Below are 57,671 nucleotides of genomic sequence, written 5' to 3'. Positions count from 1 at the left end.
GATCAAGTGGTTGGCGCGGCCGACCTGGGTGAGCGCCTTCACGGGATCGCTCGTCCAGTTCTCGAGGGCAATCAGTGTCAGCCGCTCCAGCTCCGCCTGGGAGTCCGCTACGGCGTCCGCCGGCGTGTTCTTGTCATCGAGCAGAAAGTGATAGCGCTGAACTTCGGGGCGATCCGTATATTCGGTGAGCGCGTTCGCGTATTGCACCACTCCGGCGTTCATGTTGACCAGGAGCTCCTTGGGCCAATCGACACGGCGATTCCCCTCGGCAATGGTCTGCAAGTCACTCTTCGAGAATCGGGTCTCACCGGGTAGGCTCGCGTTCCCGAAGTAGGTCAGCCACTCATGGCCCTGAAAGAAGCTGGCGCGGGTCAGCATGCAGTCCCCCTTGGAGAAGAACTCCAGGTTCGCCGTCTTGGGGCCGCAGAGGTCGAGGGGGTCCGAACAGGTCAGCGCGGACGAGGCGCAGACGATCAGCGCGAGGCCCGTACCTCCACGTCCGAAAGCTGCGGCATACTGACGAAGGTCGACCACGAAAACCGGGGTAGCAGCGCCTCGTCACAGGGACAAGTGCGCCGAAAAGAGGTGTCCAATGCGTTGGGCTGTACGACCGCCGCGAGTTGCCCCATGACTCAGGTCCGCGGTGAGGCGCTTTCGCGCACCTACCGTGAGCCAGTCAGGGGGACGAACCATGAAGGACAAGATGCGGGCGTACGTCATCGAGCAAGCCGGCGGTGCGGAGCAGTTGCTACTGCGTGAGCTCCCGCTGCCCACCCCCGCGGAAGGTTGGGCACTCATCCGCGTCAGGGCCTTTGGCTTGAATCGGTCGGAGTGGTTCACTCGCAATGGCGACTCGCCTAGCGTGCACTTTCCGCGAGTCTTGGGCATCGAGTGTTGCGGGGTAGTCGAAGCCGCCCCGGGCACCGACTTGGCGCCGGGCGCGCGCGTCGTGGCGATGATGGGGGGTATGGGGCGCGAGTTCGATGGCTCGTACGCGGAGTACACTTGCGTCCCTCGGGAGCACGTATTCGAGCTACAAACGTCCCTCGAGAGTGAGCGCCTGGCTGCCCTGCCGGAGATGCTGCAAACCACCCACGGGTCGCTCCAGACGGGGCTCGAAATAGACCGTGCGGAAACTTTGCTGATCCGTGGGGGAACGTCGTCTATCGGCTACGCGGCGCTCGCCCTAGCCAAGGCGCTCGGAAAGCGGGTCGCTACCACCTCTCGAAGCGCCGCTCGCCGAGATGCTCTGCTCGCTGCGGGCGCGGACCACGTGTTCATCGATACTGGCAAGCTCGCTGATGAGGTTCGTGAGTACTACGGCGGCCAAGGTGCAGAGCGGGTGCTCGAGTTGATCGGGACCAAGACGCTGCTTGACTCTCTCGCTGCGACCCGAGCCGGTGGCATCGTGTGCATGACAGGCATCCTCGGAGGCGAATGGACCCTTGGCCAGTTCACGCCGATGGGAGACATCCCAACCGGGGTGAAGCTAACTAGCTACTCCGGTGGCTCTTCGGACATTTCGCAAGCCGAGCTTCAGCAATACGTCGATCTCGTCGAGCAGGGAAAGCTGTCCCTCCAGCTCGGTCCCGTGATGCCGTTCGAAGCGCTTCAAGATGCGCACCGCCTGATGGATCAGAACAACGCCGGTGGGAAGATCGTGATCTCAGTGAGCTAGGAGGAACGCGTCTCTTCACTCCGCCAGTGTCCCGCGCAGAGCGCGAAAGTCACCGGAGCGATCGCCGCTAGTCGGCACCACAACCATCAGCGAAGTCGACGCCGGCGCTTGTGACGCACTTTGGCCCACCTACGCGTTGAGCGTCGAGACAGCTGTTTTCAAGCAACTTGGGCGTCAGAACACATTGGCACGGTGTTCGCTTGAGCGACTGCCATGGGCATCAGATGCTGGTTCGCTGGCTCGATCTGCGTGTTGTGTCTCGCATGTAGTTCCGAAGGGAACCGAGTCCCGCCTCCTCAACCTTTCATAGAAGATCCGGAAAGCGAGTTCCCCGAGCGCTTGTCCGGCGTGGGCCTTTGGGATCTCTCCAAGCCTCTAGAGGTCTGGTCGAGCGAGGCAAATCCCCACGCTTTGGAGTTCGAGCCCCATTTTCCCCTGTGGACGAACGGAGCGCGGAAGCGGCGTCAATTGGTTCTTCCGCAGGGCGAGTTGATCGATGCCTCCGATCCGACGAGCTGGAAAGTCCCTGCCGGGAGCATCGCCTTCAAGACGCTATTCTTCGCAAACGCGAGCGGCGAGCCAGTCCCCGCGGAAACACGAGTGATTCAGCTAGGAGCCGGAGGCGAGCGGCGCTACGCGGTTTACGTCTGGGACCCGCTGTCTCGCGACGCGACTCGAGTGGAATCGGGTACGACGCTGGAGGTACGTGACTTTCGGGGGAACGTGCTCACCCACGAGGTACCGAGCGAAGGCGACTGCTCGGCTTGCCACGACTCGAGTCCTCAGGCGTTCTTGGGGCTCAACAGCTATCAACAACAAGTAGAAGACGCTGGCACGTTGAGCCCCCAAGCCTTCGCGCATCCTCCTGCTAAACCCGAACGAAGCCTACGCGGCGACGACGAAGAGAGTCGGGCGCTCGGCTACTTGGTCGGCAACTGCTCCCACTGTCACAACGACTGGCGTGGCCCAAACAGCGAGTTCTCGCTGCTACCTGAGGACGCCGTCGCCAACTTGGTGAATGTCGAGTCCACCGGCAGCGCGTCGGTCGCGGGCATCCGGGTGATCCCCGGGGATCCAGACAACAGTCTGCTGCTGCTAGCGATGAACTCCGTCGCTGGCCGACGCCTTGCGAAGCCGATGCCTCCGCTGGGCGTGCAGCGTGAGGACGACGCGGGCATGCATACCATCGCAGAATGGATCGAACAGCTTGATGACAACTGACCTCACCCCCAAAAAACTAGCCATACTGAGCCTGCTCGCCCTCACCGCCTGTAGCGATGGCGGGGGTGCCAACGAGAAGCCGGAGCCGCAGCCCGAAGGACCCGTTAAGCTGCTAGCCCAGGAGCTGGTAGCCCCTGATTGGCCGGACTATCCAACCGACTTCGAGTTCCTCCCGGCAACACACGAACTGCTGGTGCTCGACAAAGCAGGCAGTGTGTTGCACTACGCGCTTAGCGATGAAGGCACACCCGGCCTAACGCTGTTGGGCCAGTTCAGCATCCCGGAAGTCGTAGCGCCCCTCGACTGCGGGCTGATCTCCATCACGCTCGATCCGAAGTTCAGCGAGAACCACTACTTCTATCTCGGCTACTGCACGAGTGAAACTGCCAGTGGTGTCTATCGCTACGAGTTCACATCCGAAGACTACTCCGCCATCGCGAAGACTCGCGCAGAGATCCTCAGCGTCGACGACCCACTGGCAACTCGCCCCTGGCACAACGTCGGCTGGATTGGCTTCGCACCACAAAAGGAAGGCGATGAGCGGCCTCTCTACGCGTTCTTTGGCGACAAGGTCCGAGACGAGAACGGGCAGAACACAAACAACCTGTTGGGCACCGTCGCACGCATCATCCCGCAGGGTGGTATGGAGCCCTATCGTCCCGCAGCTGGGAACCCCGCGGAAACGAACTCGGGGGTTCACGCCGCTGCCTACGCATGGGGGTTACGCTCTCCCTGGCGAGGAGGATTCGATCAGTTCGGACACGTGGTGATCGGCGATGTCGGGTTGTTCGACTTCGAGGAGGTGAATGTGGCCAGCTCACCGGGACTGAACTTCGGCTGGGCCGAAGCTGAAGGGCCTTGCGTACCCTCGAGCGAGACAACTGAAGACGACGACGAGGAGGTCGGCAGCGATCGCTGCAACGAGTTCCGCGATCCGGCGACCTACTTCTCTCATGACAGCGGAGATGCCTTCGTAAAGGAAGATCCCGAAGCGACCTCTGCAAGCACCCGTGTGGTGTGGGTCAGCTCTGCCTATCGACGAGAGGGGAATGATCCATACGGCGGCCAAATGAATGACCGAGTGCTCTTCGGCGACACCTGCACTGGGTTCGCGCGATCCCTGCTGCTGGACGCCGACGGGGCCACCGAAAAGAACGACGCCGCGGGACACCTCGGCGCCATTAGTTCCGTACGGCAATTTACCGATGGTTACTTGTACGCCCTTCGGATGGCCGACTGCACCTCCGAACAGACCGGCAAGGGAGCGTTCGTGCGTCTGGTCTCTCAGTAGCCCAAGACCTGAGCGCTCATCAGCTTGGGTTGCCTACATCGGCCTCGTTCGCGCTTTAAGCACACGGGAATCATCCAGCGAGCCTTAGCCAATCCGCCAATTACCACAGGAAAACCCGTATATTTCGACCATGGCAATCAGGGGCCACGAGCGCCGGTCACCTTCCCTGGCTGCGAGCCACTGTCAGGTTTGGTGATGGTAGTGTGATGGCTACGCGCGCTGGAACGTTTCGGCTCCTGAGGTGGGAGCCGAGCGGGGCAGTGAGCGCGAAGGGAGAGCCATGAAACCCACACATTGGTTTGCCATCCCAATGCTCGCCTGCGCCGCTCTGGCGGGGTGGAGCTGCCAAGGCAATATCGGTGATCCAGGCGCGAGCGGTGATGGAACACCAGGCGGCAACGGCGGTAGCGGCGGGACTAGCAACCCGCAGAACGCCTGCCTCGATGCTGTATTTCAGTCTTCTTCCGCTCCGCTAAGACGCCTCAGCCCGGCGGAATACCGCAACAGTGTCTCCGATCTCTTTCCAGGTGTCGCGCTGCCGCCGCTGGACACCGCTCCCGACACTCGAGTGGATGGATTCACGAACAACTCTTCCGGCCAGTCTGCGTCGCCGCTTGGCGTCGAACTGTACGTGAAGTTGTCCGGCGACGTCGCGACCGCGGCCGCTCAGAGCCTCAGCAGCTGGGCCCCCTGCAGCGACGACAGCGATACTTGCGTCAACCAGATCGCCACGAACCTCGCCACCCGCGCCTATCGGCGCCCTCTCGACAGCGACGAGCAAGGGCGCCTCGAGACGTTCGCTACGACCGCTCGTGCGGAGCAGGGTTTCGACAACGCGGTGCAGATGGTCGCGAGCGCCGTCTTGGAGTCGCCGCTCTTTTTGTTCCGCGCGGAGTTTGGATCAGACGTTCCCGTCGGCGACAAGGCGGTCCGCTTGAGTGGCTACGAGATGGCGTCTCGCCTCTCGTACTTCTTCCTGGAAACGCTCCCCGACGACGAACTCACTACCGCGGCCCGCGACGGCGCGTTGGACACTGACGACGGCGTTCGCCTTCAAGCGGAGCGCTTGATGGCCGATCCTCGCTCACGCCCGGTGCTTACCAACTTCCTTGCCGAGTGGATGAGGCTCTACAAGATAGACGGATTGAGCCTGGACCCCAACACCTTCCCTGAGTTCGACACCCAGCTGAAGGCAGATCTCAAAGAGTCGGCTCGACTGTATCTCGACAAGGCCCTGTGGGAAGACGACTCCTGGGCATCGCTGATGACCGGCAGCTTTGGCTTCGTCAACGATCGTCTCGCACCGCTTTTCGGCGTGGCCGCGCCGGGAACGAACGAATTGGTCTACGTCGACCTCCCCCAAGACCAACGGAGCGGCATCCTCACCCAACCGGGCGTGCTGTCTTCGACCTCCCATGGGCTGCGCCACTCACCAATTTTCCGCGGGGTAACACTACTAAGCAGTTTCCTCTGCACACCGACGGGGCCAGCAGACCCGAAGAACCTGAACAAGGAGCCGGAGAAGGTCGACCCGAGCGAGGTCTGCACGACGCGAGACAGCGTCGCGAAGACGCACACCGTACGAGCGGAATGCCAAGACTGTCATCGAGCCATCGACGGCGCGGGCTTCACCTTCGAGAACTACGACGCCCTCGGCCGCTACCGCGACACGGAGAACGGCTGCAACGTGGATGCGACCGGCACGCTTCCCACCAGCGACGTCGAAGGCCAAATCGAAAACGGCGTCGACCTATCCCGGAAGCTCGCAGCGAGCCCTCAGGTCGCGGCCTGCATGTCGGAGCATCTGTTCCGCTATGCCCTCGGTCGCTCCGTCGCCAACGCCGACTCGTGCGAGGTGAAAGCGCTCGCCGTCGAACTCCTCGAGACCGATGGCGACAGCATGCAGAAGCTGATCATCAACCTGGTCACTACTCCCTCCTTCCTGAGCCGGCCCAAGCTGTGAGCCGAGCCCTCCACTGAGATCTGAAAGAAGCGTGAGATGAACCGATTCGACCGCCGCACGATCCTCAAGCTCCTCGGCGCCAGCAGCGTTGGCGCCGCCCTCCCCTGGCTTTCCAGCAACAGCGCGAAGGCCGCACCGGGCGACGTCCCGCTCCGCATGTTGTTCCTCGAGGTCAGCCCAGGCTGTCGTCGCACCACTTTCGAACCCGCAATTCAGGGTCCGAAGTACGTGGCACAAACGACAGCGCTGCCGAACTCCGCTTGGGATTTCCGCCCGGTTATGTCCTCGCTGTCTCCATATCGTTCCCGAGTGACGATGTTCGAGAACCTCGACATGGTGAGCAATGAGGTAGACCCCACGGCGCCGGGCAACGCCCACTTCGCAGGCTTGACCCATATGCTCACAGCGGCGGATCGCTACGGCTCCACCGGTGACCTTGGAGGCGGACCGTCGATCGACCAAGCCATCGCGCAGTTCCTGAGCAAAGACGGTCCGGTAACCAAACTGCCCAGCCTCGAGGTGATGGCGGACGAGAGCGCAGGCCAGTACTCGCGTTCGACGAACCACCACTCCTACTCCGCGCCCGGGCAGCAAGTTCCCTACCTGATGTACATCCCCGACATCTGGGATCGCCTGTTCCCGGATCCGCTGAACACTGACGCCGCAGCGCAGGCTGCTCTGCAAGCGCGACGCACAAGCGTCTACAACCACGTCAAGGGTGACTACGACTCCCTAATCAGCAAGCTCGGCGGTAAGGACAAGGACAAAGTCAGCGCGATGCTGCAGTACCGCAAGGATCTGTTCGACAGCCTCGCGGTGGTCAACAACCGTGAAGCGAATCGGCCCGACAAGGCGAGCATCATGGATCCCTGGGCGGCGCTAGACGAGGGCTACCAGCGGGGCAACGTCAACAACCGGCTGTGGCACGTACACACGGAGCTGATCGGTCGCCTCGCGGCCGCCGCGCTCCATACGGATACGACCCGCGTGGTGACAATGTCGATCCAAGAGCCGCCGAATTACGAGTTCGGCTACACCGACGGCGACTATGGGAGCAGCGACTGGCACGACCTGATTCACAAGGTGAGCGGTGACCAACCGGAGATCACCGACAGCACCGCAGCAGCTACCATCGACGAACTACACCGCGTGATGTACGCGAAGGTCGCCTTCATCCTGGATCAGCTCGCCGCGCTTCCGGAGACCGATGGTCAATCACTGCTCGATCACACACTGGTGTTCGTGTACTCGCACATCGGTGAAGGCAGCCACGACTTGAGCCGCCTACCGTGGATGGTGATCGGCGATGCTCATGGCTACCTCAAGACGGGTCAGTACATCCGCTGCCCGATCTTCGATCCGGGCTCCGGTCAGATCACCACGGACGATAAAGGCTCGCGCAAGTGGAACGTGCGCGGTCGAGCACACAACGACCTGTTCATCACTCTGGCCAACGCCATGGGTTTGCAGATCAACACCTTCGGTCGCCAAGGCATGCCGGAGTCTCTGGGTATCATCCAGGAGATGATCGCGTAGCGCTCGCCCACTGGAGGCCACCAGGCTTCCCGGAGTTTTCCTGGTTGACCCCGAGCTCGCCCTGACTCGTCCGAGGCAGCGCCTGCGGTCGGAAGACACATCGGAACAACGGCGTTCAAGCCTTGCGAGGCACTTGCTGCGGCCAGCGCCCGCGCTTGCTATGAGCGAACGTTGGGGTGATGAACGGTCTAAGTCGCCGCAGGACGCCGAAGCTCCTTCGGCAGATCTGGATTTGGGGGTTAGGGCTCTCGGCGCTGCAAGCGGCGGTGAGCGGGTGCGGCGCTGCACCAGTCGCTCGCGATGGCTCGAAGCGCAGCGCGGACATTGATACGTCTCTCCTCACCCCCCCTTCGAACCCTGCGCGCGGCCTCGACGCGCTGGCTCAAAACAAGACCTGCGAATCTTGCCACACGGCCATTGCATCCGAGTGGCGCGGCTCCTTACACCAGTTGGCGTTCGTCGAGCCCGCCTACCAACGGGCGCTCGAGCGCGAGCCCTTGCCCTTCTGCCGCGGTTGCCATGCGCCCGAGGCTGACGCCAGTGCTACGCCGGAGCCGGCTCTCGCAGAGCTCGGGGTGGGCTGCGTCACGTGTCATGTGGTTCAGGATCAGATCTTGGCGGGTGGTCAGGGTGAGCCAAGCCCAAGCGCCCACGCGGTACTCCGCACGTTGAGCCGTTCGCCGGCTGGCGCCTGCTCGAGCTGCCACGAGTTCGAGTTCCCCGACCGCGCGCTGCGCAAGCAAGGCCTCTTGATGCAGTCGACCGTGAGTGAGCACAAGAGTTCGAGCCGCGCGGGGGAGACCTGCGCGAGTTGTCACATGACCCGAGCGGCCGACGGGCACTTGCGACACGACTTCGCAGCATCTCGCAGCCAGGATCAGCTACGCCGCGCTCTCAGTGTGAAAGCGCGCCGCGTGAGCGCCGGCCAAGTGGAGCTGACCCTCGAGGCGCGCGGCGTGGGGCATGCGCTGCCAACAGGAGACCTGTTCAGGAGGTTGGAGGTAGCGGTGGAGCTAGTGGGCGCCGACTACCAGGTGGTGGCGCGTGACCACCGCTACCTGACGCGTCACTTCCGCACGGTCAAAGTGGGGAGCTTCGCACAGCGCCAGCTAGACAAGGACGACCGGCTCTTCGACGGTGAGCCGCGAGAGCTCCAGCTGGTGGTTGACTACCCCGAAGGCGAGGCTCTCCCCATCGCCTGGTGGGTCGCCTACCAGCGCGTCGGTTTTCCGCGCGCGAACAAAGAAGACGCCGAGATCGAGCAAGAACTACTCCTCGCGAGTGGTACCCTGCCACCCATTGCGAACGAGTCGGGAGCAAGGTGATGCACTGGACCTCGAAGGGACCGAACATGAAACGACCTGAAGCACATTCAACTCCCAAGCGCACACGAACTCACCTCGGCTTTGCGGGCAAGTTGGTCCTATTTTGCCTACCTCTCCAGGCCTGTGGCGGCGGCACGCCGACCCCAGCAGCACAAGGCAGCGAGGGCGCATCCCCAGAGACCACGACCGGGGCCACAGCGCTTGATGCGGCGCCGGCCGCGACATCCACCGCGGCCGCTGGCGCCACCCCCGCCCCATCCGTCGCGGGGAGTTCGGCCACCGAGGCCCCTCCGAGCCCCTTCACGCCCTGGGCACAGTTCCCCACGGAAGTAAAGCTCGCTCCGGTCGGCGACGCTGCCTTGATCGTCGGACCGCATCCGGTGGATGGCAACTTCACGTTCAGCTTTCTGCTGCTCAGCAGTTCCGGGGAGATCAGCTCGCCGGAAGGCTTGAACATGAAGTCGCCGGTGTTCGCCGAGTTTCAGACCGCCGCTGGCGAATGGCCCAAGAGTGCCTTCATGAGTTTCATCACCGGGAATGGACGCGTGGGCTGGAGCCAGGTTTCTCAGGCAACAGGGCGTGGGTGGAAGGACATCAGCGCCAACTCACCCCGCTGGGTCGACCTGAGCGTCCAGCGTTGGGACAAGGGCAGGGTGTTGGCGCTCGCCGTCGATCAGTTTGGCTTCGACCGCAAGCCACCGACTTTCCGCGTGGTATCCGGCACGCCGACTCGGCCGGTGCCAAAGCTTGCTCGGTCCTCAGTACCCATGCCGAAAGACGGCAGCCCTGGTTGCCTGAGCGCCATCGTGCCGGAGTCCTTCGCTGCAACGCCCTTGGGGCACGTCTTCGTGACGGGGCCCTTGTGCGCGGATGACAAGCCAGGTGCCAAGCTCGAGTACTTCGCCCCAGGCGCGACCAAATCACAGACGTTCGACATAACCGAGCACCCGCTAGGTGAGATGACCGCGGCGGCGCGCGCCGTGGACGACGTCTACTTGAGTGGGACCGGAGGACCGCTCTTGCACTTCGACGGCAAGACCATCACCAAGGTGAGTGAGGTACCCGTTTCCGGGCCGGTGAGCCTAAGCGCTGAAGGGACCCTCTGGGTCAACTCGGGCGACAAACTCTACAAGCAAGTCAAAGGCGGCAAGTGGGAGTCCATTGCATTGCCGCCAAAGGCGGTCGCGAGCGCGCTCTATGTCCCGACCGACGCACAGCCGTTCGTGCTGGTGGGCAAGACACTCTACGGGCTGAGCGAGCCGCCCGGAGGGGTGAAGCAGTACCAAGCCGAGTTTGGCCAGAAGCCCACCACGCTGAGTCTGCCCAAGGCCGCCAACCCAGAGTGCCAGCACCTCTACGCTTTGCTCTATGGCTTCACCAAGGTCACGCCGGACGACTACGACTTCCCCCTCACTCGCAAGGCCATCAAGGGTCAGGCTTGGCTGGAAGAAACGCGTTTCGTTGTCACCGAGGACAACGGCAAGAAGTTCTTCGGCGCCATCCCCAATGACTATGAAGTCGGCAAGCGCCTGGTGGCCCACGTGCAGAAGCAGGTCAAAGGCTCAGTTCCGGTCCTCTTGTGCGCAAACCCGAAGGTCGTCCGCGAACTGCCGATTGATCTCCGAACTGGCGAAGTGCGCAAGTAGCACTTCCGCACGGCAATTCACTTTACCTGGCGCCCAACTTCACCGTCAACGAGCTTCGCCCCGGGACGCAGGCGCGCCTGGGACTCCACCGCGTTGAGCCAGCCGCTCATCACCACGGCGACGCACTTGACGAGGTCGTTGGGCGTATACGGTTTCTGCAAGAAGCGCGTTCGCTGACTGAGCACATGCTCCAGCCCTTGCTCTGGATAACCGCTCGTGAGCACCACAGGCAGCTCGGGGTCCGCGGCACGAATCGCGCTCAGCACCTCGACGCCGCTCATCTTGGGCATGTTCACGTCCAGCAGCACCAAAGAGATCCTTGGTCCTGACTGCTCGAAGTGCTCGAGGGCGCTCGCGCCGTCATGAGCCTCGAGCAACTCGAAGCCAATGCGCTTTAGAATGCGGGCCGCGACGCGGCGAACCTCCGGCTCATCGTCTGCGATCAGCGCATAGCCTTCCACGCGCAGAGCCTGGCGCTGCTTGGTCGTCTCATGCCGCAGCTCCAGGTTCGAGCGGGGGAACATGACGCGAAATGCGGTCCCCTCGCCTGGGGTCGAGTTCACGGTCAGCGCCCCTCCGTGGCTGCGCATCGAGCCCAACACGGAGCTCATCCCCAACCCATGGCCTCTCGGCTTGGTGGTGAAGAAGGGATCGAACATACGTGCCTGGACCTCGGCGCTCATGCCATCGCCGGTGTCCTCGACCTCCAGAGACACGTAGCGACCCTGCTTGAGATCGCCGCGAAGCGACGGGTCCGACAGGAGCTCCTGACCCACATCGATCAGTCGGGTACGGATCAGCACTCGCCCTTCTTGGTCGCCGACGGCATCGATGGCGTTGGTCACCAAGTTCATGACCAGCTGTCGAAGCTGCGCACTCTCGCAGTCAATCGGGGGGAGAGCGTCCGCAAGCTCAAGCTGCACGTGCACCTTCTTTGACCCATAGGCGCTAAGCAGCTGCACGGTCTCTCGCGCGACCACCGAGAGATCGTGGGGCCTCACGTCGCCGCGTCCCCGCCCGGCATAGGAAAGCATTCCACGGGTTAGCTCTGACGCGCGCTGAGCGGACTGCAGTATGCTCGAGAGCATCGCGGCTTGCGGGGAGTCATCGGGAGTCTCCTCCAGCACCAGGGCGGCATTCGCGAGCACTCCGACGAGCAAATTGTTCAGGTCATGGGCAACGCCTCCGGCGAGCAACCCAAGCGCCTCCACACGTTGCGCGTCCGCCAGCCCCACCTGCAGGCGACTCTCTTCTCGAGTGCGGCGCTCGGTGACATCCAGGGCGACCAGCAAACACCCGCCGTAGCTATCGCTCAGCGGCTCGACGCTGACGTCAAAGGACACACCGTCGAGTTCCAGATCGAAGCGCGCGACGCGCTGCTCGCTGTCGACGGAGCGCAAGCGCTCCAAGACGTCCCCGCGTTCGGTGACGTTCTCCCGGCGCCACAGAGCCTCGTAGCGCCCTCCAAGGAAGTCTCCGGGCGAGCCGTCGAGGCGGCGCGACCAAACCACACCCGGAAAGTCCGCCAGCGAAGATCTTAGGGTCTCCGCTCCGGCTCGCACGACCTGAGGTTGCTCAGAGGGCTCGCGACTCGGTCGTTCCCCCACGGCAACGTGGTCTTGGAGTCGCCGTTCGAGGTCCAACAGCTGAGCGCTCAGTGCCTGACCACGGGCGGCGACGCTCTTGAGCCGTAGCCACAGGCCACTGGTCAGGAGCACGAACAATCCGATAACGAGATATAGCCAGAGCACGTGTCGTCAGAAGCGGTGCGAAGACGCTCGCCCTGCGATCCGAAGCAGGCGAGAAGCTCAGAGAGCCGAAGGAGCAGGTTCGGTGTGCATGGTACCTCGCGAAAATGCGCATTGGACCCTCAGAGCGTCCTAACCCTCACTTGTTAAGACCACTCGCGGCAACGTCGAGAAGCATCTCAATCGTGCTTCGGTAACGAAAGGTCAGGTGCGGACAGACCGGAACCCGAAGGCACAAGATTACTTCTTTTGCAGCTATTGGCGTTTTCAACCGCAGATCTGGGGTATTTTCCGCGCCGGAAACACAGCAAACCCACAACAGCTGTGCACTCGAACGCTTTCCACGCGGACAGCGGCTGCCCAAGGATGTCTGAGGTATCCCTACGAATAGCCTGCTACCCACGCCCTCAGCGTCGCCAGGCGTGCGCACATTCTCGACGAGGGGCGCGCCACTCATACTCGACACCCGACCAGTGCCAGTAGCCCGGTAGCTCGATCGCCTGACCACCGCAAGAGGCCGCGCCCACCTCGCGTTTCCGTGGGGTTATTGGCGTTCCTGCGAGTACGGCTTGGGCGTCCCGCTGGGCTGGGTCAGCCGGCGTTCGACTGCTCTCCGTGTGAGTCTGATTCAGCGTAGAACCAAGGACGCACCCGGGAAGCGAGAGCGCGCCCAGGGCGCCTAACCCCCAGGACATGAAAAACCGCAGAGTCTTGCAGGAACTGGCTGGGCGTTGACTCACGGGGCCACGAAACGGATGTCGACGAAGTAGACTTGCGTCCCACGGTCGCTGGTCTGACCTTGAACCCAGCTCTGATCGGGCTCGTCCAGGGGCGCTGTGTAATTGGCCACAAGGAAATGATGGGCGTCAACGCGACGCACTGAGGCGAACGCCGTGTCCCCCGCGCCGGGTAGATCCTGAATGTGAACGACCTTCCGCTGCGCTGTGTCGATCTTGTAGAGCGCGGTGGTCTTGGCGCGTTGGGAGTAGGCAACCAGGGAACACGCGTCGGGTCCGCTTCCAAATGGGCCGCCGATGTCTCGCCGGGCGATCAGATACAGGTCGTCACCATGCCGGAACATCTCCGGAGAATCGTAGCGCTCGGGATCGGAGACGTCGGGGCAATCCCAGTTGCCGAGATCTCCAGCCTTCGCGACACAGACTTGAGCACCGCAGCCGGTGGCATCTCCATCCTCGTTGCGGGTGACCGCCCAGAGGTCACCGGCCTCCGTGAACTCGAACGCCACCTCGCTCACGCCTCCGGAGTACACCACGCTATCCCCAGACACAGGAGACCAGGTGTAACCATCGGTCGAGTGCTTGAAGTAGACCTGAACCACGGAGCCTTCGCCGCCGTAGTGCTCCCCCATGTACGAGGTCATCCAGAGTTGGCTCGCTTCGCCTGCGGCGCTGACACGGCGCTTGATGTCCCACGGGACTTCTGGCTGATCGGCAACCACTTCGACGTCATTCCACTTCCCCGTCTTGTCGCGCACCACCTGCAGCATGCGGTTCGGCTCGAACGCCAGGGCGTTGGTCCCCGCCTCGAAGAACACCAGATGCAACTCACCGGAGACGTCGAATAGCCGAGGCTCACGCACGTCCCTATCAAGAGCGATCGTCGTCTCGTGACCCCAAGTCACGCCTCCGTCGGTGGAGGAGACGACCTGCATCTTGGTCTCGCTGCTCGCGAAGTGGAACGGCGCCGCCCGCCAAGCCATATAGAGCTTGCCGCGGAAGAAGTGGATCTCCACATTCGCGTTCGACACGGCGGCCGTATCCGCGGGGAGACCGTCACTAGGGATCACCCAGCGCGGCTCAGAGACCTCTATTTGGTAGTTGACGTTCGTGTCGACAACGTAGTCGCGGGGATCGTCGGAAGGCGACCCTGGACGACTCGCGATTTCAGCGTCGTCGCCACACCCCGTCGCGGTGCCCAGCGCTAGCGCGAGCAACATCCAACCAACCAAACGCGAGCCGGCCCCTTGAGGCCTCACGAGTCGAGCCATCGAGGATGGACTTAGCAACCGACACGCATGCGAGCGAAGGAAAAGCCCCAGATTCGACGAACGGGTCGAACGGCACGGTCCGCGAGTTCAGCGTAGCGTCGCTGCTCGCTATCGCGCTTTTGTCGCGATTCGCTGCGAGTAGGTAACAAAAGCCGGGGCTTCCGCACTACCATCCCGAGCCCAATATGACTGCCCCGATGAAGGAAGCCCTGACCGCCGAGCTGGCTGCTCTCGACCCCGCGCTGAAGCACCAACTCGACCACCATGGATTCGACCCGGGGTGGTTCGTTGGGCTGGCCGAGCGAAACCTGGGGCGCGAGCCGGACAATCGCGTCAAAGGCACAGTCGATCCGCCCACCGAGACGGACGTCCGAGATCTACCGACTGACCCCGCAGAGCGGGCAGCACTGATCCGCAAGGGCGAAGAGGTGCTGCGCGCAGGACACTGCGCGTTGATCGTGCTCGCGGGCGGAATGGCGACGCGAATGGGTGGGGTGATCAAGGCGCTCGTCGAGGCGGTAGACGGACACACCTTCCTCGATCTGCGGCTGCGTGAGGTCGAGCGTGTGGGGCACGGCTGTCCACTGTGGTTGATGACCAGCGACGCCACGGACCAGGGGTTGAAGCAAGCCCTCACGGCCCACCCACAGGCGAAGAACGTCGCGACTTTCCCCCAAAACCTGTCGTTGCGTCTCACCCCCGAAGGAAAGCTATTCCGCGGGGAATTAGGCACGCCGCAATCACACGCCCCGGGTCATGGCGACCTGCCAGAGGCGCTCGCCCGTAGCGGGCTGCTGAAGCAGTTCGTCGCAGACGGCGGAAGGCTCGTCCTGATCACGAACGTCGACAACCTGGGTGCGACCTTGGACCCGCTGCTGATCGGCTGGCACCTCAGTCACGGGAAGCCGATCAGCTGTGAGGTCGTAGACAAGGTGGGTACGGACCGCGGCGGTATCCCTGCGCGACTCGACGGTAGACCAGTGATCCTGGAGGAGTTCCGGCTGCCGGAGAGCTTCGACCCGAGCAGCGTGCGCGTCTTCAACACCAACACCTTCTGGGTGGACGCCCGCGCGCTGGTCGAGCTCGACATGCCTTGGACCTACTTCACCGTGACCAAGCAACACGGGGACCAGCGCTTCATTCAGTTCGAACGCCTGCTCGGCGAGATAACTAGCCACCTGGACACCCAATTCGTCCGCGTGCCTCGCGAGGGCGCCGAGTCGCGTTTCCTCCCGGTAAAGGACACCGCGGAGCTTGAACGCCGCCGCGCGGAAATTCGCAATGTCGCCACTTCTCGGGAGATCTTGAGCGCATGACCTCACACAACGTTGCCCGCCTACGCACGAGATCGCTCGGGCTCGCTTTCACAACTGCTCTCTTGCTGCTTGGCCTGAGCCCGAGCGCCTCTGCACAGGTGCCAGGAGATGCCGGGACTCAACGCTTGCCCGTGCTTGGCGCGAGCATCGCTGGTACCGACGACAGCAGCGCCCTTGCGTTCAATCCGGCCAATATCGGCTTCATGCCCGGCGCTGAGCTGCGTTGGAACGGCATCTTCCTGGACGAGGACCTGGGGGTGCCTTGGCAAGGACACGCGTTCTCGTTTGCGACCCCGCTGTTCCTGAACCTGTCCATGGGGTTGCGTGTCGACGCGGTGAACCCAACGGCACAAGCGCCCAACCCCGAGAACTACCAGTTCGTGACCTGGGGTCTGGCGCTGAGCTCGACAGACGCGTTCTCCCTCGGTTTTTCGCTCCAGCGGTCCTACTCCGATGCCGCGGTGCATGATCGTCTTGCCTCGTACACCATCGCGATGAGTTCGCGGCCCGCACCGGCGCTCGGCCTCTCATTCGTCGGCAGTGACCTCAACGGCCCAACGAACCGCGCGGGTGGCAGCCGATCCCCGACCTACGACATCGGGATGGCGCTGCGGCCCACCGGCGAGCGCACATTCGAGCTTGGCCTGGAGGCCAAGTACATCGTCGACTCCGACGACTGGATTCCGCGTGGAACTATCGGGCTCGACATCGCGCCCTTGGGTCGCTTGACGGGCGGCGTCTCGATGCACCACCTGGACCAGAGCGAACCGGACTACGTGGCGTCACTCGGCCTCGCGCTCTACAACTCGAACCCAGCGGGCAGCACCGAGCTCTCCGGCGGTGTGGTCGGCGGGAACGCTTTGGGGTCAGACGACACCTACGCCAACCCCTACTTGGGCGTCGCCGTTCGAGGATTCCGCGAGCCGGTTGGGGGTGAGGCGCCCCGCTATGCGGTGCGAGTCCGCATCGAGTCCACGCCAGGCCCCCGGCAACACTTCCGCATGATGCGTAGGCTGTGGAAGATGGCCGAAGAGGAGGCGGTGGACGCGGTGCTGCTCGAGCTGCGTACCGCCCCCTCGGACAGCTTCGCTCACGTGCAAGAGTTCCGAGACGCCATCCACAACTTGCGGCGTCACGGCAAGAAGGTGCTGTGTCACCTCGAAGACAACGGAGGCATGGCGCTCTTCCTGTGCTCTGCCGCGACCAAGATCTTGGTGAACCCAGCGGGCGGCCTACGGTTCGCCGGGCTGAAGAGCCAGTCGATGTACTTCGCCGGCTTGCTCAACAAGCTCGGTATCCGCGCGGATTTTGTTCGCATCGGGCCCCACAAGAGCGCGCCCGAGCAGCTCACACGCACCGGCCCGTCCAAGGTCGCGAAGGCAGACCGCATCGACATGCTGCAACAGCTGGAGCGGCAGTTCGTCGAGGCCGTCGCCTCAGGGCGCCGCATGACACCCGCAGAGGTACGCACGAACGTCGCCAAGGGTCCGTTCATTGCCTCAGAGGCACAACAGGCAAAGTTCGTCGATGGCGTAGCCTTCGATGACGAGCTGGATGACTCCGTCCGCAGCATGATTGGCCGCGACACTTTGGTGGTGGATGAAGACGTGCTCGGGCCGCGCGCGAAGAAGAAGTTCGGTAGGGAGCGCGGCATCGCCGTCGTTTACGTAGACGGCGACATGATCGACGGACGCAGCAGCAATATCCCGTTCTTGGGTATGAAGCTCGCTGGCTCGTACACCATTGCCGAGGCACTGAAGGACGCGCGGGAGGACCCACGCATCGGCGCCGTGGTGCTCCGCGTGGAAACGCCCGGCGGTTCTGCGATGGCCGCAGACGTGATCTGGCGCCAGGTGGAACTCACCGCCAAGGCCAAGCCGTTGGTGGTGAGCATGGGCAGCTACGCCGCGAGCGCGGGCTACTACATCTCGGCACCAGGAAGCCGCATCTTCGCCAACCCGGCGACCATCACTGGCAGCATTGGCGTCTTCTATGGCAAGGCTGATGTCGCCGGCTTGCTGGAGAAGATCGGGGTCAACGTAAAGACCTACAAGACGACTCCGAAGGCCGACGCCGAGTCGCTCTATCGACCCTTCACCGACGCCGAGCGGAAGGAGCTCGACAAGAAGGTCGGCCAGTTCTACGACACGTTCATCACGCGGGTCGCGGCGGGCCGACCGCTCAGCAAGGAGCAGGTCGATGCCGTCGGTCGCGGCCGGGTGTGGACCGGCGAACAGGCCAAAGACCGCAAGTTGGTTGACGAGCTTGGTGGCATTCGTCAGGCACTCGACTACGTGCGCAAGCAAGCCGGACTGAGCGCGGACGCGCCGGTGGTGGAGCTACCGGAGATTCAGACCTCGATCCTCGGCCAGCTACTTGGCATCGAAGGTCTGCACGCGGACGCCAAGCTGAGCATCCCCCCGCAGATCAGCGGCATGATCAAGGCGCTTGGGCCTTTCATGGTCTACGAGAGCGACAAGCCGATGATGCTGCTGGAGATGGCGCCTGTGAAGCCATGAGTGACGCTTCTATCCGCGAGGAATCGGCGCTGGCGGCCGGACCCGCGACGCTTGAGGCTCGACAACTCACGGTGCGTCGTGGCGGCAGCGCGCTGGTGGAGGGAGTCAGCTTCAGCAGCTTCGCGACGCGTGTCGCGTTGGTGGGCGATGGGGGCTTTCTCGCGCGCCTCTTGCTCGGCGAGGCGGAGCAGGCGAGCGGTGAACTCACACTGCTCGGCGAGGCGTCGTCCAAGGCCCTGAGCGGCTCCACGCGCCTGGTCCCGCGAGATGGCTGGTTGCTTGACGACGAGCCCGTGCTGGCCAGCCTGCGCTTTGTCGCCGAGCTCTTTCGCATGCCCCACGGCGCTCAGGTCGCGAAGCAGACGTTGCACGCACTGGGGTTGGGCCAGTTCGCTGGTGCGTATCCAAGCGCGCTGGAGCCCACCGAGCGCTGCGCCGTGAGTCTCGCAATGGCGGTGGTGACGCGGCCGCGGCTGGTGATCCTGGAGCAGCCCTTCGACGGGCTGGACGATCTCCGCGCAGCTTGGCTTCAGGAGCGCATCCTCGCGGCGTGCAGTGGTGACGATGCACCCCGGCTGGTCTGGTCCTGCGAGCGTTTGATGAACGCCGCCCAGCACGACCTCGCATCAACGGGCGACGTCGTCTGGCTGCAGTATGGCCAGCTGTTGGGCGCCGCCCCAGCCGCGGAGCTGGCGCAAGGCAGCGCCCTATGCCTGGTGCGCGTCGCCGGAGATGGTGCCCGCTTGAAGCGAGCGCTCAACATCCGTGGTGTCGTCCTCGAGAGCACTGACGACACCCGCGCCCCAAAGCGCACAAGCGCTTGGCGGATGCTCGCCGGCAGTCGCCGCGAGTTGATCGCAGCGGCGGTTGAAACCGAGACCCCGGTGCTGGATCTCCAATTGATCAAGCCCCTCGCGGGCTGACGTTCGCCCCTCGCAAGCTGAGCCGACGCTTGCCCGAAGCGCCATGCTATACGAGCCGCCGCATGGCAACGGCCCGCGCATCGCTTCAAACCGCTCGCAGAGTGGTGGTCAAGGTTGGCTCCAGAGCGCTCTCCGGCGACCCGACCCTGCCGGCGAATCTGATCGCCCAAATCGCCGAGTCGAGTCGGGCAGCAGACTCGACGGAGCGGCGCTTCGTATTGGTGTCGAGCGGCGCAATCGCGTTGGGCTGCGAGCGCCTCGGCTACACCGCCCGTCCGAAGGAGATGAGCAAGTTGCAGGCGGCGGCAGCAGCGGGTCAGTCCGTGCTGATGCGACGCTACGAAGAAGCTTGTGCGGAGAACGGGATGATACCTGCCCAGGTGCTGCTCACCCACGCGGATCTCGCGGATCGCGAGCGCCTCAACAACGCACGCAACGCCTTGGGCGAGCTACTCGAGGCGGACGCTTTACCTATCGTCAACGAAAACGACACCGTGTCGACCGACGAGATCCGCTTTGGCGACAATGACCAGCTTTCGGCGATGGTAGTCCCGTTGGTCGGCGCGGAAGTGCTGATCCTGCTTACCGACGTCTCGGGAGTGCTGGACGCGACCGGGCAGCGCCTCTCAGAGCTCCCAGCTGACTTCATCGTGCAAGACCACGGTAGCTCCAGTGGAGTCGGCAGCGGCGGCATCATGTCGAAGGTCGATTCCGCAAGGAAAGCAAGCAGGTCCGGCGCCTGGGTCGTAATTGCGAGCGCCGCAGAACCGCGAGTGATCTCGCGCCTGCTCGCAGGTGAAGACGTCGGAACCCTGGTCCACCCGGTGGAAGGCGTGCTGCGCGCACGCCAGCACTGGATCGCGTATACCTTGAAGCCGCGAGGCACGGTGGTGATCGACGCGGGCGCCGCGAAAGCGTTGCGCGCGGGGAAAAGCAGCTTGCTACCGGTAGGCGTTGTTGGAGTGCGTGGCCAGTTCAACGCGGGTGATGCGGTGAGTATCGTGGACGCGGAGGGCACCGAAGTGGGTCGCGGCCTCGCACGACTGGGCGGCCTCGACGTCGCTCGTGCAGCACGCCAGAAGTCCGCAGCGCTCGAACTCTTGTTCGGTAGCGTGGGGCGCGACTTGGTCGTGGTGCACCGCGATGACTTGGTCCTTGCGTAGACACCGCAGCAAGTGGCTACGCCGAGCGCTGCTGCTCGCGGTGGCCACGGTGTGCCTGGGTTCGTGCACCCTCGTAGCGCGCCACCTTTGGAGCACTCGCGGTCTCTCGAAGCGCACCCTGATTGCACAGGGTCGGAAGCGAGTGGTCTACGTCCACGTGCCGCCTGGGCACTCGAAGAGCAAAGCGGTACCGCTCGTGATCGCGCTGCACGGAAACGGAGGCAGCGCGGCTCTGCTCAATCGCGGGACTCGCTACGGACTGACCCGCGAGGCCGACGCCCGCGGTTGGGTGCTCTTGTTACCGCAAGGCATCGACGAAGCCTGGAACGACCATCGACCGTTCAAGCAGGAGGCGCTCGCCGGCGTTGACGACGTCGCGTTCCTCACTCAGCTGATCGACGTTGCGCAGCGCGACTACGGGATCGACCCGGAGCAAGTCTTCGTCGTGGGGGCCTCGAACGGCGGCGCCATGGCCATGACCTTGGCCATCGAGCAGTCGGAGAGATTTCGCGGAATCGCCGCGGTCGTGATGAGCCTGCCGGGGATCCACGAAGCAGCCACACCGCAGCGACCCATCTCCGTGCTCATGCTCAACGGAACCGCGGATCCAGTGGTGCCGTTCGGCGGCGGTCAGATCTTGGGGAAGCGCGGACGTGTGGTGGCCTCTACCGCGAGCCTCGAGTGGTGGGGACGGCAGAATCGCTGCACCACCAGCGTGCCCCTACATCCTCTGCCCGATCGCGCTCCGGAGGACGAGACTCGCGTCTACGTCGAGAGTCGTGAAGGCTGCGCTGAAGGCACCAGCGTAACCCTCTATCGTGTCCAAGGCGGCGGTCACACCTGGCCGGGAGGCGTGCCCTACGCACCGTCTGCAATCGTGGGTCGTACAAGCAACGACATCGACGCCAGCAAGGTCGTGTTCGATTTCTTCGCGAGCCACACAAAGCCCTGACGGTCCTTTTTGGAGTCGCATCCCAGCAGGGCAGGAGCTTTCCATCCGTTTTTAGCGTAAGATTCTGCCCAGGGTGTGGGCGGAAAAAGATCGTGAACCAACCCAAGCCGTCAAAGCGATCTGGGTCGGAACTTTTCGGAGGTGCGGGTGTCCGCTGCGGGTTCATGAAGGGATCTGACAAATCCAGCGTGTGGTTGGTGGGGTTGCTCAGTGTTGCGGCGCTGTGGGCCGGCTCGAACAGCAGCCGCCAGGTCAGCCTCATCTGGCCATCGGGGAGCCTGCCTGCGGAAGTGAGCACCCTCGAAGCCCAGCTTGGCAAGGACCGCACTGACATGGGCGCAGCGCTTCGGCTTGGGGACACGCTGCTCGACCACGGTCAGGCGGGCCAAGCGGAGGCTAGCCTGAGCTGGGTGGCACCCGAACTCCAAGCTGAGCCACGGGTCGCGAGCTTGCGAGTGCGTGCGTTGACCCAACTCGGCCAGTTCGAACGGGCGCTGAAGCTTCAACGCGCCGTCCTCGCCAGCTGCACTGACACCGGCTGTGCCCCCACGGTGTTTGCGCGCGGAAAAGCTCAAGAGCGACTGCTCGAGGAGTTCATGCGCGTCGGCGTCACCGATCCCGAGGCTCAGCCAGCCCGCGTCGCTCTCGCACAATTTCGCGCCACTCGCACCGGACGCCTCGAAGACTAGTCCAGCTTCCTCGCGCCTCCGCGCGAACCTCCCGCTACCGCGCTCTCACCCCCCAGGCTCCATTCCCGTGAACCGAACTCTCCCACTCCTCTCACTGCTCTTGCTGAGCACTGGTTGCGCCAGCGTGAGCGCTCTATTCGAGACGCCAGCCAAGGAACCCACGCCGGCAGCAGCAGAGGATCCTGGCCGCGCCGAGGCGCCGGAGCTGCCCTTTGCCCTCGCTCAAGCGGACGACTACGTCGTGCGCGTGGTCGCGGAAAACGCCACCTGCACGGGCACGCTGATCGCCGACGATCTGGTGCTTACCGCTCACCACTGCGTCGCAGAGAGAGATATCTCTGGGGAAATTCTTGAGAAAGACCTCGAGCCCGAAGAGCTGAGAGTTGAACTCGGCGGCGACTACCTTCCTTGGGGAGAAGTTGGGGTGGATGCAGTGGTTGCCCCGCCGTGTGGCCACCGCGCAGGGGTGGGTGACATCGCGATCTTGGTGCTTGAACGCAAACTGATCGGCATGACCACCCTCGAGCCGGAGCTGGACCAAGCCCCGCAGTCCGGCGAGGAAGTTCACACCGTTGGCTTTGGGCGCTGCAGCCTGAGCGGGGAAGCGATCCACCGTAAGCCGCGACCTGGCGGCCGTGTACTGAAGGTGAAGGAGAACCGCTACACACTGGAAGCTTCCATCTGTCCCGGCGACTCCGGCGGTCCAGCCCTGAACGGCGCCGGGGAACTAGTGGGCGTGGTTTCGCGCAGTGTGATGGACGGCAGCGAGCAGACGGTGAACCTCTCGGAGTTCACGCGCCTCGATGCTTTCCGCGGCCTCTTCGCGAATGCCCGGGCGATCAGCGATGGGGCGAGCCCAGCGGAGCTCCCTCCAGTCGCCGGCTGCCCAAGTCGCTAGCCCGCAGCTGGGACTAGCTTTGCCCGCCACGCTTCAGGCGTGACATGATCCGTCCTCGGGCATGCGCAAGTTCGTCAGGTTCTTGATTTGGACCGCCATCGTCGTGGGCGTGATCATCGGTATCGCGCGCTTGACTGCGATCCGCTGGTGGAAGGTACCGGAGAACGATCCGTTGCTCGGTGCTTCCATCACGCCGTCGCTGCGCCCAGGCGACACCATCCTGCTGTGGCGACTCAGCGACCCGAAGTTCTCCGACTTGGTACTGTGTCCCGATCCGACGGACCCGAGTGAGGTCGTGATTGGCCGAATCGTCGCGGAGGAGAACGACCAAGTGAAGGTTCAGGGCAACGACATCTGGGTCAACAACAGCCCGATGCGAACGGACATGGGTTGCACTGAGCGTACGTTCAAGACTGAGGATCCCAATACGGGAAACGAAGTCGAGCAGACCTGCGACCAAGAAGACTTGGGCGGCCACCTGCACATGCGGGGGAACATCAGCGCTGGCCGCTCCCAAAGTACGCGACTGATTACGGAGCAGAAAGTAGGCGTCGGGAAGGTGTTCTTGGTGAGCGACAACCGCCTCTATCCGTTCGACTCGCGTCGCTACGGCCAGGTCGATCGCGCCACCTGCAAGGAGTCGGTTTTCTTCCGCCTCACAGGCAAGGATGGCTTCTTCGACACGAAGAGTCGGTTCACCTTCATCCACTGACGCCTGATGGCGTTTCGTACTAGTGTCTGCGAACGAGATGGGAAGCCCTGCGCCGGAACTCTCCACGCAAGAGATCGGCATCTGCTGCGGTCGCTGTGAGACCTACAGCCGGGTGGGCACCCTGGTCTGCGAAGAATGTGGGAACGATCTCGCGATCGAGGCAGCACGCCCCTCCTCGCTCACCGCCAACGCAGGCACGAGCGGGAACCACGCGGCAAAAATCGAGGAAGCGCAGCGTCGCATGACGCAGCCAGCTCGCTCGATCCACGACGAACCAACGAGCCCTTATATAACGGCGCTCGACGACGACGAGACCACCATGGTGGAGGCTCCGCCTTCGGAGCTGCTCCGAGAGACGGAAAACCTTTCCAAAGAGCCTGCTGTTGAGCGAGGCTCAGAACGAAATGTCCAGCTCGCGCGGCCACCGAATCCGCTCGCCGGGCTCTCCGAGGAGGAACTGATGGATCAAGCCAAGCACTTCGTCTGTACGTCCTGCATGACCCCCGTACCGACGGGTCACAAGTTCTGTGGTCGCTGTGGGGCCGAGGTGCCGCCTGAAATCCGCAAGCTTCAGGTGCATTTCTTCAGCGAGATGCAGGACCCTGAGAAGGCTCGCCTAATCCTGATCCGCGGGGAAGGAATGGACGCCCTCAGCTATCACCTCAAGCTCGACCAGCACATCGTCGGTCGCAGCGGTCAGCTGGAGTTCCCTGACGATCCTTTCATCTCGCCAAAGCACGCCAACTTCTTCTATCGCGACACCCGTCTCGTGGTGCGTGACGAGGGCTCGCTGAACGGCGTCTACCTACGCATTCGTGGCTCCGTGGAGCTCTCCGCTGGCGACACGTTCCTTGCGGGCGAGCAAGTCTTCCGTCTCGACCCGACGCCCAAGGCATCCGACGCGGCCGACGGCGATGGGACGTTTTTCTATTCTTCCCCGAAGCACCCCACCGCGTTCCGCCTGGTACAGATGCTCGAAGGCGGTTCCACCGGCATGACCGTTTGCGCACGAGGCACCTCGCTGCAGATTGGCCGCGAGAACGGCGACCTCAACTTCCCCGGTGACGTCTACATGTCCGCGCAGCACTGCACGGTGGCGGACGAAGGCGGCAAGTTCACCCTAACTGACCACGACTCGCGCAACGGCACCTACGTGCGCATCAAGACCGAAGCAACGCTGGGTCACGGAGACTACGTGTTCATCGGCCGCAAGCTCTTGCGCGTCGAACTCAACGTGAACTAAGACAGTTCCCCGCGGATATAAGAGGCGGTGTCCCAGTTGGGCACCGCCTCTTTTGCGTTTGTTCCTCCCCCCCGAGCCCGCCCTCGGCAAGTCAACGAGGAGCAGCGCATGTTTTTGGGGGTGAGGGAGCGGCGTCAGCGGCGCCGCTTCTTTTTGGGTGCGGCGTCTCGGCTTGGCTTCACGTCTACACCACGCGCCTTGTTGGCGAGATCCACCACCTCCGCGGCGTAGTCGTAGAGTGGTGTGCGCGCGAAGCGTCCAGGCCGCCCCGTTTGCAGGCGCGGCATCATCGCTACGATACGTCGCACTCCGTCAGCAATGCGCCGAGGAACGTTCAAACGGTCAACCACTGGCTCCAGGAAGTCGAAAGCCGCCTCGACCCGATCGGAGGCACCTTCACAAGCCTCCAACATGGGTTCCAGGAGCAAGGCGGTCCACAACACGACATCGTCGAAGGCTTCGCCCCGCTGCTTCGTCTCGCGGTCGATGGCCGAGAACAACGCCCAGGTGCTGCCGTCGGAATCCTGGGTGTCCGAGAGGTACGCCGCCAGCTCCGGCAGCAGTACATCGAGCACACCGGTCTCCCACATCAGCCAGACCGAACGATGGCTCGCGCCGCCACGCATCAAGCGCAGCACCTCTTCGAACAGGCGAGGGCGCGCCGCCATGGCAAGCGAACCACGACACTGCACGATCGCGTCGTAGACGTCCGGGGCAATGCCCAGGTCGAGCCGTGCACAGAACTTGATGGCTCGCAGGATCCGTACAGGATCCTCAAGGAAACGCACAACCGGGTCACCGATCGTCCGCACCGTGCGCGCTCGGATATCCGGAATGCCTCCGACCCAGTCCAGCACCTCGTTGGACTCCAGGTCGTAGAAGAGGCCGTTGATGGTGAAGTCGCGGCGAACCGCGTCCTCGTGCGCCTCCCCAAACGCGTTGTCGTCGCGGATGAGTAGATCATCCGTGGCCCGCTCGTCGCTCTGCTGCGGGTTCTTGCGAAAGGTCGCCGTCTCGATGATCTTCCCGCCGGAGAACAACACGTGAACGAGACGGAAACGGCGCCCGATGATGCGTGAGTTCCGAAACAGCGTACGCACGTCGTCAGGGCGCGCGTTCGTCGCGACATCAAAGTCCTTCGGGGAACAGTCGAGCAGCAAATCTCGCACGCAGCCACCCACGAGATAGGCCTCGAATCCGTGGCGCACGAGACGCCGCACGACCTTGGCGGCGTCCTGGTCGATCAGCTCGGGATCGAGCTCGATTGCGTAGCGATCCGGCGCAGAAGCTGGCGCGGACGGCGGAGGCGGCTCGGAACTGCTCGCGGGCGCTGACTGCGGGACGTCTTCAGGCTCTGAAGCGCGGCCTCGCCCCCGTCGCCGACGACGTGGGCGCTCGGGCTGAGAGCCACTGTGGGCTCGCCCGGAGTTAGCTGGTTTTTCGGGTTCGGGGGACTTTCGACGTCCCATGGCGTCCAAGATACTTTCTGTCCCTTGCGGTGGGTGGCCGCGGTGTCGGCCTCAGCTGGTGAGTATCCGAATTCGCCCAAGGAAGGCGCGAACAAACGACAATCGTTGGAAATTCGCGGGATAGGCCGCTCTAGCAGGCAACCCAAGGAGAAACCAGGGCCAATGGTAGTAGCTCGGCCGGGCGCCCGAAAACGCGCCCACACCTACACGCGCCCCCAGCCGGCACCTAGAGGCACCGGCTCAAGCCTGTTCGCGCTGTCCACCGAGCTGTTGGGTCGCCCCGCAGAACACCCCTGCACAGAACACTCGAGAGAAACCCGGGTATCGGTGTTTCGATGTGGAGATGGCTGCGACCGAACCCGACCAGGCCAGCGACAACCGACGGCGGCCAACGGCTGAGGCAGGTTTACCCGGCGAGGTTTCGATACCGTTCGACGGCCGCCTCTGGCTATCCTTTCAGGCTGGGCGGTGAGTACCTATTGGGTGAAATACAAGGGAACGCGTTTCCCCATCCGCCGGGGGGAAACCATCCTCGGACGCAGCCCCTATTGCAGCATCGTGATCAGCGACGACCTGGTCTCCAGAGAACACTGCGCGCTGCGACTGACAAGCGACGGGCTCACGGTAACCGACCTCAACAGCACCAACGGTGTCAGGGTCAACGGCAACTTGATCAAAGGCCCCACCGGCGTCCAACCAGGAGATGTCCTCACCGTGGGCACTGCGCTGTTGGAGGTGATGCGGATGGACACCATGCGCTCCCGTGCCCGTACCACCACGCGCTCCGACCTCGAGATCCCAAAGCAGCTCGAGAACACCGTCACGCTCACCCAGGAAAACAGCCTCGAACTCATCGAGACCCTGCTGAAGAACGCAAGTGAGAGCGGGAGAGCCGCACGAGTGGCGAGTGTCATCCGCAAAGCGATCGATGAGTTGGTCAGCAAGCTCACTCAGACGGGCAGCGCGCCGAGCCCAACCCGGGAGCGCTTGAAGACCAGCATTGAAGAGCTGAGAAACTGGTTTGCGGACGGCACATTCGATGACTGGGCGAACGATGCCAAAGCCAAACTCGACGACCTAGCAGGGTGTTGAAAAACACCCTGCCAATCAGTTTTTCATCCCGCGAAGCGCACACTGACGAGGCAGCAAGTTGAGCGTATTGGTCGTTTCCGACGATGAAGAAGCCGCGAGAGCGTTGTGCTCCGCGGTCTCCCGAGCAGGCCTGATTGCCGCTTGGGCCGCTTCCGTGGACGAGGCCTGGCGCAACGTCGCGCTGAACCCCCCGATGGTGCTCGTCGCTGACACCGAGCTCGAGGAGATCCCAGATTTCATCGAACAGATCCGCGAGGATCACCCCTGGATCCGCGTCTACTTGATGGCAGACCCAGACGGCATCGTCCCGAGACTCACAGCGCCCCTCGTCGCGAAGCCATTCGATGCCGCCCAGTTCGCGGAGCTCCTCACGCGAGAGGTGGAACTCGCTGAGCTGGACCGTGGAAGACGCTCGCTGCTAGCCCACGTCGACGAGCTTGCGCTGCTGGTGCAATCGAGCTTCGAAGCGATCATCGGCGTCTCCGACGACGGGCTAATCCTGTCGTGGAACCACGGAGCCGAGACATTGTACGGCTACCAAGCGGGGGAGATCATCGGCCGCACCATCGACGTGTTGGAACCGGGAGGCGCTCCGCATGAGCGCCTCGCCCGCGGAGAACGCCAGGTTACCGAGGTCAGGCGCCGCACAAAGCAAGGGCTGGACATCGTGGTGCACCTCTCGCTCTCACCCGTCCCCAGCACCCAGTACACCGCGCTGCGCTTCGCCGAAGTATCCCTCGACGTTACCGCGAGGAGAAAACTCGAACGGGAGCTCGAACACGCAGAGCGACTCGCTACGGTCGGTCGAATGGCAGCGAGCATGGCACACGAGATCAACAACCCGTTGGCGGTGATACGCGCGAGCACCGGATACGTCGCACAGATCGCAGAACAGATCGGCGATCTCGACCTGGCAGAAGCCGCGGACGATATGGAGGTCGCGGCAGAGCGCATCGGCAGCTTCGTCCAGCATCTGTGCGGCTTCGCCCGGAGAGAGCGAGCAAACCTCGAGCTTGCCCCTATCGCCAAGACGATCGCCCTCGCGCTGCGCATGGTGACTCCTCGGGCCAAGGAGCGCGGAGTCGAGCTTGAGATCGCCGACGTGCCAGCCTTTTCACTGGCGCACGACCCCCCTCGTTTGGCTCAAGCCGTGGTCAATGTCGTGGCAAACGCCGTCGATGCGGCCGCGCTAGGAGGCGGCAAGGTGCGGCTCTCAGTGCACCCCACAGAAGGCCACGTGGCAATTCTGGTGGAAGACGATGGTCCAGGGCTCGCTGAGGAAATCCGAGACCGCGCTTTCGAGCCCTTTACCACCACCAAACCCCATGGCTCAGGCACCGGCTTAGGGCTGGCCATCACGGCACAAATCGTACGCGATCACGGAGGCGAGGTACGCCTCGAGCCGAGGGAAGAGGGAGGCACGCGCGCGGTGATCGAACTCAACGCGCCGATCTCTGACGCGAGCCGCGTGTTGGTGCTCGATGCGGATCCCAGCATGCGCCGCGTCTTGGCATCTGCCCTCCGCGCCGCGCACTTCGAAGTGAGTACAGCGGATAACCCCGCGGAAGCAGCCGCAGTGTTGAAAGCGACTGTGACGAACGTGCTCGTGGCGCGTGCGCCGATAGCAGCGGAAACCCTTGCGACCCTACGCCAGGCCGCGCCCACGCTAGGCGTGCTCCTGGTCAGTGAAGGCGCGGACGACCTCGGCGACACGAGCGGAGTCGAAGTGCTGTGCGGGCCGCTGAACCATGAGCGCCTGATTGAGACCGTCCGCAGGCTCACGCGTGGCTGATCCCGCGCGCACACCGCGAGAAATCGCCAAAACGACGCGGGATTGTCCAGGCTCACCGGACACAGACACGCCATCGCGGCGCCTGAATTGCCACTCGATGGCGATCGGTTATAGCGTCCGGCGAGCATGAGCGCGGAGCTAGCCATCGTGATCCTCGGTTGTCGGGTCGAACCTGGCGGCGACGTTCGCGGTGCGCTCAAGCGGCGCCTGGCCCGAGGAGCCCGGGTATTCCGCGAACACGGAGCACGCTGGGTGATCGTCTCTGGGGGAAAGCGCTGGCAGGGAATCAGCGAAGCCCAGGCGATGCGCCATGAGCTGGAGCGCCTAGGTGTCCCGGGTGAGTTGATCTTGGAAGAGGCTCGCTCCTGCTCCACTCGCGAGAACGCCTTCTTCAGCCGAGCGCTGCTCGACGCGCACGCTATCGACCACATCCGCTTGGTGACCTGCGACTTCCACATGCGCCGCGCGGCAGGCCTCTTTCGCGACCACGGCCTGCGTGTCACTGAGCACCCTGCGCGCTCCCCCATTTCGGCGTCGACTCGAGCACAGCGCTCCTTGTCGGAGCTCTTCAAGTCCGCGCTGGATCGCTACTTGTCCCGAAGAGCGGACGCGAGGAGCTCTGCTTGACTCCGTCCTCGAAGCTTTGGGGCGTAGCGCTCTGCGTCCCTGTGTTCATCTTGAGTTGCCACAAGGAAAAAGGCACCGGTGCCAGCGCGAGCGCGTCGGGCGCGGCTTCTCAAGCGCCCTCGGCGACCAGCTTGGCCGGCTCAGGGCAGGCAGCGGACGACGAAGAAGCACCAAGCGAGGCGGTCGCTGATCGCCTGAAGGCACTACTGCTCGCTGAGCAGCAGCGCGACTCGAGCGCCGTCAAGGCCGCTGACCTACGACACGGGAGCCCGCTGGTGCGTCGTGCGGCGGCGCGAGCTTTGGCGCGCATCGCCGATCAGACGGCCTTCAAGCAACTCATTGAGCGGCTGCGGGACGAAGACCCGGAGGTGGTCACGTGGGCGGCGTACGGAGTCGGCTTCAGCTGTGAAGGTCAACAGTTCGCTGCCGTACGCGCGCTGGTGACGCGAGCGGCGAGCCTCAGCGTGACCCTCGACTCGGTAACTCCAAACGCCGAAGGACTCGAACCGTTCACGGCCCTCGCGGACGGGCTGGCGCGCTGTGGCGGTGTCGAAGCCGAGGCTACGTTGAACGCCTGGCTACGTTCGCCGATCAAGGGCCTGAGAGAGCAGGCGGCGCTCGCGTTGACACGCCTCGCGGCCCGCGCACACAAGCTCCATGGGGAAACGGTGGTGAGCCTGCTGGACCTCGCGAGCGAGCAGAATTTCCCTCTCGCCCTCGCTCCTCTTGGCCACTTCGACCCCGAGAGCGCGAGCGTCGCGAAGCGTATCCGCGAAGTAGCTGATACGTTGCTCGAGAAGGTCGACCCGAAGTCGGGTCAGAGCGTCTACATCGTGCGTGCCCTGACCCGCAGCGGCCCAGACGCAGCGCCGGAGCTACACCGTGTGGTCACCGACGCGAAGCAACCGTTGACGGCCCGCATCGAGGCGGCGCGTGGACTCGGCAAGCTAGACACCGCAGGACAGAATGCACTGCGCGACGCGTTGGCCGCTCTCGCGAAGGACCAAACTCAGGTCACGGCCAGCCTCGGCAAGCCGGAGTTCGCGCTCATCTTCGAGCTACTCAGTGGCCTACGACCGCCGTTGCGCTCCGCTCAGGCAGCTCTCGAGGCCCTGGCGGAGCTGCCGCTTCCGGAGAAGAAGCCTGAACGGCGCCGCGCCATCTTGCTGCGCTGTAGCGCGGCGGCGCGTGTCGCCGGCACGCGGAGCCTTTATCCCAAGCTCGTCGAGTGTGATCCCGACGACTCCTACGTGAAGGCAAAACACGTCCTCGAAGTGCTGGATCGCGGAGAACTCACTCGAGCCCGCTATATCCGCTGGCACGAACTGACGAAGCATAGCGATCGCCGTGTGCGCGAAGGCGCGCTGAACCTCTTGGCAAGCCACCCAGAGGCTGCGGACCAGTATCGAATCCTTACGGAAGCACTCAAGGCCAAGGAGCCGGGAGTCGTCGCGGTGGCGGCCGAGATCCTGGCGGCCCACCCGGACCGCGGGAGCAAAGCCGAAGAGGAAGGTGCGCAGTTCGCGCCAGAGCCGGAGGTCGTCGCGGCACTCTTCAGCGCTCTGGAGCAGAAGCGCGATCCAAGCCAGGTTGAGATCACCGGTGTGTTGCTCGATGCCCTGGCAGCCGTCTCGCTAAAAGACACCAAGCAAGCCTCCAAGCGAGAGAAGCTAGTACAGGGCTACTGCAAGTCCACCAACGCGACTTTGCGCTCTCACGCAGAGAAGGCGCTGCGTACTGCGGGCAACAAGCGCGCTAGCTGCACCGAGTTCAGCGCGCCGAAGTCGATCGCAGCCCTCGAGCTACCGCGTCCGGATCACAAGCTCGTGGTGAACCTGGAGCTAGACACGGGCAAGCTTGGCCTCGAGCTGGATCCGACCCTCGCGCCGGTATCCGTCGCGCGCATCCAGGAGCTCGTGCAAAAGGGCTTCTACAACGGGCTGACGATGCACCGCGTGGTGCCGGCCTTCGTGGTGCAGTTCGGTGACCCGAGCAGCGACAGCTACGGTGGCGCGGAAGGCGAGCCGCTACGCTGTGAGACGTCACCGGTCCCGTTCGGTCGCTTGGGCATCGGACTCGCGCTGAGCGGCAGGGACACCGCCTCGAGCCAGCTCTTCGTCACTCTCGGCCAATTTCCCCGCCTCGACGGTGGCTATCCATTGCTCGGCAAGGCCACCGGGGACTGGGACCGCGTCGTCGAGGGGGACGTGATCCAGAAGGCCACGATCGCCGGTCAGTGACCACGCTGACAATGAGGGAAGCATGCTCTTAGCCGTAGACATCGGAAACACCAACATCGCCTTCGGATTGTACGATGACGAAGACCTCGTACAGACATTCCGCTCGGAAACGGTTCGCGCTCGCACTGCGGATGAGTACGGCGTCTTGCTGCGCCAGATGTTGGCCCTGCGCGGCATCGACCCGAGCGTGGTCTCTGCGGCAATCATCGCGAGCGTCGTGCCTCCGCTCACCGACGTGATGATGGATGCCGTACGCCACGCCTTCGCCCGCGAAGCGCTAGTCGTGGGGCCCGGCTTGAAGACGGGCATCAGCATCCTCTACGAGAACCCGCGAGACGTTGGCGCGGACCGCGTCGTAAACGCCGTCGCTGCCTTCGAGCGTATCCGCGCGGGAGTCATCGTGGTGGACTTCGGTACCGCGACGACCTTCGACTGCATCTCTCCCAAGGCGGAGTACCTCGGGGGAGTCATCGTGCCCGGCATCCAGGTCAGCTTGGACGGCCTCCTTGGGCGCGCCGCCAAGCTCTCGCGCATCGAGATCGCGGTCCCTCCGAAGGTGGTGGGTCGCAACACGACGCACTCGCTTCAGTCAGGGATCGTTCACGGCTACGCGAGCCTGGTAGACGGCCTCGTGGAGAAGCTGATCGATGAACTGGGCTTCGAGTGCAAAGTGATCGCGACCGGTGGCCTAGCGACGTTGATCGCGCAGCACACAACGAGCCTGGAGACGGTGGACGACACGCTCACGCTGTATGGGCTGCGCATCCTCCACGAGCGCAACACCTCGCGACGGCGTTGAACGTCATTCCTCCGCGTCGCCATCTGGCGCGCCCGGAGGCGGCCCAGGTGGTGGTCCCGGCGGATGAACCGGCACACACAGAAGAGTGTCCGAGTCCCGCGCGGTGCGGCACGTGCCTTCGATGGTATGCTCCCCGTCGGGCCCGGGTAGCGTCACACTGCACGCTGCGTCCGCCTCGAGACTGGCACAGGCGTCGAAGGCTTCTTGCGGAGGGCCACGATGATGCCGCGGCGGAGGCATATCCGTAGGGACACAGGCCACAACCGCTGTATTGTCAGCGGCAGAGTCCGCTGGTGCCGGCATGCTGCGACACGTTCCGTCGAGCGTGCGTTCCCCGTCGGGCCCCGACAGCGTGACGGTGCAGCTGGCGTCGACCGCCAGATCCGTACAGGCGCTGATCGCCTCTGGCGGAGGACCGCGATGGTGATGACCGTGGGGAGGTGGAGGTGGATCCGCGTCGTCACTGGCGCTGGGATCAGCCGCGGTGCGCTCGCTGTTCTCGAGTGCCTGACTGCTGGTGGAAGTGTCTGCTGTTTGCTGACACGCGGCGAGCGCTAGACAGCCCGTGATGAGCCACGCCAAGGGCGTGACGTTGGTCCTGATGTTCATGCCAAACTCCTTGCGAAACGGCTTGAGTCGTTGAACAGAGGACAACCAACCGAGGCCTTGTGTTAGCGGTGACGGTGCACATCTCACCTCACCCCCCAAAAACCCGCTTGGCCATCGAGAGCAAGCAACGCTTAAATCCGCAGGGAATCGCTACGGTGCCAGTTCAGCAGGCGATTCTCGCTAGGAACCCGAGGGTGCGGGGAGCGGGGCGTCGGCGCTAGGGGGCGCAGGGGGAGCCATGTTGCCGTCTGGCGGCGGAGGAGCGCCAGGCCCACCGGGACCGCCAGGGCCCATCCAGGGCTCACCCGGCGGACGGGGACGGTGCTTGCGGCGCTTCTTCAGTTCCTCGAAGCGCTGCTTCTGGGCGTCGGTGAGGATCTCCTTCACCTCACGCTCCGTCTGCTCGTTGATCGCCTGTACCTTGGGGAAGGTCTCGCGCACCGCGGCTTCGATCTCCGGGCGGTGCCGATCGAAGATGGCCTTCACCTTCGCTTGCTGCTCCTGGGAGAGATCAAGGTCTTCCAGAGGCAACGGACCGAACTTCGGGGGTGGCGGATGACCGTGATGCCCCGGCTTTAACCACACGGTAATTCCAACGCCCGTCAGCGTCCCGGCAGCAAAGGTGACGACGAGCAAGATCGCCGTCACGAGCCGCACGCTGCGCGGCTCCGTGGTAGGCCTCACGTGGCTCTCCGCGTCACTCATGCTCGTCCCCAGCCTGCGCCGGCAGCTCCTGCATCACCTGCAGCATCTTGGAAGTGGATGACGGCACCTCACCCTCCGCTGCCCAGGCGCTGAGGGTGGCGTGAGGGTCTTCCGCCGTGGCCGTGTCTTGGGCGCTGCCGCTGAGGAGCGCGCCAGTCCACACAATGCCAGCTATCCCCGCGGCAATGCCGAGCAGCGGCTTGGTCCATATGTAGATCTGGCGGCCAACGGTCATGCGACGATTGCGCGCACGAATCGCCAGATGCACGGTTTCATCGAGCCTGAGCTGCCAGCGCTCGGCATTGCGCGCTGGGTCGAGGCTCGACAGATCGATGCGTTCGAAATCAGTCATTGAGCTCCTCCCGCTTTGCGTCTCGGCGCCCCCTCGGCGCCTTCTTCCAGTGCGCCTCGTAGCACGCGCCTGGCTTGAAATAGATGTTGTCGGCTCATCACTTCGGAGAGCTCCAGCGCGCGGCCGATTTCCGCGTGGGTCCAACCCTCGAGATCATGCAGCAGCACGACCTCGCGCTGGGCTTCGCTGAGCAACTCGAGGGCAGTGAGCAACTTGGCGCGTTCGGGACCGCGATCGTCCGCGGCTTGGCTGCCAATGTTGAACTCGTTGGGCTCTTGCGCCGGCACGTCTCTTAGACGACGACGGTCCAAGAAGTTCCGTGATTGATTGCGGGTGATCTGCATCAACCACCCTCCGAAGCGCGCAGGCTCACGGCAGGTGTCGATGCGCTCGAACGCGATCAACAACGCATCCTGAGCGACATCTTCGGCGTCGCTCGGTCGCCGTACGATCGCCAGCGCCACGGAGTACGCCGCTCGGAGGTAAGCCTTGGCCAGACCTTCGAAGGCGCGAGGCTCACCTCGCTGAACCCGGCGTACCAGATCCGCTGTGACTGCATCCGAGATCAATCGACCATCCGCTACCGTGGAAGACGGTTGAGCATCGCAGAGCGTTAGGGCTCGGCTAGCCGAAGTCGTCGATTGTTCGCGCGCTGGAACGGCCGTCGCACAGTTCCGCGCTGTTTTGACCAACATCAGCGGAGGCGACGACCGCGCGCCGGCGAGATAGCGCCTATTTTTGTGGTGGTGGACCGTGGTGCTCTGGGCCATGGCCGCCCTCAGGTGCGCACATCAGGCGCGTGTCTTTGGCGTCGGGTGGAGGCGCCTTGCACTTTCCCAGGTGACTCTCTCCATCCGGTCCAGCCATGGAGCAGTCCGCCTCGGCTGCCTTGCCGTCGCACGCTTTGAAGGCCTCTTCCGGCGGCTTCCCGCCGTGCGGGCCGTGAGGAGGTGGGTGTCCTCCGCCGCACGCGAACGCGAAGAGGCCAAGGCTGAGTAGGCTGATGCGAATGCTGTTCATCAATGCATGTCTCCTGTTGTCGAAGACTCACGATCACCTTCGATCGTCGAAGTGAGTGTGGGGTGAGCCGCCCCGAAGACAGCTCACTCGGCTGTGGCGTTAGTCAGCGCCGATGATCGGGACGCGCGCTCTGACCAGTTTCACACTCGAGTTGCCTACCTCTTTCCGTAGAGCAACGCCCCGCTTGTCCACGGTTGCTGCAGGCGTCGCCTGGGCGCTTGTCTCTGCAACCGTCATTGCGGTCGTTGAATCCCGCGGGTTGGCGGTGCTCCGCGTGATTCGCGGGCGCCGGTGCTGCATTCGCAACCGTTGGTTGAGGAGGGGGTGAGGGGCGCGCCTGAGTGGTGTTGACGGTGCAGCCTGCGCTCAACGTGAGCAGAACAACACCAGCAATGCGTGAAAACGTCATGCAGATCTCCTTGCTGTGAGAGTTCGATTCGCAGCGCGGCGAAATCGCCACGGCGGAACTCAGATCAGGACAAGGCGCGCGGCTTCGGCGTTAGCGCACCGACTCGAGTACGGCGCCGTTCAATTTTTTGAATAACGCCACGAGCACTTGGGTTGTCGACTTCACAACACCCCAGGCCGCCATTCACCAGCCACTGAAGGCGGCGCCACCGCGTTTCCAGAAAATGTTTCCTCTCGGAAACTGAAGGAGCCCCCGTGACCAGCCGTACCGCACTCAAGTGCCTGCTCTGCCTAGTCGGCTTGAGCTTTGCTACGCCCGCGTTTGCAGAAGACAAGCGTCCCCCACCCCAGCATCAAACCGACAAGAAGCCCCCACCCAGAGACGACAAGCAAGCCAAACCCGAGGCGCGTCTCCGAGACGACAAGGATCGCCGAGACGATCGGCGCCCCGACGAGAAGGCAGAGAAAGACCGACCCGCGTCCACCCCCGGGGCCAAACCCGAGGACAAACCCGAGGGGAAGCGGCCCCAGCCTCCCGAGTGGGAGAGCTACAAGGCGAAGCGCGCGGAGCGCAGAGAGAAGCGCCGCAAGGAGCTGAAGCAGGAGCTAGGCAAAGACGTCGAGCGCCCCGAAGTGAAGCAGGAGTTGAACCTCCACGCCGCGCGCATGGCCAAGCTGAACCGTCTGGAGATCTTGGCGAAGAACGAGGACAAGAGCGACCTCGTCAAGCGTGCTCAGACGCTCAAAACCAAAGAGAACAGCCGCCACGCCTCGCGCTTGAAGGCGTTGAAGGGAGGCGCCAAGTGAGCCCCCGCGCCTTCGTACTCCTTGGATTGGCGCTCTCTGCACCGATCACCATCGCCTGCAACGACAAGAGCGGAAGTCCCAGCGAGCCGCCGGGAGTGACCGCCGCGGCCGCGACCACCGAGAGCACCGCAGCCGCTGTGAGTGACAGCATCGAAATCCCCACGGAAGCAGACTTCGAAGACGAAGCGGAGAAGGACATCAACTCCAGCAACCTGGAGGCGCAACTGGATGCGCTAGAAAAGGAGATCAAGTAACGAAGAGAAGAGAGACGTGGTGAGCCGTTCGAACCTCGCGCTGCCGTCACCGCCGGACACACCCCACAGAGCAGTACCATCCCATCCGTTTCGAGCCGCCTGGTCGTCCATGGCCTGGCGTCTCGCGTTGCGGGGGCGGCAGCGCGGGGCCTCGGACTGAAGCGCCCACAAGCGAGAATGAGCAAAGCAAAAGGCCGAGGACTGATGTCCTCGGCCTTCGCAGCTTTTGTGCAGGTGCCGGTCTTACTTCTCGTAGACCTGAGCCGCCGCGATACCGGAGCCGCCGCGCACGGTCAGCACGAGCTTCACCGGTGCAGCCGCGGGTAGCGCCCAGCGGTAGCAATCGGGGTTCGGGCCGAGCACTGCTTGAGAGCCCTGGGCGTTGTCCTGAGCCATGACCGGAGCCATTCCCGGGATGGGGCTTACCGCAACGAACTGCACATCCACTTCGGTGACACCCGGGGGCATCCCCGCGGCAACGACCGTGTAGCACTTGCCGGGCTGAAGTTGGATCTGCGACTCGAGGGTCTGGCCCTGCTGGAAGTTGCCAACCAGCGCCGAGCCAACGGCCTTGGCGCCGGGGGGAACGGAGCCTGCGGCCAGCTGCTGCAGGATGGGCTGCGCCACCGCACCAGCGGCGGGATCCAGCGCCTGTGCCTGACCGCCGCTGCTCTGCTGCATGCCGGGGAGACCGGGAATGCCGGGCGCGGTGCCAGCAGGCGGCGCAGTACCAGCGGGCGGAGTCGTCGCGCCGGGCTGGGCCTGGTAGCCGGGCTGCTGCTGATAGCCGGGCTGCTGCTGATAGCCAGGCTGCTGCTGATAGCCGGGCTGCTGCTGGTATCCAGGCTGCTGCTGATAGCCGGCAGTCTGAGCCTGTTCCTCTTCGTCATTCTTGCGGCATGCCACCATGGCCAGCGAGCTGGCGAGGACGGCGACCGTCGTGATCTTGAGCGATGTACGCATTCGTGAAGCTCCCTGACGTGTGTCGGGTTTGGGACGGCGAGCCGCCCAGAAGCGAGAGGCTAGCCTATAGACGTGTGGGGGTGGCTAGCAAGTCATCCGAGAACGCGTCAGGGGTCTGAAATCTTACATCGCGGCAGCCTGTCCCAGTCCAAGTCACGCTGGGTCGCCACGAACAAAACCTCCATGATTCAAGTAACTTAGCCGGTTCGAGGGAGAACGGTTACACGCTCATTCGCAGGCGGCAGGCACACGGGATGGCAGCTCGTCACAGCTGGTCAGTGCGAACTCGCGACCACTGCTGCCGCACGAACACACCACGGGACCACCTTCAGGGCCTTCGCAGCTGACATCGACGCCGTTGGTGCAACTCGCGTCGCAAAGGTCTCTGCCATCGGTGGTCGTGGTCCCGGAGCCACCGCAGGCCGCGCCGCTCCCCGCGGGTGTCCCGGTGTAGCATTCCGTGAGGAAAGCGGTTTCCAGGTCCTGACACGACAACAGCGCAAACTCGTGCCCGGCTTGTGGCCCCTTCTGGCAGATGCAGCTCACTGCGTCGCCGTCACCCGCACACGAGGCTTGCCCGCCATCATCGCAAGATGCGTCGCAAGTTTGGGCGCCTCCGGGAACTCCCGTTCCCGAGCCACCACACGAACCGTGGTTCACGTTGCCGAAGATGCACGTCCCTGCTGCGTCCTGCTGTGCTTGACAGCCATGGGTAGCGGCTTCCCCATCTTCGCAAATGAATGCTTGGTCGCGGAAGCACTTGAGCATCGAATCGACTTCCGCGGTACAGCCTTTACTGGCGGCGAGCTCGTCCTGATCGGCGAGTCCGCTCATGCACGTAGCCTCGCTGACTCCGCACGGCAACTCACTGACGCGCTGGCAGATTACTTCACCGTCGGATAGGTTGCCTTGGTTTTGGCCGCTACCGAGATCCGTAGTGTTGCTGCAGGCAGCCGCGAGGAGCAAAAGGATGAAGGGCGTGTGCTTTGTCATGATTGCTCATGCCTCGAGGTACGTGACCGGATCACAAAAACTTTGCTGAGTGCCCATTCAGTCACTGGCCGAGCAGCGACCGGGCTTGATCCGCCTGTGGGCCCGCAGACTGAAACGCGAGCACCTGGCGCGCGTAGCGGCGAGCCACTTCCGGCTGACCTGCACGGCGCGCCGCCTGCATGCCGAGGACGCACGCCTCGTAATTCAATTTGCCACCCGGAAATTTAGCGAAGTAACTCTCCAGTTCGCGCAGCGCGACCCCCGGATTGCCGACCGCCAGAGCCTTGGCACGCCCGAGCGCCGCGAGCTCCGCGCTGAGCTGAGATGGCGCTACGACCGACGCCGCCGGGCTGGTCTCGGAAGGCGCTGGCGCACGATGTGGAACGCCAGGCGCCTCAGCTTGGACCGGCTGCGCAGCCTGCTCGCGTGGCGGCGCCGCCGGCGCTGGGGCGACACGGGGCTCTGGCGCGCGGGCCACGCTGGGCGCTGCTGCCTGCTGAGGTTCAGGCGCCGAGGCAACATGAGCCGCGCCGGTAACCACGCCTCCCGCAAGTACGCCAGCTCCGACCCATTTCAAGAGCAGCATACCCGCCGTGGCCTTTCCAGCCGCCGCGCCCGAAGCACCCGCGCCTGAGCTCAATGCAGCGCCTGAACTTAACGCAGCGCCTGAGCCCGCAGCCGCCCCTGAAGCACCGGCGCCTGCTGCGCCCGCGACCGCACCGGAGCCAGTCGAAACGCCCGCAACGCTCGCCGCTTGTGCGCCGCCAGCGACCCCAACCAGCGCACCGCCAGCACCCACCGCAGCCAAAGTGCGTCGCAGCGCAGCGCCGTCTGGTCGCTCTTCTGCCCCGGCGCGGAGCAGCTGATCGACCGCCGAGCCACGAGCCGCACGCTGCAACAGGCGTTCGGGATCAGTCATCACTTCCTCCTCGGCTGGCGTGCGCCCGCGTTAGTTCCGCGCGCTTCACACGCTGCTCGAAGTCCTCTCTTGCCCGCCGTAGGCGCGAAGCCGCAGTTCCTCGAGGAATCGCTAGACCTTCTGCAATCTCAGACAAACTCAGCTCCTCGATCTCGAACGAGACGAACACGCAACGCAGATCCAGGGGCATCAGCTCCAAGATCTCGTCTAGCAGTGCGCGGGCGCGGCGTTGATCGACCAAGGCGTCGGGGCCCGGCGCGTCGAGGGACACGTCGTCGGAGAGCTCTTCTTCTCCCCGCCGTCCTTGGTCGCGGCGGAAGCGCGCCGCGCTGCGACTGGCAACTCCAAACAAAAACGCCCGCTCTCGCCCGGCGTGAATCGCTTCGAGCTTGCGACACGCGACGACGAACACTTGCTGAGCAACGTCATCTGCGTCCCCTGAACTCAGTCCGAAGCGTCGCAACAGTCGCCACACGAAGTCGAAGTGCGAGCGCACGAGCTGCTCCGCGCTGAGCCCCGTCGGCTGAGGAGCAACGACGCCGTGCATCGAGTCCTCCTCCGAGGCGCGCTGGGTGGCGGACGAGCTGCTCACCCAGGGTGATTCCTCCAGGGGCGGTCTTGGATCACGAAAAAAACCAAAACGCGAAAGAAGCGAGGAAACGCTGGGTTGACTTGTTCAGCGAATCACAGATTCGCCTCACTAGAACGCGAGTCGGAGGCCCAAATCCACGCTCACGCTGACAGGCTGTACCTCGTGGACCACGCTGCTTGGGCGGGAAAAGGTGAAGCGTTCGCGGTTCAACGGGAACCAGGGCCCCGCCGCAACGAAGACCTGGAGTCCATCGAAGGCCACCCCAGCGGTCAGAGGAACGCCCAGGGCCCCCCAGGTCGCCGCACCTGAGCGAGCCGTGCGCAGGCGCTCGGAGCGCTCGGCTTTCGCCGCCCAGTAGCCGAGCTCTGCGGCTCCACACAGCTCCGCGAAGACGGGCTTGCGCAGCGTCCCGCCGCCGCACAGCGCGCCCCTCACCCCCAACAATCGAAAGCGCACGCTCGTCGCCTCGAACGTCACGGGACCCGAGTCCTGGTAGTTGAGGTCGAGCGTGGTCCGCCACCCTCCAGCTGGGTCATTTCCTTGGGGATCCCAAAAGGCGAGGCGCGAAAGACCCAAGGCCAATCCGTAGCTCGGGTCTGGGGCGATCTGAGAGCTCGCGCGGCCCGAAAAGCCCAAGCTCCATACCGCTGAAGGCTGCGCGCGTGCCGGCTGCTTCGGGGGTGTCGGAGATAGAGGCTTCGGGGCTTGGGTCGGGAGCCTCGGCGGCGCAGCTTCGTCATCAGGCGCAGTCTCCGGCACCGCCTCGGGGGGACTCGACTCAGCTTCTACGAGCAACGCCAGGTTCAGCGCCAGCGCGTCGGCGAGCTCGCCGCAGTCTTTTCCGCTGATATTTCGGGACACCTGCTCGCGCTGCGAGTCGACGAACTCCAGGTGTGCGACGTAGCCTTCCCCGTCACTTTCGATCCTGACCTCTAGCACCCGCGCGAGGCTGTCTGGATCCGCGATCTCGAGCTCTTGTGTGTGGGCTCTCACGCGGGCCAGAAACGCCTGCTCGTCGGGACACGCATCGGGGGCGCGGTAGCGAACGCGAACCGGTTCCGCGAGGCAGTAACTGACGCAGAGGGTCAGTGCCGCGCCGCAGGTGAGGGCGCAGCGCCTACGCACGCTCACCCGCATCGCTCTCTGGAGCAGCCACGCTTGGTTGGCGCTCCAACCACTGAAAGCCATAGGCGCACAGAGCGGTGCTGAGCAACGCGAGCCACTGAGTCAGACTGACCGTCAACGGGTCCCACGGGTGCCGACCGATACGCACTACGAGCATCACGAGGCCAGGCAGCAAGAGCGCAATCCGCAGCGACGATCGCCAGCGCGCATCGCGCACCAACTGCGCTGCGGCGATCCCGGCCAAGAGCCCCCAGACAATCCAGCCCAACCCCAGAAGCAGGCGCCCCTCGATCGCTGGTCCCAAGAGACCGCGCTCTGGATCACCACGCAACAAATCACAGCTCAAGCGGAGCCAGGCATACCCCAGAACGAACACGCCAAACACCTGGCCGGGTCGGCGGCAGCGGGGTCGTAGCCAAACCAGGAGCGCAAAGAGCATCAGCGCGAGGCAGACCTCATAGAGTTCAGTTGGGTGTACCGGCAACGATTCGCGAGCCACGTCCGGCAGCAGGCCGTCGTTGACCTGAGCCACCCAGGCCGGCGAGCCCCAACCGTCCAGGGTGTGGGCCTGCCAGTGGGGAAACGTGCCGAGCTGCTGGAGCACCGGAGCTGCGTCCGCGGGTAGTGGGCGGCCGTAGTCACAGCCAAACAAGTAGCAACCGCCGCGCACTACCGCGGCGCCGAGCGCAACCGCGGGCGCCGCAGCGTCGAGCCATTGCCGCGAGGCAATCGCTCCGGCGCTCCCGTCACGGCCCCTAGCGACCCACCAGGCACCCACTCCAAGGCCCACGATGAGCCCCGGATAGCCAAGCAAGCCACCCCCTCGAACCGACAGCCAGCTTGCCCAGTGCACGACGGCGGAGGGATTTGCCAGCAAGTACACCCAGCGGGCGCTCAGCAAGCCAGCCGCGGCCGCGACAAAGAAGGCGCTGCCTGCCCGCTCCGCTCCGCCGCCCGCGCGCTGCACCAGGCCCAAAGTGAGGATCCAAGCCGTGACGGCCGCAAGCACCAGAGACGCGCCGCTGCTTGTGACCACGAACTCCATGGGGGGCAGAACCTGGTGACGCCTCACAGCGCCCAGAATGCCCAACAGCGCAGCAGCGATCACCCAGGGCGCGAGCCGCCGGGGCTCACGGCTGCCCTGACGCCACACCATCCCTGCAAACGCGAGCGCGACCAGAGCGGACGCTCCATACACCCAAGCCACGCTCGTGGGCTGGGTGAACCAGCGAAGGTGCAGGAGAACGGGCTGCATGCTCTAGCTCCCGGTACCACAACCGCTCACGGTCCTTTAGCATCCCCGACTGTGAAGCGATTGTTGCTCTGCTTGGCCGGCGCTTGCTGCCTGCACTGCGTTCCTCAAGACACCGAAACCAAGAACCATCAGGCAAAGCCCACGACGACGGCCGCAGCCAAGCCGCGCCAGGAGACACCAAAAACCGTCGTCCAGAGCCGGGCCAACGGGGCTGACAAGGATCCGGTGCTAGAAGGTCCGTACAAGGACGATTTCAACCGCAAGCTGATCGGAAACGAATGGCGAGCCACCTCCGCCGCGTGGCGCATGGAGGAAGGCCGGCTCTGCGTCGAGCGAGCGCGCAACCACCCAGCTTGGCTGAAGCGGCGCCTCCCCACCAACGCCCGCATCGAGTTCGAGGCGACGAGCTACTCACCAGCGGGGGACATCAAGTCGGAGTGCTGGGGCAATGGTTTCGGAGCTGCGAGCGGCACCTCGTACAACGATGCCTCGAGCTACCTCACGATTTTCGGGGGGTGGAACAACCAGTTCCACGTGCTCGCTCGAATCGATGAGCACGCAGCGAATCGCCCCGAGGTCCGCCTCGATCCCGCGAGCACCGAAGTGCGCACAGCGAAGGTGCGTCAAGGTGAGACCTATCGCTTCAAAGTGGAGCGAAGCGACGGGAAGACCGTCAATTGGTGGGTGAACGAGGTCCTCATCTTGAGCTACACGGATCCACGGCCGCTAGTAGGATCGGACCACGATCACTTTGGCTTCAACGATTGGGATGCGAAGCTTTGCTTCGACAACCTCACCATCACTCCGCTGTAATGGAGTCGTCGGCATCAGTATTCTAGAGGCTGACTGGGCACACCGAATTGGACGCTGACGAGCTCGACATCCAGATCAACGAACTCGAGCACCGACTCGACCGGCTGCGCGCTTTGTACGAGCAGTATTTTCTGGGCATCGAGAAGATCGAGCCCCAGGTCGCACGCAAGGACGTGGACCGACGCTTCTGGGCGCTGCGCAAGATCAAGATCCGCAACACCGCGCGGCGCTTCAAGCTGCAGACTCTGATCCAGCGCTACAACACCTTCCAGCAACACTGGGGGCGCATCTGCCGCGAGATCGAGAATGGCACCTACAAGCGCCAGATGCTTCGCGCTGAGCGGCGAATGGGAAGCGATGCATCGAGCGCGGGCCCAGACTCGCGGCGCTCGGAGCGAGCTGCTGCCGCCCAGGATGCGATGGACGCAGCCGCGGACGACCTCGCCGCGCTGATGGATGGTGACTTGGACCTCGCTGCGGAGGCCAAACGGGCGCTCGAAGCAGTCATGCAACCTCCGGCGCCCAAAGCAGCGCCTACACGCGCGGAGCCGCCGACCGCTCCAAAGATCCCCGCGGCAAGGCCTGCGGCGCTCGACCGCCTCGAGCTGGACGATCTGGACCTCGATCCCCAGCCAGCGCGCGTCCCGAGTCGCCTAACCCCAGCCCGGGCGATCCCTGCCCCGCGCCCTCCCGTTCCCGGCGCCCCCCGCGCTCAGCCCCAGCGGCCGCCAATTCCAGCTCGGCCTCCAGCCCCAAGCGCAGCACCACCGCGCCCACCTCCCGGCCGAGTTGCGGCGCCCCCAGTGCGGCCCGCGACGCCCGCCCAGCAGCGCCCTGCGCCAGCCTCGCCTCCGGCACCTCGGCCAGTTGCAGCCGCCCCCCGCGTCGAGCCCGCAAGACCAGGCCCAGCAAAGGCCCCAGCGCCCCAACCCGGGCGCCCAATCCGCTCGGCAATCGGTGGCTCCGCTCGTGCGAGCGAAATCTTCGGCGGTCCCGCTACGCGCCAGGCGCCTGCCGCTCGACCTGCTGCCCAAGCGCGGCCCGCAGCCGCGAACCCCGGCGGGCTCAGCGAAGACCGGGTCAAAGCGGTTCATGCCAAGCTGATGGCCGCAAAGAAGCAGCTAAACGAGCAATCGGGCGTGAGCGTAGGCGGTTTGAAGAAGCAGCTCGATGCTAGCTACCAGAAGCTCCAGGCGAAGCATCGCGGCAAGCAGATCGACTTCGACGTCGTGGTCAAAGACGGCAAAGCCGTCGTGAAGCCGAAAATCCGCTAGAGGATGCGCGCGAAATGCAAAACGACGCCCACGGGATGAGCGTCGTTTGAGGTGCGTCATCGAAGACGCTGCCTGAGCGCTCCGGCTCTCAGGCTGGGCGATCGGTGCGGATTGGCGCGTCCTGAGTCTGTTGAGGCCGGGTCTCCACGTATACGTCGCCATCGCAGAACACGATGGAACACGAGGAGCGGCCCATCTCACGCATGCGGGCGCACAGCGCCGGGAGTTCTTCGTCGCAGTCTACGACGTCTCCCTCCACGGGCTTGAGGGTGGCCTCATCGAATCGGCAGTTATCGAGCGCTACCCACTTTCCGCAGAATTCTTGGGAGCGGCAGACTTGGAGCCAGCTGAGCTTCTTACTCATCGACAGTCCTTGGGAGATGCTTCGGCTCGCGAGAGAGGGGTTCCACCAGTCGGTGGCGATTATGTGTCCGCGCTTCGGATTGCGCGAAAAAGTGGTCTCGCGGGCTGGGCTTTTCGAAGACTCGGCCCTAAGTCCCTCTCGCTAGTTTTCCGAGCGGGCGTTTGGTCCGAGTGAGGGTTGAACATTCGAGCGTTGTGATTGTCCGCGCCGACTAGCTCGGCGGTGTCCCCCGTCTTCAAGTCACCTCACGCCTCCACAGAGAAAGTCCCGTTGGGGGCGCGATTTCTTCGTCGTTTCTTGCTCGTCCTTCCGACTCCGAGCGGAGCCCACCTCCGCTTGGAAAGCATCAAGCGCCGTCCTGCCCGACGACGAGCCCTGATCTAGACTCAGGTTGAGCAGTGCGTCAAGGAAGGGGTGTGGCAAAAGGTATACACCTCGGAGCCGCTCGGCGTCCCTGTAGGTGCTCTGCAACTAGCGGCAGCTTCAGGGGAATTCGCGCGATGTGGGCCCGCCACCTCGGCCACCTGACCGAAAAATCGACCGCGATTTGTTTGCGCCAGCAGGGAGGTCGATGCGCGTTCCATGTGTCGATAGGGTTTCGAACCGCGCTCCACTGCCGTTGAACCGAACGACCGTTTTCTGTTAAGCAGCGTGACAGCGGGGGGACGAGCTGGGGTTGGCTCGTTGTCGCTGCGCTTCCGCGAGGACTTGAAGGTCCTGCGGGTAGCGCGCACGCGACGCACCGCGAGATCCGACGCGACAGAGATTCCGGATGAAAAAACTGAGGTGGTTAGGTCTGCTTTGCTTGAGCTTGAGCTCGTGGACTGCGGTGGCAGGAGCGCAAACGAGCGCTTCGAACGCCCAGGGAGCATCGACAGCGGAAGGCGAAGCCAGGGCCTTGGCGGTCAAGGCGCTTTGCCGCTCCGAACCCGAGCTTGGTCCGGGACCAGCACCAAGCTTCTCGTTGAGCGGCGACGAAACACAATATCGCCCGCAATTCGGCAGTGAAAGCGAGGATTGCACCCAATTCGAGGTGACCTTCGACGGGCACCTCACCGTCGAGTCGGTGTCCGCTTTTCAGGTCGACCGCGACGGGAACGAGTACTCGGAGGGCACGACCTTCCGTCCGCGGGCGCGCCTCGGTTCCCGCTACTCCAGTGGCCTGGGGATGCTGCCGATGCACCTCGACCTGGTGTACGAGCACGATCTCTACACCGGGATCGTCGGCGGGGACTCGAATCCCTTGGATGACTCGGTCACCCGAGAGCTCGAGCTGTACCCTGGCCACCGTGCGGGAGATCAAGAGCTGCGAAAGGCCTATGCCCGGCTCTCCTTCGGGCGGGCCCTACATGTCAGCGCTGGTTGGATGACCAGCTACTGGGGCCTCGGGCTGGTTGCCAATGACGGCGCACACGGCTGGGCTCCGGGCACGGCGCGTTTCGCCGACCCGATCTCTGGAGACCGGGTGCTGCGGGCGCTCATCGCTACGGGCCCTCACACGGATCTGGGCCTGGTAGCAGCAATTGGCGGCGACCTCGTCGATCCAGACCTGCTGTCGGGGGACGACGTGTTGCTGCCTGGCGACAAGGCAAAGCAAGTCGTTGCAGCGATTTCTTTGGGTGAGGGTAAGGCCCACGGCATTGGTCTCTACGGAGCGCTCCGCAAGCAGGAAGCGGAAGACGGCGACGAGACCCACGTCACAGCCTTCGATATCTACGGTCGCACCAAGCACCAACTGCGCGGAGCCTGGTTTAGCCTCCAAGCCGAGGCGGCCTACATCACGGGCACCACGGAGCTCGCACCGAGCACCGCGTTCACCGAGCACGACGTCAGCCAGCTGGGCATCGCCCTGCGAGCAGACCTCGACGCGGGCCTGTTCGGCTCCGTGGTCGACGTACTCTACGCATCCGGCGACTCCGATCTCGACGACGCAAACCAGCACGCATTCCGCGCGGATCCAAACTATGAGATGGGCCTCTTGCTGTATCGCCACGTATTGGCTGCCCAAACCGCTCGAGGTGTGGTCACCGCGGCGGACACCAACCTAGTCGGCGTGCCCGCGGAGGATCGCGAACGCATCGCGACCCGTGGCAGCGCTACGAATACGCTCGCCGTCTTCCCCCGCCTACGCGTCCGACCCACGGACGGCTTCGAGGTGTACGGTGGCGCCTTGTTCGCGTTCGCACCGAGCCTGCCAGCGGACCCGTTCAACAGTCGCGTCATTGGTGGTGGCTCGGCGCGCAACGCCCTCGGCGCGATGTCGAGCCACGTGCTCGGGACGGAATACGATGTGGGGTTGCGTTTTCGCGTCAACCTAAACGGCATGGAGGGGACGTTGGGCGCTGAGGGCGGCGTCTTCACGCCGGGCGACGCCTTCTCGAAGACTGATGGCCAACACCTGCCGACCGTGGGTGCCATGCGCCTCTTGCTGGACACGAGGATTTGAAAGCCATGAAGAGTCACGCAACGCGTCCGCGTCTGTTCCGTCGCTTCATCAGCACCGCCATCGGCGTGCTCTCAGTGAGCGCGCTCGCGCTGACCGCCGGGAGCTGCGGTCAGCAACCCGAGGGCCTCGCGGAGGCACCCCCTTCGCACACGCAAGTGAAGATGGACTTCTTCCATCGTCCGCTGCCGGAGCTCGCGCTGCCGAACGACATCGCCACGCGCTACGACGAGACATCGCCAACCCGTCGCCGCATCAACGCCTCGATGGTCGCTCCCACGGGCTTCGAAGAGCGCATCCGGCAACGCCTCGACCGCATGGATGGCTGGGGCGTGCTGATGCCCATCGTCGTCCCCTTCACCGGGCCCATCGACATCCAGAGCGTGGTCAGCCGTCACGACGACGTGGACTACGCGACGGACGACGACGCGATCTATGTGATCAACATCACGCCGAGCTCGAAGCACTACGGCGAGATCCAGCACCTGGACATCGGCAACGGGAACTACCCTGCCGTGCTGGAGCGCCAGGAACTCTACTGGAAGAACGACCCGCGCCGCGCGTCCGTCTCACTTTTCTATGAGGAGGCGGATGAGGACACGAATCGCAACGGGCGACTCGACGCCGGGGAAGATGCAAACGGCAACGGCGTGCTCGACTCGGGCGAGGACACGAACGGCAACGGGGTGTTGGATCCGCCTGAGGACACCGACGCCGACGGTCTGCTCGACAGCCCGAATTACCGCCCGGGCACGCGCCCAGCGGCAGACAACCTGGCGGGTCGGGCTGATGCCCTGATGACGTTCTACGAACGTCAAACGAACACACTGATCGCCCGACCGCTCGTGCCCCTCGAGGACCACACTCGCTATGCGGTGGTCGTCACGCGGCGCATCTTGGACGTCAACGGCGAACCCGTCGGGTCGCCATACCGCACCATCAATCACAATGGCCAGACCGCAGAGCTTCAGCCGCTGCTGAAGGTGCTACCGAAGGGCATCACGCTCTCCGACATCGCCTTTACGTACTCCTTCACCACGCAGACAATTCGCGCGGATTGGCAAGCGGTGCGCAACGGCCTGTACGGCGAAGGCCCGCAGGCACACCTCGCAACGGACTTCCCTGCAGAAATATCCAAGCTGTACCCAATGCGGGACGCGGATGCCTTCCCAGGCATGAAGAAGCCGCAACTGCTCTACGGTGAGGTGTGGAAGCCCGCGCTCGAGGCGATTCAGCAGCAGTTCAACGGCGCCGACCCTGGTGTCGAGCTGCAGGAGCTGATCGATGGCACCTACAACATCGACTACTACAGCATCGGCTCTTATGTCTCACCTCAGCTATTCCCGAAGTACGACAGCGACGGCAAGGAGCTCCCGCTAGACGACCAGGTGTGGCCCGAAGACCTGAGCACCAAGAAGGCGCCCGGATACGGCGAAGACGTCTACTTCACGCTATCCATCCCGCGCAAAGAAGTTTCCGCACGTAAAGACGGGAAGCAGGTGCCCGTGATCTTGCTGGGGCACGGCTACACGGGTAATCGCTTCGACGTCCTGTCGTTCTCAAGCTTCTTTGCACGCCATGGCTTTGCGGTGCTGGGCATCGATGGCCCATCTCATGGACTCAGCCTAAACAGCACCGAGCAGCTCCTCGCACGTGGCCTGCTGAAGGGCTACGGCATCGAAGCGGCCGGCGACGCGCTGCTCCTGGATCGCGCGCGAGATCAGAACAACGACGGCACCAAGGACAGCGGCGCCGACTTCTGGACTTCATACCTCTTCCACACCCGAGACATGGTGCGCCAGTACGCCGTCGACACGATGCAGCTCGTGCGCATCCTGCGCGGCTTCGATGGCAGCGCAAAGTGGGCACACGACACGAACGGCGACGGCCAGCCTGATCTGGCTGGCGACTTCGACGGCGACGGCAGCGTCGACATCGGTGCGGACTCGCCGCTGTTCTACTTTGGTGGCTCCTTGGGCGGCATCATGGCCATGGTCAACGGCGGGGTGGAGCCAGGCATCGACGCGATCGCGCCCGTGTCTGGTGGCGGCGGCTACGCGGACCTGGGACCGCGCTCCACTCAGAGCGGCGTGCCCGAAGCATTCATCTTGCGCGTGATGGGCCCGCTCTTCGTCGGGACGACGGACCCAGACACCGGTGAGATGGCGCTCGAGACCATCGTGGCCGACTTGAACGACGACGCCACATATCCCATCGCCACGATTTCCGGCGTGAAGCCTTGGGACACCATGGTCGTGATCAACCAGCGGAACGGCAAGCGTCGCTGCGCCTTCGTCGAGCCGAGCGGCATCGTCCGCGCTTCGAATGAGACCGACGTCGGCGATCCGATACGCATCGAGTTCTACGCCGGTCCTCAGGTGTTGCCGAGTGAGGACTGCGAGCTGCGTGAAGGTGCCGAGCCCTACCGCGTGGTGGAGCAGTTCGAGAAGGAGTTCAACTTCCAGGAGACGATTCATTCCCCTGGGGAACCACTCGTCGCGCTCATGGAGGGACTTGGCTTGCGCCGTGGGCACCCGGACTTCCGCCGCTTGAGCGGCCTCAGCCAGATGATCCTGGATCCCAGCGACCCTGCGGTGCTCGCGCAATACTGGCAGCGGGAGCCGCTGGTCTACAGCGCCACTGGGGAGCAAACAGGCACGCACGCATTGATCATCACCACGATGGGTGACACCGCCGTGCCCGTTAGCGGCGGCATCCTGGTGGGTCGCTCCTCAGGCATTGTTCCCTATTTGGAGAACGACCCACGCTTCGGCGAGCCTGCCAACCAGCACTACATCGACACCTACACCACCGAAGGGGTGAACACCCTCAAGCGCTACACCGATCCACAAGGAAACGGCGTTCACCTCGACATCGAGAACTTCAGCGGTGGTAACGACCTGTACGGCTCCGCTATCCCGCGCGCCGAGGTACCCATGCACATCGGCTTCGAGGGGCAGGACCTGCTAGGGGGCAAGTCGGCGCACATCGTTCCGTACACCCGCCCCGAAGGCCAACACGGCTTCGACAAGCCGGGCTGGACCGCCGATCAGCTGATCAAGCGCTGCCTGAGCGAGTGCACCGAGACCGGGGACGACCCGTGCGGCTGCAGTAGTCAACGCACCTTCGACATCGGCTACTTCATGCTCAACATGGTCGCGCAGTACTTCAACTCCGGCGGGCAAACGCTGTCATCCGACCTCTGCCTGTCGCGCAACGACTGCGCCTTCATCCCGCCGATCCCGGCAGCCCGCAATACAGACGAGCTAGAGTAGCCCGAGCATATCCCCACGGATTTGGGGGTGAGGCACACCGTATATCAAGGGTGACAGACCGCGCCCAAACTCGTGGCCGTGCACACCCCCAAACCGAAGCTCGCGCAGGCAAGGCGCCCCCCCGAGACCCCGCGGATCCACCGGTCGCTGAACCGGCGCTGGTCGCTGAAGTCCGCTGCAGCCAGCGGCAGAACCCAAGACAAAGACTACGAAAGCTTGACGCATGACGCCGAGGGCCATGGCAAGTCGTGCGCCGAGCATCGCCTAGTGGTGCTCGGATTCTGTTCCGAGTTGTGATCGCAGTTCTAGATCGCCAACACTCATAGATTCCACCCGGCAGGCAGTGCCGAGACCTGGAGGCGATGTAGGATGAATCTCCACTTGCGACGGTTTGAGTCACGGGCCCTGGCCCGGGCCCGTGATGCAAGTCCGAGCGGAAACGCCAGCGCGGCGGGCACCCTGAGCAGCGCGGGCGGGACTCAGTGAGGACGCTTCACGCGGCGGTCAGTCTCACCGCAATCGTCGTGGCCTTCGGGTGCGGTCGCACAACCGAACTGGGCTCTGACAACACCGGCAGCGGAGGTACGGGTGGCGGCGGAAACGGCAGCAGCACCGCAGGTGCAGGTGGGGGTGAGGAAGCGCTGGGGACACGCTTCTGGGAAGACACGGAGGGCGATTTGGCGTGCCCCACCGTAGGCCGGCCCGATAAGTCGCAGCGCCCAGCTGAGAGCGGTGGCGGCAACATGACCCTCTACTTGGGCATGGATACCCTCGACCTCGGGAGCAACAGTCCAGACATCGACCTCGTGACCTGGAAACAGGTGGGCTTCAACTTGGACCTCGGCTGCAACGCCGCAAGTTGGCCAGAAAATATCCTCACGGATTCACAACAAGGCACCTGCCCCAAGCTCCGGCAACGCGCCTGCAAGAACGAATTTCAGAACGTTTACGACGGCGACTACTGTCGCGACAACGCCTTGGGGGCGTTACTCGGGCTCGTCGCGCAGTCACCCATCGTGGGCGCGCCGTTTCGCTTGACCGGCGACGACTGGAACTGCGCGCTGCACAAGGGCGCGATGAGCATCCTGTTCAAGATCAGCGGCTACAACGGGCTGCCCAACGACGCGGCGGTGCGCCTCGATGTCTACTCGAGCACTGGTGTCACCGAGCCGGCCAACTGGCTGTGTCGCGCAGGGGAGGCGAACAGTGATCTGCTAGACCCGTTGTGGCGCGAGCAGGCGCCACAACCGGCGACCAAGCAATGGCAAATCTCGCGCCGGGACGTCCGCGCCGGCGCACAGATCCCGCCGGCTGGCGACTTCCCGGAAAGCAAATGGTCAGACGCAACCGCCTTCGTGCGCAGCGGCTGGTTGATCGCGGAGTTGCCAGACAACACCGAGATCTGGCTCAACGGACTCAACGCGGAGACATCCGGCTTCCGCTTCGTCTTGAATAACGCGCTGCTCGCAGCGCGCCTCGAGCAAGACCCCGCGACCGACCAGTGGCGCTTCAGCGAGGCTACGCTGGGCGCGACCGCAAAGCCCGGAGATCTCATCACCAGCTTTCGGGAACTCGGCTACTGCGAAAACCTGTGCGACTCGTACACCACGACCCTCGGCTATCTAAACCAGCAGGTCGACATGCTCTCGAGCACCCACGACGCGGTGCCCGACGCGACGTGCGACGCACAGTCTTTCGGCATGGCTTTCACCGCAAGGAGCATCTCACCCGGCCCCGTCGTGGACGTGCCGGCCCCCCCGGACGTGAGCGGCGGCAAGTGCGGTACCCCACGGAACCCAGATGTTCCGCCGCCAGGTTGCGGATGCGTACCAGGCGGAGCTTGCGAGTGAGAGCATCTCCAAGTTGCAGCTGTGAGCCAGCGGGTGGCTGCACACAGCTCACCCCCTGACTCGAGGCTCCTCGGCGCTTACTTGCAGGTCTTGACTGCGGCGTTCAAGGCGCCGCTGCCAGCGCCCATTGCGTTCGCGGCGCCCACGATGCCCTTGGCGGCCGAACAGTTGCCGTTGAAAGCTGCCGCGCGCGCGGCATTGGGAGCTGAAGCGCGCACCTTGGACTGACAGGTCGCCTTTTTGCCGGCGTCCGTGCACTGGCGATAGTAGTTCGCCGCAGCAGCGGGGCTGCTCGAGGCGACCGCGATGCATTGATCACAGGCCGCGGCGTTGCCCGCTGGCTTGGTAGACGTGGGCTGAGAGGTGGGCTTGCTGGTTGCGGTTGGCTCGCTGGTGGGCTCCGCGGTGGCGCTGGAGTCAGGCTCAGTGCTGCCACCCCCGCCGCTGCCCGTCGCCGGCGGGTTCTCCGGCTTCACCTCGGTGGCCGAGCTGCCAGCCGTAGGTCCACCCGCGTCCGACTCGGTGAGCTGAATGCCCGTTGGGCCGTCGTCTCCGCCGCTGCGTGCGATCAACACGCCTGCGATCGCCAAACCCAGCACACCCATGACCGCGACGAGGCCGATCACCAGCCCCTTGTTGCCACCGCCCTGCTGCGCCTGCGTCATTGGCGGTGGCGGCGGCAGCACAGCGGGAGCGACTGGACCGCCCATGCCTGGACCGCCCATGCCTGGACCGCCCATCGGAGGACCACCCATCGGAGGACCACCCATCGGAGGACTCGGCGGCCCAGCGTTCATGGCGCCGAAATCGGGCGCCGCTGCCATCGCCGCGGTGTGCGCGCTTCCAGCGTCTTCGCCCCCGGAAATCGGAGCGTGCTCCACGGTGAGTCCACCACCGCCGGACAGCTCGGAGAAGAACTCCACGGCCGTCCCCTGACGCTCCTCGCGGTCCTTGGCCAAGGCGCGCATGATCGCCGCCTTCATGTTTGGCGGCGCGGAGACATGCTGCGCCGAAGCCTCGAACGGCGTGGGCTGCGCGGTCATGTGCTTCGTCGCCCACTCCCAAGGAGTGTCCGCGTCGAAGGGCAACTTGCTGGTGAGCATCTCGTAGGCCATCACGCCGAGCGAGTAGATGTCACTGCGCTGATCGAGCTCTTTGCCGGTGAACTGTTCCGGGCTCATGTAGGGCGGGGTGCCTAGCACCATGCCCTGCTGAGTGAGCTTCGCTTCCTTCTGTGCGTCAGCCGATTCACTCCGCGCGGCAATACCGAAGTCGAGGACCTTCACGAAGTCCTTCTCTCCGGCGCGCGTGGTGAGAATGACGTTCTCCGGCTTCAGGTCGCGGTGGATGACGCCCTGCTTGTGCGCCTCGTCGAGTGCGCCGCAGATCTGCTTCATCACCTTGAGCACACGCTCGGGAGGCATCGGCCCCTCCTCGACGATCTTGTCGAGGGGTGAGCCGGACACGAACTCCATCGCGATGTACAACGTGCCGTCGGGCATCGACCCGAAGTCGTAGAACTTGATGGTGTTCGGGTGTTCGAGCTGGGCAACCGTTCCACACTCGCGGTGGAAGCGCGCCAGAACCGACGGGTCCTTGCTCAGGTGAGCGTGCAACGTCTTGACGGCGACCTTGCGCACCGTCGAGCCCATCTGCTGCTCACCCAGGTAGACGATGCCCATGCCGCCTTCACCCAGCACCCGGGTGATGCGGTAGCGGCCTCCGACGACTTGCCCGACGAGAGGGTCTTCACCCTCGTCGTGCTGGGCCGGGAGGATGGCTCCGCAACCCGCGCAAAACCGCGCACCGTCTATGTTTTCGTGGTCGCACGCCTCGCACTTCATGGCGCGCGTAGCGTGGCACGGTTGGCGGTCAAAAGGCCACTGTCTCGAGGGAAAGGCTCCAGCGACACTAAAAACTCGGGCGTCTCGATATTCACGGGCTTGAGACGCTGAGACGTACGAATCCCCTATGGGGTCTTCTTTGGCTGACTTCCGGGCTTGGTTCCCGCCTCAGGTGTTACTGAAGCGTCAGCGCCTGCGTCCTCCGCCTCGTGCGGCTGTTTCGTGTCCTCGGTTGCAGGTGCCGGGGGTTTGAGCGACGCCTCGACCGGCGGCAAAGGCGAGTCCGGCGGCCACGGAAGCGAGCGCTGAGTGCCGGTGGCGCGGTCGATCAGCACGGCACGAGTCGCCCGTGGGCTCGCCGGAACTCTCACCGAGAGAAACACGTCTGCGCCCGCTGCGAGGCTGGGCGGCTCATGCAGCGGCTTGCGTTTCCCGCTGGGTGGTTCCTCTGCGGCGAGCATCGGGAAGTCGAACCGCACCCGCTCCACGAGCTCGCGTCCAATCCAGAGCTCGATGGCGAAGCGCCCCATTCGGCGATCCGTCACCACCGGTTTTGGGTAGATGAGCTTGCGTACTCGCTCGACGCTCACCTCACCGCCCACGTAGTGCAGCGTGTACTCCCACTGATCCTTCAAGCTCAGGGGTTCAGGATCGGGAGCCGTCTCGCTCGGCACCTCGGACTCCGCCGCGGCTTCGGTGCCAGCGTCGAGGAGCAGCTCCACCGGTTTGGGATCCCCCGTGCCTTCGGCGATGTGATGGTCCACGGTCAACCCCGGTGCTTCCACCTGATCATCCACGCTCCGCGTCCCTGGCCGCGCCGCGCACGCACTCACCACTCCCAGCGCGGTGAGTGCTGCAATCCCTGCTCGAAGGCGAATCACGCGGACTCCGTGTCACGCCCTGCCCAGCGAGTCCAGGCAGCAGCGTCAGTCACATAGGAAACAGCCGCTAGGCCACTTACCGCGATCGCAGGTGCGTCGGCCAAACGTCCCGTCGCCGCAAGGACAGGCTTGAGTCTGACCATCGACACACGTCAAGCGCGGCTTGGCCTTGGGTTTGGGACAGTCGCATGCGGTCCAACCCTTGGGTTCACTGCACGTCTTGCTGCCCTTCACACCACCCGGACAATCGCACTCGGACGCCACTTCGCCCCGGCACACGCTCGCGACGACAAACAAGCTTGCACGATAGAGGACGCCAAACTTGTGATCGGGAAACGTGTCGTGAAGGCGGATCTCGACGTTTTCCGTCACCTTCGGAGTCAGCTCGATGCTGGTCGCCCCAGCGGGCACGTACTTCCACTCTCCCCAGTCGCTGTCGGGCTTGCCCGAAGGCACCACCGTCACCCAGTGCTTTCCAGATGCAGGATTCACCGGCTGGTTGAAGGTGAGTTTGACGGAGTCGAACTCGTTGATGGCAATCTTGTCCAGGGTGAAGCTCAGCGCCGGTGCTGCTGGGCAGTCACACTTGCTCCAGCCGACGGCTTCATCGCAAGACTGCATCCCAGTCTTCCCGCCTCCACAGTCACACGGAGCAGCGGCGCCATTCGGAGCGCACTTCTTTTCGGCGGTGGTCGCAGCCGCCACCGGCGCATTTCCCTGAGGATTTTCAGCAACGGGTGTCGCTGGCTCGGCAGGCAGCGGCGCCTGCTGCTCACTCTTGCAGGCGAGGAGCGCCGCGAGCAAGACCACAAGGCTCCCGGCCAGAGCATGCCCCCCAAGCAACTCACCCGAATTCGAAGCCCGAATGCCCGGCTCAAGTCGTCTGCGAGGCGCGCGTGTCATCCCGTTAGGTTATCCGAGTCGTCCCGAGCCTTCAGCTAGGATAAGCTTGCGGGGATGCGTTCTGCGCGCTCCAGTTCCTATGACCGAAGCCGGAGGGCGGACGACTTCGCGCGCGCTCGCCCTACGCTGGGTCGAATGACCCTGTGGGTCGCCATAGGCTGCACCTGCCTGGTGGCGTGCGGAAACAATGAACACTTGTCGCCGATCGGCTCCACTGGCGGTAGCGGCAACGCGGGCGGCGCCGGCGCAGGCACTGGGGGTAGCTCCGCCGCAGGCGGTGGCGGTGGCGGTAGCGGCGGCAATAGCGGCAGCAGCGGTACCGCCGGAGCGGCGGGCAACGGGGGCACGGGTGGTGTCACACCGCTCGTCACCTTCGATCCGAATCGCGTCTACGTGCAAGGCACGGCACTCGAAGGGGATTGCAGCACCTGGATCGTGGCCCTACCGGAGTCCCCCGGCGACATCAACGGAACGTTTCCGTGCGCGAATGAACAGCTCGCGATCCGCGGGGAGGACGGCGCGCTCGCCTACGCAGTTACTTCGGGCGACTACCGACTCTGGGAGACGGACTTCGTCTCGAGCGGCTTTCCACCGGCGCCAGAGACCAACGACATCCCTCTGCGTGCTCCCACCGGCTGCGAAGTCACGGAGGAGTTTTTCCAGGTCGCTAGCACCGACCGGGTCGTGCGCTGCGAGGACGGCCGCGTGATGTCCGCAGCCGGAGAACTGGATCTCCAGGGAGACAGCCTGCTCGCGGTCGGCAAAGACGACGTGCTCCTCACCACGAACCAGACCGCGTTTGCCTTACGCAAGGACGCCGCAGTGACCCCCGTCGAGCTTGGCAGCTTGAGCGTGACGCCAGTGGACGTCGAGCACGTCCGCGCATTTGGTGATGGCTTTTTGCTCCTGAAGCGGCCCCAAGCGAGCACACCAGCGCCAGCGCTCCAAATCGCGCCCGACGGCTCCGTGACGCAGTTGGGCGATTACCCTGCGGTAATTGGAACGACCGTGCTGGCCACGTGTCGGCTCGAACCGAGTGGAGTGGCCATCTGCTTGGGCTTCAACGACGGAACGGCGTCGGTGCTGCGCTTTGACCCGCAAGGCACCTCGGAGGTCGTGTACCAGCAGGCGCCCGGGTTCTTCTTGGAAAGCGCCCACCTCTTTACGGGTCC

Annotated in this window: 48 protein-coding genes (2 of these 48 cut by a window edge); 29 read left to right on the top strand and 19 right to left on the bottom strand. The window is 64.2% G+C overall.

All coding sequences use genetic code 11. The annotated features are described in order from the left end of the window. Positions 1 to 534: the 5' portion of a hypothetical protein gene (locus H6718_22305; protein MCB9588157.1), read on the bottom strand. Its footprint begins 402 nt before the window's first position; 534 of the gene's 936 nt are visible here — the first part of the coding sequence; it begins with the start codon at positions 532 to 534; its stop codon lies off the left edge, out of view. Positions 535 to 703: 169 nt separating this feature from the next. Here H6718_22305 and H6718_22300 point away from each other — a divergent pair, with 169 nt between their 5' ends. The 7 genes from H6718_22300 (at position 704) to H6718_22270 (ending at position 10,660) form a co-directional block, all read left to right on the top strand. Continuing rightward, positions 704 to 1,678, top strand: coding sequence for a zinc-binding dehydrogenase (locus tag H6718_22300; GenBank protein MCB9588156.1), 975 nt, complete (start codon positions 704 to 706; stop codon positions 1,676 to 1,678). Positions 1,679 to 1,891: 213 nt separating this feature from the next. Beyond that, the gene (locus tag H6718_22295; GenBank protein MCB9588155.1) at positions 1,892 to 2,899 is read left to right on the top strand and encodes a hypothetical protein; all 1,008 of its coding nucleotides are present in this window, start codon (positions 1,892 to 1,894) and stop codon (positions 2,897 to 2,899) included. Further along, entirely contained in the window at positions 2,889 to 4,190 is a 1,302-nt protein-coding gene (locus tag H6718_22290; GenBank protein ID MCB9588154.1) for a PQQ-dependent sugar dehydrogenase, read from the top strand. Before H6718_22295 ends, H6718_22290 begins: the two co-directional genes overlap by 11 nt. Positions 4,191 to 4,470: 280 nt before the next feature. After that, complete coding sequence (locus H6718_22285) at positions 4,471 to 6,153, top strand: DUF1592 domain-containing protein (protein MCB9588153.1); 1,683 nt, start codon at positions 4,471 to 4,473, stop codon at positions 6,151 to 6,153. A gap of 36 nt (positions 6,154 to 6,189) precedes the next feature. Next, positions 6,190 to 7,689: a DUF1552 domain-containing protein gene (locus H6718_22280; GenBank protein ID MCB9588152.1), complete on the top strand. Its 1,500-nt coding sequence runs from the start codon at positions 6,190 to 6,192 to the stop codon at positions 7,687 to 7,689. A gap of 179 nt (positions 7,690 to 7,868) precedes the next feature. Then, positions 7,869 to 9,014: a hypothetical protein gene (locus H6718_22275; GenBank protein ID MCB9588151.1), complete on the top strand. Its 1,146-nt coding sequence runs from the start codon at positions 7,869 to 7,871 to the stop codon at positions 9,012 to 9,014. A 26-nt stretch (positions 9,015 to 9,040) separates the two neighbouring features. Then, positions 9,041 to 10,660: a hypothetical protein gene (locus H6718_22270; protein MCB9588150.1), complete on the top strand. Its 1,620-nt coding sequence runs from the start codon at positions 9,041 to 9,043 to the stop codon at positions 10,658 to 10,660. 17 nt (positions 10,661 to 10,677) lie between these two features. On the opposite strand, the gene H6718_22265 is transcribed toward H6718_22270, so the two are convergent. After that, positions 10,678 to 12,378, bottom strand: coding sequence for a response regulator (locus H6718_22265; protein ID MCB9588149.1), 1,701 nt, complete (start codon positions 12,376 to 12,378; stop codon positions 10,678 to 10,680). A gap of 766 nt (positions 12,379 to 13,144) precedes the next feature. Next, the gene (locus tag H6718_22260; protein MCB9588148.1) at positions 13,145 to 14,416 is read right to left on the bottom strand and encodes an exo-alpha-sialidase; all 1,272 of its coding nucleotides are present in this window, start codon (positions 14,414 to 14,416) and stop codon (positions 13,145 to 13,147) included. 197 nt (positions 14,417 to 14,613) lie between these two features. Here H6718_22260 and H6718_22255 point away from each other — a divergent pair, with 197 nt between their 5' ends. The 9 genes from H6718_22255 to H6718_22215 all read left to right on the top strand — a co-directional run bounded on the left by H6718_22255 (position 14,614) and on the right by H6718_22215 (position 24,831). Then, a complete protein-coding gene (locus H6718_22255; GenBank protein MCB9588147.1) occupies positions 14,614 to 15,732 on the top strand; it encodes a UTP--glucose-1-phosphate uridylyltransferase in 1,119 nt (372 codons plus the stop codon). Further along, positions 15,729 to 18,251 (top strand): signal peptide peptidase SppA, encoded by a 2,523-nt coding sequence (gene sppA / locus H6718_22250; GenBank protein ID MCB9588146.1) that lies wholly within the window; start codon positions 15,729 to 15,731, stop codon positions 18,249 to 18,251. The genes H6718_22255 and sppA overlap by 4 nt, the downstream gene beginning before the upstream one ends. Then, on the top strand, positions 18,248 to 19,174 hold the full coding sequence (locus H6718_22245) for a hypothetical protein (GenBank protein ID MCB9588145.1): 927 nt from the start codon (positions 18,248 to 18,250) through the stop codon (positions 19,172 to 19,174). Before sppA ends, H6718_22245 begins: the two co-directional genes overlap by 4 nt. A 62-nt stretch (positions 19,175 to 19,236) precedes the next feature. Further along, positions 19,237 to 20,337: a glutamate 5-kinase gene (gene proB / locus H6718_22240; protein MCB9588144.1), complete on the top strand. Its 1,101-nt coding sequence runs from the start codon at positions 19,237 to 19,239 to the stop codon at positions 20,335 to 20,337. Beyond that, positions 20,318 to 21,289 carry an alpha/beta hydrolase fold domain-containing protein gene (locus tag H6718_22235; protein ID MCB9588143.1) on the top strand — a complete coding sequence of 324 codons (972 nt, stop codon included), beginning with the start codon at positions 20,318 to 20,320 and terminating at the stop codon, positions 21,287 to 21,289. Before proB ends, H6718_22235 begins: the two co-directional genes overlap by 20 nt. Positions 21,290 to 21,453: 164 nt before the next feature. Next, positions 21,454 to 21,978: a hypothetical protein gene (locus H6718_22230; protein MCB9588142.1), complete on the top strand. Its 525-nt coding sequence runs from the start codon at positions 21,454 to 21,456 to the stop codon at positions 21,976 to 21,978. 67 nt (positions 21,979 to 22,045) lie between these two features. Continuing rightward, positions 22,046 to 22,876: a S1 family peptidase gene (locus tag H6718_22225; protein MCB9588141.1), complete on the top strand. Its 831-nt coding sequence runs from the start codon at positions 22,046 to 22,048 to the stop codon at positions 22,874 to 22,876. Between the two features lie 61 nt (positions 22,877 to 22,937). Continuing rightward, positions 22,938 to 23,588 (top strand): signal peptidase I, encoded by a 651-nt coding sequence (lepB, locus tag H6718_22220; GenBank protein MCB9588140.1) that lies wholly within the window; start codon positions 22,938 to 22,940, stop codon positions 23,586 to 23,588. A 37-nt stretch (positions 23,589 to 23,625) separates the two neighbouring features. Further along, positions 23,626 to 24,831: an FHA domain-containing protein gene (locus H6718_22215; protein MCB9588139.1), complete on the top strand. Its 1,206-nt coding sequence runs from the start codon at positions 23,626 to 23,628 to the stop codon at positions 24,829 to 24,831. 134 nt (positions 24,832 to 24,965) lie between these two features. On the opposite strand, the gene pcnB is transcribed toward H6718_22215, so the two are convergent. Then, positions 24,966 to 26,300 carry a polynucleotide adenylyltransferase PcnB gene (pcnB, locus tag H6718_22210; GenBank protein ID MCB9588138.1) on the bottom strand — a complete coding sequence of 445 codons (1,335 nt, stop codon included), beginning with the start codon at positions 26,298 to 26,300 and terminating at the stop codon, positions 24,966 to 24,968. 468 nt (positions 26,301 to 26,768) lie between these two features. Here pcnB and H6718_22205 point away from each other — a divergent pair, with 468 nt between their 5' ends. The 5 genes from H6718_22205 to H6718_22185 all read left to right on the top strand — a co-directional run bounded on the left by H6718_22205 (position 26,769) and on the right by H6718_22185 (position 32,850). Beyond that, entirely contained in the window at positions 26,769 to 27,392 is a 624-nt protein-coding gene (locus H6718_22205) for an FHA domain-containing protein (GenBank protein MCB9588137.1), read from the top strand. 58 nt (positions 27,393 to 27,450) lie between these two features. Beyond that, complete coding sequence (locus H6718_22200; protein MCB9588136.1) at positions 27,451 to 29,184, top strand: PAS domain S-box protein; 1,734 nt, start codon at positions 27,451 to 27,453, stop codon at positions 29,182 to 29,184. 126 nt (positions 29,185 to 29,310) lie between these two features. Then, positions 29,311 to 29,811, top strand: a complete 501-nt coding sequence (locus H6718_22195; GenBank protein MCB9588135.1) for a YdcF family protein — start codon at positions 29,311 to 29,313, stop codon at positions 29,809 to 29,811. Further along, the gene (locus H6718_22190; protein MCB9588134.1) at positions 29,808 to 32,051 is read left to right on the top strand and encodes a peptidylprolyl isomerase; all 2,244 of its coding nucleotides are present in this window, start codon (positions 29,808 to 29,810) and stop codon (positions 32,049 to 32,051) included. Before H6718_22195 ends, H6718_22190 begins: the two co-directional genes overlap by 4 nt. A gap of 22 nt (positions 32,052 to 32,073) precedes the next feature. After that, positions 32,074 to 32,850 (top strand): type III pantothenate kinase, encoded by a 777-nt coding sequence (locus H6718_22185; protein ID MCB9588133.1) that lies wholly within the window; start codon positions 32,074 to 32,076, stop codon positions 32,848 to 32,850. A 3-nt stretch (positions 32,851 to 32,853) separates the two neighbouring features. Here the strand turns inward: H6718_22185 and H6718_22180 are convergent, their stop codons facing one another. From H6718_22180 to H6718_22160, 5 genes are all read right to left on the bottom strand, one after another. After that, entirely contained in the window at positions 32,854 to 33,459 is a 606-nt protein-coding gene (locus H6718_22180; protein ID MCB9588132.1) for a hypothetical protein, read from the bottom strand. Positions 33,460 to 33,639: 180 nt separating this feature from the next. Continuing rightward, complete coding sequence (locus H6718_22175) at positions 33,640 to 34,164, bottom strand: periplasmic heavy metal sensor (protein ID MCB9588131.1); 525 nt, start codon at positions 34,162 to 34,164, stop codon at positions 33,640 to 33,642. After that, positions 34,157 to 34,516 (bottom strand): hypothetical protein, encoded by a 360-nt coding sequence (locus H6718_22170; protein ID MCB9588130.1) that lies wholly within the window; start codon positions 34,514 to 34,516, stop codon positions 34,157 to 34,159. Before H6718_22170 ends, H6718_22175 begins: the two co-directional genes overlap by 8 nt. After that, a complete protein-coding gene (locus tag H6718_22165) occupies positions 34,513 to 35,085 on the bottom strand; it encodes a sigma-70 family RNA polymerase sigma factor (protein MCB9588129.1) in 573 nt (190 codons plus the stop codon). Before H6718_22165 ends, H6718_22170 begins: the two co-directional genes overlap by 4 nt. 163 nt (positions 35,086 to 35,248) lie before the next feature. Further along, complete coding sequence (locus H6718_22160) at positions 35,249 to 35,536, bottom strand: hypothetical protein (GenBank protein ID MCB9588128.1); 288 nt, start codon at positions 35,534 to 35,536, stop codon at positions 35,249 to 35,251. A 663-nt stretch (positions 35,537 to 36,199) separates the two neighbouring features. Here H6718_22160 and H6718_22155 point away from each other — a divergent pair. Further along, positions 36,200 to 36,751: a hypothetical protein gene (locus H6718_22155; GenBank protein ID MCB9588127.1), complete on the top strand. Its 552-nt coding sequence runs from the start codon at positions 36,200 to 36,202 to the stop codon at positions 36,749 to 36,751. Further along, positions 36,748 to 37,005, top strand: a complete 258-nt coding sequence (locus H6718_22150) for a hypothetical protein (protein MCB9588126.1) — start codon at positions 36,748 to 36,750, stop codon at positions 37,003 to 37,005. The genes H6718_22155 and H6718_22150 overlap by 4 nt, the downstream gene beginning before the upstream one ends. A 243-nt stretch (positions 37,006 to 37,248) precedes the next feature. On the opposite strand, the gene H6718_22145 is transcribed toward H6718_22150, so the two are convergent. The 6 genes from H6718_22145 to H6718_22120 form a co-directional block, all read right to left on the bottom strand. Beyond that, entirely contained in the window at positions 37,249 to 37,968 is a 720-nt protein-coding gene (locus H6718_22145; protein ID MCB9588125.1) for a hypothetical protein, read from the bottom strand. 228 nt (positions 37,969 to 38,196) lie between these two features. Beyond that, the gene (locus H6718_22140) at positions 38,197 to 38,961 is read right to left on the bottom strand and encodes a hypothetical protein (protein ID MCB9588124.1); all 765 of its coding nucleotides are present in this window, start codon (positions 38,959 to 38,961) and stop codon (positions 38,197 to 38,199) included. Between the two features lie 61 nt (positions 38,962 to 39,022). Further along, positions 39,023 to 39,880, bottom strand: a complete 858-nt coding sequence (locus H6718_22135; protein ID MCB9588123.1) for a hypothetical protein — start codon at positions 39,878 to 39,880, stop codon at positions 39,023 to 39,025. Beyond that, positions 39,873 to 40,472 carry a sigma-70 family RNA polymerase sigma factor gene (locus H6718_22130; protein MCB9588122.1) on the bottom strand — a complete coding sequence of 200 codons (600 nt, stop codon included), beginning with the start codon at positions 40,470 to 40,472 and terminating at the stop codon, positions 39,873 to 39,875. The genes H6718_22135 and H6718_22130 overlap by 8 nt, the downstream gene beginning before the upstream one ends. Positions 40,473 to 40,580: 108 nt before the next feature. After that, entirely contained in the window at positions 40,581 to 41,597 is a 1,017-nt protein-coding gene (locus H6718_22125; protein ID MCB9588121.1) for a hypothetical protein, read from the bottom strand. Next, the gene (locus H6718_22120; protein MCB9588120.1) at positions 41,590 to 42,852 is read right to left on the bottom strand and encodes a prolipoprotein diacylglyceryl transferase; all 1,263 of its coding nucleotides are present in this window, start codon (positions 42,850 to 42,852) and stop codon (positions 41,590 to 41,592) included. The genes H6718_22125 and H6718_22120 overlap by 8 nt, the downstream gene beginning before the upstream one ends. A 51-nt stretch (positions 42,853 to 42,903) precedes the next feature. Between H6718_22120 and H6718_22115 the strand changes: the two genes are divergently transcribed. Both H6718_22115 and H6718_22110 read left to right on the top strand, forming a co-directional pair. Further along, the gene (locus H6718_22115; GenBank protein MCB9588119.1) at positions 42,904 to 43,665 is read left to right on the top strand and encodes a hypothetical protein; all 762 of its coding nucleotides are present in this window, start codon (positions 42,904 to 42,906) and stop codon (positions 43,663 to 43,665) included. 47 nt (positions 43,666 to 43,712) lie between these two features. Then, positions 43,713 to 44,939 carry a hypothetical protein gene (locus H6718_22110; protein ID MCB9588118.1) on the top strand — a complete coding sequence of 409 codons (1,227 nt, stop codon included), beginning with the start codon at positions 43,713 to 43,715 and terminating at the stop codon, positions 44,937 to 44,939. An 88-nt stretch (positions 44,940 to 45,027) separates the two neighbouring features. Here H6718_22110 and H6718_22105 read toward each other — a convergent pair whose 3' ends face one another. Next, positions 45,028 to 45,303 carry a hypothetical protein gene (locus tag H6718_22105; GenBank protein MCB9588117.1) on the bottom strand — a complete coding sequence of 92 codons (276 nt, stop codon included), beginning with the start codon at positions 45,301 to 45,303 and terminating at the stop codon, positions 45,028 to 45,030. An 829-nt stretch (positions 45,304 to 46,132) separates the two neighbouring features. Between H6718_22105 and H6718_22100 the strand changes: the two genes are divergently transcribed. The 3 genes from H6718_22100 (at position 46,133) to H6718_22090 (ending at position 52,871) form a co-directional block, all read left to right on the top strand. Next, the gene (locus H6718_22100; protein ID MCB9588116.1) at positions 46,133 to 47,749 is read left to right on the top strand and encodes a hypothetical protein; all 1,617 of its coding nucleotides are present in this window, start codon (positions 46,133 to 46,135) and stop codon (positions 47,747 to 47,749) included. Between the two features lie 5 nt (positions 47,750 to 47,754). Beyond that, positions 47,755 to 51,021 (top strand): hypothetical protein, encoded by a 3,267-nt coding sequence (locus H6718_22095; GenBank protein MCB9588115.1) that lies wholly within the window; start codon positions 47,755 to 47,757, stop codon positions 51,019 to 51,021. A gap of 482 nt (positions 51,022 to 51,503) precedes the next feature. Then, positions 51,504 to 52,871: a hypothetical protein gene (locus H6718_22090; protein MCB9588114.1), complete on the top strand. Its 1,368-nt coding sequence runs from the start codon at positions 51,504 to 51,506 to the stop codon at positions 52,869 to 52,871. 77 nt (positions 52,872 to 52,948) lie between these two features. On the opposite strand, the gene H6718_22085 is transcribed toward H6718_22090, so the two are convergent. From H6718_22085 to H6718_22075, 3 genes are all read right to left on the bottom strand, one after another. After that, positions 52,949 to 54,715 carry a protein kinase gene (locus tag H6718_22085; protein ID MCB9588113.1) on the bottom strand — a complete coding sequence of 589 codons (1,767 nt, stop codon included), beginning with the start codon at positions 54,713 to 54,715 and terminating at the stop codon, positions 52,949 to 52,951. A 125-nt stretch (positions 54,716 to 54,840) separates the two neighbouring features. Next, the gene (locus H6718_22080) at positions 54,841 to 55,596 is read right to left on the bottom strand and encodes a hypothetical protein (protein ID MCB9588112.1); all 756 of its coding nucleotides are present in this window, start codon (positions 55,594 to 55,596) and stop codon (positions 54,841 to 54,843) included. Positions 55,597 to 55,641: 45 nt separating this feature from the next. Next, positions 55,642 to 56,499, bottom strand: coding sequence for a hypothetical protein (locus H6718_22075; protein MCB9588111.1), 858 nt, complete (start codon positions 56,497 to 56,499; stop codon positions 55,642 to 55,644). A 135-nt stretch (positions 56,500 to 56,634) separates the two neighbouring features. On the opposite strand from H6718_22075, the gene H6718_22070 reads away from it, so the two are divergent. Further along, positions 56,635 to 57,671, top strand: partial view of a hypothetical protein gene (locus H6718_22070; GenBank protein MCB9588110.1) — the 5' portion only. Its footprint extends 4 nt past the window's final position; only the first 1,037 of its 1,041 coding nucleotides appear in the window; it begins with the start codon at positions 56,635 to 56,637; its stop codon lies off the right edge, out of view.

The sequence above is a fragment of the Polyangiaceae bacterium genome (genome assembly GCA_020633205.1).
In the GTDB taxonomy this organism is placed as follows: Bacteria; Myxococcota_A; Polyangia; order Polyangiales; family Polyangiaceae; genus JAHBVY01.
This window is presented reverse-complemented; position numbering and strand designations above follow the sequence as displayed.

Bases quoted from the DNA above. Each gene is read 5' to 3' on its own strand.
- H6718_22300 (MCB9588156.1), top strand. From the start codon at position 704: ATGCGGGCGTACGTCATCGAGCAAGCCGGCGGTGCGGAGCAGTTGCTA.
- H6718_22295 (MCB9588155.1), top strand. From the start codon at position 1,892: ATGGGCATCAGATGCTGGTTCGCTGGCTCGATCTGCGTGTTGTGTCTC.
- H6718_22290 (MCB9588154.1), top strand. From the start codon at position 2,889: ATGACAACTGACCTCACCCCCAAAAAACTAGCCATACTGAGCCTGCTC.
- H6718_22285 (MCB9588153.1), top strand. From the start codon at position 4,471: ATGAAACCCACACATTGGTTTGCCATCCCAATGCTCGCCTGCGCCGCT.
- H6718_22280 (MCB9588152.1), top strand. From the start codon at position 6,190: ATGAACCGATTCGACCGCCGCACGATCCTCAAGCTCCTCGGCGCCAGC.
- H6718_22275 (MCB9588151.1), top strand. From the start codon at position 7,869: ATGAACGGTCTAAGTCGCCGCAGGACGCCGAAGCTCCTTCGGCAGATC.
- H6718_22270 (MCB9588150.1), top strand. From the start codon at position 9,041: ATGAAACGACCTGAAGCACATTCAACTCCCAAGCGCACACGAACTCAC.
- H6718_22260 (MCB9588148.1), bottom strand. From the start codon at position 14,416: ATGGCTCGACTCGTGAGGCCTCAAGGGGCCGGCTCGCGTTTGGTTGGT.
- H6718_22255 (MCB9588147.1), top strand. From the start codon at position 14,614: ATGAAGGAAGCCCTGACCGCCGAGCTGGCTGCTCTCGACCCCGCGCTG.
- sppA (MCB9588146.1), top strand. From the start codon at position 15,729: ATGACCTCACACAACGTTGCCCGCCTACGCACGAGATCGCTCGGGCTC.
- H6718_22245 (MCB9588145.1), top strand. From the start codon at position 18,248: ATGAGTGACGCTTCTATCCGCGAGGAATCGGCGCTGGCGGCCGGACCC.
- proB (MCB9588144.1), top strand. From the start codon at position 19,237: ATGGCAACGGCCCGCGCATCGCTTCAAACCGCTCGCAGAGTGGTGGTC.
- H6718_22235 (MCB9588143.1), top strand. From the start codon at position 20,318: ATGACTTGGTCCTTGCGTAGACACCGCAGCAAGTGGCTACGCCGAGCG.
- H6718_22230 (MCB9588142.1), top strand. From the start codon at position 21,454: ATGAAGGGATCTGACAAATCCAGCGTGTGGTTGGTGGGGTTGCTCAGT.
- lepB (MCB9588140.1), top strand. From the start codon at position 22,938: ATGCGCAAGTTCGTCAGGTTCTTGATTTGGACCGCCATCGTCGTGGGC.
- H6718_22215 (MCB9588139.1), top strand. From the start codon at position 23,626: ATGGGAAGCCCTGCGCCGGAACTCTCCACGCAAGAGATCGGCATCTGC.
- pcnB (MCB9588138.1), bottom strand. From the start codon at position 26,300: ATGGGACGTCGAAAGTCCCCCGAACCCGAAAAACCAGCTAACTCCGGG.
- H6718_22195 (MCB9588135.1), top strand. From the start codon at position 29,311: ATGAGCGCGGAGCTAGCCATCGTGATCCTCGGTTGTCGGGTCGAACCT.
- H6718_22185 (MCB9588133.1), top strand. From the start codon at position 32,074: ATGCTCTTAGCCGTAGACATCGGAAACACCAACATCGCCTTCGGATTG.
- H6718_22180 (MCB9588132.1), bottom strand. From the start codon at position 33,459: ATGAACATCAGGACCAACGTCACGCCCTTGGCGTGGCTCATCACGGGC.
- H6718_22175 (MCB9588131.1), bottom strand. From the start codon at position 34,164: ATGAGTGACGCGGAGAGCCACGTGAGGCCTACCACGGAGCCGCGCAGC.
- H6718_22170 (MCB9588130.1), bottom strand. From the start codon at position 34,516: ATGACTGATTTCGAACGCATCGATCTGTCGAGCCTCGACCCAGCGCGC.
- H6718_22160 (MCB9588128.1), bottom strand. From the start codon at position 35,536: ATGAACAGCATTCGCATCAGCCTACTCAGCCTTGGCCTCTTCGCGTTC.
- H6718_22145 (MCB9588125.1), bottom strand. From the start codon at position 37,968: ATGCGTACATCGCTCAAGATCACGACGGTCGCCGTCCTCGCCAGCTCG.
- H6718_22140 (MCB9588124.1), bottom strand. From the start codon at position 38,961: ATGACAAAGCACACGCCCTTCATCCTTTTGCTCCTCGCGGCTGCCTGC.
- H6718_22135 (MCB9588123.1), bottom strand. From the start codon at position 39,880: ATGACTGATCCCGAACGCCTGTTGCAGCGTGCGGCTCGTGGCTCGGCG.
- H6718_22120 (MCB9588120.1), bottom strand. From the start codon at position 42,852: ATGCAGCCCGTTCTCCTGCACCTTCGCTGGTTCACCCAGCCCACGAGC.
- H6718_22105 (MCB9588117.1), bottom strand. From the start codon at position 45,303: ATGAGTAAGAAGCTCAGCTGGCTCCAAGTCTGCCGCTCCCAAGAATTC.
- H6718_22095 (MCB9588115.1), top strand. From the start codon at position 47,755: ATGAAGAGTCACGCAACGCGTCCGCGTCTGTTCCGTCGCTTCATCAGC.
- H6718_22085 (MCB9588113.1), bottom strand. From the start codon at position 54,715: ATGAAGTGCGAGGCGTGCGACCACGAAAACATAGACGGTGCGCGGTTT.
- H6718_22075 (MCB9588111.1), bottom strand. From the start codon at position 56,499: ATGACACGCGCGCCTCGCAGACGACTTGAGCCGGGCATTCGGGCTTCG.